The sequence below is a fragment of the Streptomyces sp. PA03-6a genome (assembly GCF_033792765.1).
In the GTDB taxonomy this organism is placed as follows: domain Bacteria; phylum Actinomycetota; class Actinomycetes; order Streptomycetales; family Streptomycetaceae; genus Actinacidiphila.
The window spans coordinates 1-55,927 of the sequence record NZ_JARAVK010000025.1 but is presented as its reverse complement, the minus strand read 5'-3'; the positions used below and the strand labels follow the sequence as shown (position 1 = coordinate 55,927).

37 protein-coding genes are annotated in these 55,927 nt (G+C 73.1%); 25 read left to right on the top strand and 12 right to left on the bottom strand.

Annotated elements, in window-relative coordinates:
- A partial coding sequence (locus PV350_RS09140; protein ID WP_500333336.1) for a GAF domain-containing protein occupies window positions 1-1,559 on the bottom strand: 1,559 nt, incomplete at its 3' end.
- Window positions 1,560-2,005: 446 nt separating this feature from the next.
- On the opposite strand from PV350_RS09140, the gene PV350_RS09135 reads away from it, so the two are divergent.
- The 9 genes from PV350_RS09135 to PV350_RS09095 all read left to right on the top strand — a co-directional run bounded on the left by PV350_RS09135 (window position 2,006) and on the right by PV350_RS09095 (window position 16,011).
- Window positions 2,006-7,321 carry a HAMP domain-containing protein gene (locus PV350_RS09135; RefSeq protein WP_500333337.1) on the top strand — a complete coding sequence of 1,772 codons (5,316 nt, stop codon included), beginning with the start codon at window positions 2,006-2,008 and terminating at the stop codon, window positions 7,319-7,321.
- 258 nt (window positions 7,322-7,579) lie between these two features.
- Window positions 7,580-8,260, top strand: coding sequence for a response regulator (locus PV350_RS09130; protein ID WP_431965404.1), 681 nt, complete (start codon window positions 7,580-7,582; stop codon window positions 8,258-8,260).
- Window positions 8,261-8,374: 114 nt separating this feature from the next.
- Window positions 8,375-11,008, top strand: coding sequence for a DNA translocase FtsK (locus tag PV350_RS09125; RefSeq protein WP_500333335.1), 2,634 nt, complete (start codon window positions 8,375-8,377; stop codon window positions 11,006-11,008).
- A 220-nt stretch (window positions 11,009-11,228) separates the two neighbouring features.
- Complete coding sequence (locus PV350_RS09120) at window positions 11,229-12,029, top strand: helix-turn-helix domain-containing protein (RefSeq protein ID WP_500333334.1); 801 nt, start codon at window positions 11,229-11,231, stop codon at window positions 12,027-12,029.
- 114 nt (window positions 12,030-12,143) lie between these two features.
- Window positions 12,144-13,628, top strand: a complete 1,485-nt coding sequence (gene rimO / locus PV350_RS09115; protein ID WP_499514359.1) for a 30S ribosomal protein S12 methylthiotransferase RimO — start codon at window positions 12,144-12,146, stop codon at window positions 13,626-13,628.
- Entirely contained in the window at window positions 13,625-14,362 is a 738-nt protein-coding gene (gene pgsA / locus PV350_RS09110; RefSeq protein WP_499514360.1) for a CDP-diacylglycerol--glycerol-3-phosphate 3-phosphatidyltransferase, read from the top strand. Before rimO ends, pgsA begins: the two co-directional genes overlap by 4 nt.
- A complete protein-coding gene (locus tag PV350_RS09105) occupies window positions 14,359-14,901 on the top strand; it encodes a CinA family protein (RefSeq protein ID WP_499514361.1) in 543 nt (180 codons plus the stop codon). Before pgsA ends, PV350_RS09105 begins: the two co-directional genes overlap by 4 nt.
- A gap of 94 nt (window positions 14,902-14,995) precedes the next feature.
- Complete coding sequence (locus tag PV350_RS09100; RefSeq protein WP_018561778.1) at window positions 14,996-15,379, top strand: helix-turn-helix domain-containing protein; 384 nt, start codon at window positions 14,996-14,998, stop codon at window positions 15,377-15,379.
- Window positions 15,380-15,540: 161 nt separating this feature from the next.
- Window positions 15,541-16,011: a Dps family protein gene (locus PV350_RS09095; protein ID WP_499514362.1), complete on the top strand. Its 471-nt coding sequence runs from the start codon at window positions 15,541-15,543 to the stop codon at window positions 16,009-16,011.
- 537 nt (window positions 16,012-16,548) lie between these two features.
- On the opposite strand, the gene PV350_RS09090 is transcribed toward PV350_RS09095, so the two are convergent.
- The 3 genes from PV350_RS09090 to PV350_RS09080 are packed head-to-tail and all read right to left on the bottom strand — an operon-like array spanning window position 16,549 to window position 22,931.
- Entirely contained in the window at window positions 16,549-17,346 is a 798-nt protein-coding gene (locus PV350_RS09090) for an SDR family NAD(P)-dependent oxidoreductase (protein WP_499514363.1), read from the bottom strand.
- Window positions 17,347-17,378: 32 nt separating this feature from the next.
- Complete coding sequence (locus PV350_RS09085; protein ID WP_500333333.1) at window positions 17,379-18,203, bottom strand: DNA-formamidopyrimidine glycosylase family protein; 825 nt, start codon at window positions 18,201-18,203, stop codon at window positions 17,379-17,381.
- A gap of 18 nt (window positions 18,204-18,221) precedes the next feature.
- A complete protein-coding gene (locus tag PV350_RS09080; protein ID WP_500333332.1) occupies window positions 18,222-22,931 on the bottom strand; it encodes an ATP-dependent helicase in 4,710 nt (1,569 codons plus the stop codon).
- Window positions 22,932-23,043: 112 nt separating this feature from the next.
- Between PV350_RS09080 and PV350_RS09075 the strand changes: the two genes are divergently transcribed.
- Genes PV350_RS09075 through PV350_RS09060 form a run of 4 tightly spaced genes read left to right on the top strand, consistent with a single transcriptional unit; the run spans window position 23,044 to window position 26,205 of the window.
- Window positions 23,044-23,892: an AraC family transcriptional regulator gene (locus tag PV350_RS09075; RefSeq protein ID WP_500333331.1), complete on the top strand. Its 849-nt coding sequence runs from the start codon at window positions 23,044-23,046 to the stop codon at window positions 23,890-23,892.
- A gap of 10 nt (window positions 23,893-23,902) precedes the next feature.
- Window positions 23,903-24,631 carry an AzlC family ABC transporter permease gene (locus PV350_RS09070; RefSeq protein WP_499514367.1) on the top strand — a complete coding sequence of 243 codons (729 nt, stop codon included), beginning with the start codon at window positions 23,903-23,905 and terminating at the stop codon, window positions 24,629-24,631.
- Complete coding sequence (locus PV350_RS09065) at window positions 24,628-24,936, top strand: AzlD domain-containing protein (RefSeq protein WP_499514368.1); 309 nt, start codon at window positions 24,628-24,630, stop codon at window positions 24,934-24,936. Before PV350_RS09070 ends, PV350_RS09065 begins: the two co-directional genes overlap by 4 nt.
- Window positions 24,937-24,984: 48 nt before the next feature.
- Window positions 24,985-26,205: a PucR family transcriptional regulator gene (locus PV350_RS09060; RefSeq protein WP_500333330.1), complete on the top strand. Its 1,221-nt coding sequence runs from the start codon at window positions 24,985-24,987 to the stop codon at window positions 26,203-26,205.
- A 7-nt stretch (window positions 26,206-26,212) separates the two neighbouring features.
- Here the strand turns inward: PV350_RS09060 and PV350_RS09055 are convergent, their stop codons facing one another.
- Entirely contained in the window at window positions 26,213-27,115 is a 903-nt protein-coding gene (locus PV350_RS09055; RefSeq protein ID WP_500333329.1) for a hypothetical protein, read from the bottom strand.
- A gap of 164 nt (window positions 27,116-27,279) precedes the next feature.
- Here PV350_RS09055 and PV350_RS09050 point away from each other — a divergent pair, with 164 nt between their 5' ends.
- The 6 genes from PV350_RS09050 (at window position 27,280) to PV350_RS09025 (ending at window position 38,295) form a co-directional block, all read left to right on the top strand.
- Entirely contained in the window at window positions 27,280-28,455 is a 1,176-nt protein-coding gene (locus PV350_RS09050; RefSeq protein WP_500333328.1) for a hypothetical protein, read from the top strand.
- A gap of 100 nt (window positions 28,456-28,555) precedes the next feature.
- On the top strand, window positions 28,556-30,997 hold the full coding sequence (locus PV350_RS09045; RefSeq protein WP_500333327.1) for an ATP-binding SpoIIE family protein phosphatase: 2,442 nt from the start codon (window positions 28,556-28,558) through the stop codon (window positions 30,995-30,997).
- Window positions 30,998-31,144: 147 nt separating this feature from the next.
- The gene (locus PV350_RS09040; protein ID WP_500333326.1) at window positions 31,145-33,235 is read left to right on the top strand and encodes a SpoIIE family protein phosphatase; all 2,091 of its coding nucleotides are present in this window, start codon (window positions 31,145-31,147) and stop codon (window positions 33,233-33,235) included.
- Between the two features lie 139 nt (window positions 33,236-33,374).
- The gene (locus PV350_RS09035) at window positions 33,375-34,433 is read left to right on the top strand and encodes an AraC family transcriptional regulator (RefSeq protein WP_500333325.1); all 1,059 of its coding nucleotides are present in this window, start codon (window positions 33,375-33,377) and stop codon (window positions 34,431-34,433) included.
- Window positions 34,434-34,494: 61 nt separating this feature from the next.
- Window positions 34,495-35,454 (top strand): polyphosphate kinase 2 family protein, encoded by a 960-nt coding sequence (locus PV350_RS09030; RefSeq protein ID WP_500333324.1) that lies wholly within the window; start codon window positions 34,495-34,497, stop codon window positions 35,452-35,454.
- Between the two features lie 51 nt (window positions 35,455-35,505).
- Window positions 35,506-38,295: a cation-translocating P-type ATPase gene (locus PV350_RS09025; protein ID WP_500333323.1), complete on the top strand. Its 2,790-nt coding sequence runs from the start codon at window positions 35,506-35,508 to the stop codon at window positions 38,293-38,295.
- On the opposite strand, the gene PV350_RS09020 is transcribed toward PV350_RS09025, so the two are convergent.
- From PV350_RS09020 to PV350_RS09005, 4 genes are all read right to left on the bottom strand, one after another.
- Entirely contained in the window at window positions 38,256-39,356 is a 1,101-nt protein-coding gene (locus PV350_RS09020) for a sensor histidine kinase (protein WP_499514377.1), read from the bottom strand. The genes PV350_RS09025 and PV350_RS09020 overlap by 40 nt on opposite strands.
- The gene (locus PV350_RS09015) at window positions 39,353-40,018 is read right to left on the bottom strand and encodes a response regulator (RefSeq protein ID WP_499514378.1); all 666 of its coding nucleotides are present in this window, start codon (window positions 40,016-40,018) and stop codon (window positions 39,353-39,355) included. The genes PV350_RS09020 and PV350_RS09015 overlap by 4 nt, the downstream gene beginning before the upstream one ends.
- Window positions 40,019-40,298: 280 nt before the next feature.
- Window positions 40,299-41,015 carry a HEAT repeat domain-containing protein gene (locus PV350_RS09010; protein WP_500333322.1) on the bottom strand — a complete coding sequence of 239 codons (717 nt, stop codon included), beginning with the start codon at window positions 41,013-41,015 and terminating at the stop codon, window positions 40,299-40,301.
- 71 nt (window positions 41,016-41,086) lie between these two features.
- On the bottom strand, window positions 41,087-42,991 hold the full coding sequence (locus PV350_RS09005) for a Na+/H+ antiporter NhaA (protein ID WP_500333321.1): 1,905 nt from the start codon (window positions 42,989-42,991) through the stop codon (window positions 41,087-41,089).
- A gap of 269 nt (window positions 42,992-43,260) precedes the next feature.
- Between PV350_RS09005 and PV350_RS09000 the strand changes: the two genes are divergently transcribed.
- The 4 genes from PV350_RS09000 to PV350_RS08985 all read left to right on the top strand — a co-directional run bounded on the left by PV350_RS09000 (window position 43,261) and on the right by PV350_RS08985 (window position 49,725).
- Entirely contained in the window at window positions 43,261-45,915 is a 2,655-nt protein-coding gene (locus PV350_RS09000) for a Pls/PosA family non-ribosomal peptide synthetase (RefSeq protein ID WP_500333320.1), read from the top strand.
- 145 nt (window positions 45,916-46,060) lie between these two features.
- Entirely contained in the window at window positions 46,061-48,538 is a 2,478-nt protein-coding gene (locus tag PV350_RS08995) for an ATP-dependent Clp protease ATP-binding subunit (RefSeq protein ID WP_499514381.1), read from the top strand.
- Between the two features lie 94 nt (window positions 48,539-48,632).
- Complete coding sequence (locus tag PV350_RS08990) at window positions 48,633-49,052, top strand: SHOCT domain-containing protein (RefSeq protein WP_500333319.1); 420 nt, start codon at window positions 48,633-48,635, stop codon at window positions 49,050-49,052.
- 61 nt (window positions 49,053-49,113) lie between these two features.
- Complete coding sequence (locus tag PV350_RS08985; protein WP_500333318.1) at window positions 49,114-49,725, top strand: HdeD family acid-resistance protein; 612 nt, start codon at window positions 49,114-49,116, stop codon at window positions 49,723-49,725.
- On the opposite strand, the gene PV350_RS08980 is transcribed toward PV350_RS08985, so the two are convergent.
- From PV350_RS08980 to PV350_RS08970, 3 genes are all read right to left on the bottom strand, one after another.
- A complete protein-coding gene (locus PV350_RS08980) occupies window positions 49,726-52,032 on the bottom strand; it encodes a SpoIIE family protein phosphatase (RefSeq protein WP_500333317.1) in 2,307 nt (768 codons plus the stop codon).
- 92 nt (window positions 52,033-52,124) lie between these two features.
- On the bottom strand, window positions 52,125-53,345 hold the full coding sequence (locus PV350_RS08975; RefSeq protein ID WP_499514385.1) for a PP2C family protein-serine/threonine phosphatase: 1,221 nt from the start codon (window positions 53,343-53,345) through the stop codon (window positions 52,125-52,127).
- A gap of 193 nt (window positions 53,346-53,538) precedes the next feature.
- Complete coding sequence (locus PV350_RS08970; protein WP_499514386.1) at window positions 53,539-54,120, bottom strand: TMEM165/GDT1 family protein; 582 nt, start codon at window positions 54,118-54,120, stop codon at window positions 53,539-53,541.
- Window positions 54,121-54,459: 339 nt separating this feature from the next.
- Between PV350_RS08970 and PV350_RS08965 the strand changes: the two genes are divergently transcribed.
- On the top strand, window positions 54,460-54,654 hold the full coding sequence (locus PV350_RS08965) for a DUF3046 domain-containing protein (protein ID WP_499514387.1): 195 nt from the start codon (window positions 54,460-54,462) through the stop codon (window positions 54,652-54,654).
- Between the two features lie 135 nt (window positions 54,655-54,789).
- The coding region (locus PV350_RS08960) for an AI-2E family transporter (protein WP_500333316.1) at window positions 54,790-55,927 on the top strand (1,138 nt) is incomplete at its 3' end.

Genomic DNA, 55,927 nt, shown 5'->3' with positions numbered 1-55,927 from the left:
GGCTCGGGCGGGGCGAGGCGGGACAGCAGGGCCTTGATGCCGTCGATGCGGTCCTCGTCCTCGTGCAGGACGAAGGCGAGTTCGGGTTCCGAGGCCTGGTCGGCGATGGTGTAGACGGCGCACCAGCTGGCCAGGGTGGGCACGGTCATCTGGGCCATCAGGGCGAGCGTCTGGTCGCGTTCCAGGGTGCCCGCCAGCAGGTCGGAGGCCTCCACCAGGAAGGACAACGAGCCGCGGCGCAGCCGCTCGAGCTCGGTGAGGCGGGCGCTCTCCACCGCCAGCGCGATGCGGTCGGCGGCGAACTGCAGCCGCAGCGCCTCCTCGTTGGTGTAGCGGCCGGGGCTCTCCGCGGCGACGCCGAGCGAGCCGGTGAGGCGGCCCTCGACCTTGAGGGGGACGGTGACGATCGAGCGCATGCCGGTGCCGGCGAGCAGCGGGACGGCGCCCGGCACCGCCGTGAGGTCCTCGTGGACTGCGGGCATGCGGGCGCTGCCGTAGCGGCCGGTGCCGGCCTCGACGGGGACCCGTGCGAAGCGCTGTCGGGCGGAGGGCAGGCCGGTGGAGGCGCGCACCTCGAGTTCGGTCTCGTCGTCGGTGGCGAGCAGCAGGTAGGCGGCGTCGCCGTCGAGCATGTCGCGGGCCCGCTCCACGGTGCGCTGCAGCAGCCCGTCGAGGTCGTCGGGGGCGGGGGAGCCGATGAAGGACTCGAAGGGGTCCACGGCCTTGCCGCGTTCGACGCCGCCCTCGACGGAGATCATCCCGCGGCCGGGGTTCTGCAGGACGGCGCGTTCGTCCTCGCGCACCAGCAGGCACACGGTGGACGGCTCGCCGGAGGAGTCGCGGACCCGTAGGTGCGCGCCGTAGACGGGCAGGATGCGGCCGTCCGCGCCGCGGATGCCGTAACTGCCCTCCCAGCGTGACAGCCGCAGGGCCTCGGCGATGCCGTGGCCGGTGCCGGGGGTCTGCGGCCAGGCGGCGAAGTCGCCGAGCGGTTTGCCGGTGACCTGCTCGCCGAGGTGGCCGAAGAGCTCGGCGGCGTCCTGGTTCCAGCGGGTGATGATGCCTGCGCGGTCGACCTGCACGACCGCGACGCGGACCCGCTCGTCGGCGAGCGGGAGCGCCTGGACGGGCAGGGCGGGACCCGCGGAACGGGTGCCGGCGGGGCGCTGGGGGAGTTCCAGGCGGAACCAGACGTGCTTGTTGGCGGCGGTGTACTCCACGCCCCAGCGGCTGGCCAGCGCCGAGCACAGGAGCAGCCCGCGGCCGCCCTCGTGGTCGGGGTGGATCTGCCTCTTGGCGTCGTGGAGAGGAAGCTCACGTTCCGGGTAGCGGTCGGCGACCTCGATGCGCACGGCGGACTCGTAGCGCAGGCACTGGACGTCCGCGGCGGTGCCGGCGTGCACCACGGCGTTGGTGACGAGTTCGCTGGTGAGCACGACGGCGTCGTCGACCACCTCGGAGAAGCCCCAGCCCTGGAGCGTGTCGCGGACGAACGCGCGTGCGGTGGCGACCGAGCGTCCCACGGGTTCGAAGGTGGCCGCTGCCCGCGCCGTGATCACAGATCTCCTTGTTTGTCCCGGGACGTCACCATTCGTCGTCCGCTGTACTGTCACCACCGGCCCCCACTTCGAGGTGTACGCCCGGCCCAAGGTGGGCAACCGCATGCCAGGTTACTTACCCCCGGCGACCGCGTGTGTGCCGGTTGGGGGTGTTCCTGCCCCGATCATGACGCCGGTCATATGCGATGCTGCCGAACTGTTATGGCCGGGCCCGGGCATGGTGAAACACTGGTCATGTCTGAACGAGGCACCTGCAGGTCGGTCGACCCTCCGGGAGGGACACGGTGGAGTCTGGCGCATCGGCGCGAGGCGGCGCGGCATCCGCGGCGAAGCGGGGCGGTTCCGCACGGGTGAAGAACGCGCGGTCGCGTAAGAGCGGGGCCGGTACGGGGACCGTCGAGGTCGACTCGGCGGCCCTGCACCGGCTGCTGTCCGCGCTGGAGTCCATGCGGGACGGCAACTTCCGCAAGCGGCTGACGGTCACCGGCGACGGGGTCATGGCGGAGATCTCCGCGGTGTTCAACGAGGTCGCCGACCGCAACCAGCACCTCACCGGGGAGCTGGCGCGGGTGCGGCGGGTCGTGGGCCGCGAGGGCAAGCTCGCCGAGCGCCTGGAGACGGGGGCGTGCGAGGGTGCCTGGGCGGCGGCCATCGACGCCTCCAACGCGCTCGTGGACGACCTCGTGCGCCCCATGTCCGAGGTCGGCCGGGTGCTGTCGGCGGTCGCCGAGGGTGACCTGGAGCAGCGGATGGACCTGCGCTCGCAGGGCGCCGACGGCTCGGGGCATCCGCTGCGCGGCGAGTTCCTTAAGGTGGGCCGCACCGTCAACGGGCTGGTCGACCAGCTGTCCACGTTCACCGACGAGGTGACCCGGGTGGCGAGCGAGGTCGGTACCGAGGGCAAGCTCGGCGGCCAGGCGCGGGTGCGCGGCATGTCCGGTTCGTGGAAGGACCTGACGGACTCGGTCAACACCATGGCGTCCCGTCTGACGGCCCAGGTGCGTGACATCGCCCTCGTCACGACGGCGGTCGCCAAGGGCGACCTGTCGCGCAAGGTCACGGTGCACGTGGCCGGCGAGATGCTGGAGCTGAAGAACACCGTCAACACGATGGTCGACCAGCTCTCCTCCTTCGCCGCCGAGGTGACCCGCGTCGCACGCGAGGTGGGCACCGAGGGCCAGCTGGGCGGCCAGGCCAAGGTGGCCGGTGTCGACGGCGTGTGGAAGGACCTCACGGACTCCGTCAACCTGATGGCCGGCAACCTGACGGCCCAGGTGCGCGACATCGCCCAGGTGACGACCGCGGTCGCCAACGGCGACCTGTCGCAGAAGATCACCATCGGCGCGCGCGGCGAGGTCGCGCAGCTCGCCGAGACCGTCAACGCGATGACCGAGACGCTGCGCACCTTCGCCGACGAGGTGACCCGTGTCGCGGGCGAGGTCGGCGCGGAGGGCCGCCTCGGCGGCCAGGCGCAGGTGCCGGGTGCGGCGGGCATCTGGAAGGACCTCACCGACTCGGTGAACACCGCGTTCCGCAACCTGACCGGCCAGGTGCGGGACATCGCGCAGGTGACGACGGCGGTCGCCAACGGCGACCTGTCGCAGAAGGTCACGGTGGACGTCTCCGGCGAGATGCTGGAGCTGAAGAACACCGTCAACACGATGGTCGACCAGTTGTCGGCCTTCGGCGCCGAGGTGACCCGGGTGGCGCGCGAGGTCGGCGTCGAGGGTGAACTGGGCGGCCAGGCGCAGGTGCCGGGTGCGGCGGGTCTGTGGAAGGACCTGACGGACTCGGTGAACACCGCGTTCCGCAACCTGACCGGCCAGGTCCGCAACATCGCGCAGGTGACGACGGCGGTCGCCAACGGCGACCTGTCGCAGAAGGTCACGGTGGACGTCTCCGGCGAGATGCTGGAGCTGAAGAACACCGTCAACCGCATGGTGGACCAGCTCTCCTCGTTCGCCGGGCAGGTCACCCGCATGGCCCGGGACGTGGGCACGGAGGGCCGCCTCGGCGGTCAGGCCCGCGTCGACGGCGTGAGCGGCGTGTGGAAGGAGCTGACGGACTCCGTCAACTTCATGGCGGGCAACCTCACCTCGCAGGTCCGCCAGATCGCCCAGGTGACGACCGCGGTGGCCCGCGGTGACCTGTCCCAGAAGGTCGACGTCGACGCGCGCGGCGAGATCCTGGAGCTGAAGAACACCATCAACACGATGGTCGACCAGCTCTCCTCCTTCGCCGAGCAGGTGACCCGCGTGGCCCGCGAGGTGGGCACCGAGGGCCGGCTGGGCGGCCAGGCGCAGGTGCCGGGCGTCGCCGGTGTGTGGCGCGACCTCACCGACTCCGTGAACGGCATGGCGGGCAACCTGACCGCACAGGTCCGCAACATCGCCCAGGTGGCGACCGCGGTGGCCCGCGGCGACCTGTCCCAGAAGATCGACGTCGACGCGCGCGGCGAGATCCTGGAGCTCAAGAACGTCCTCAACACGATGGTCGACCAGCTCTCGTCCTTCGCCGAGCAGGTGACACGGGTCGCCCGCGAGGTGGGCACCGAGGGCATCCTGGGCGGCCAGGCCGAGGTGAAGGGCGTGTCGGGCACCTGGAAGGACCTGACGCAGTCCGTCAACTTCATGGCGAACAACCTGACGATGCAGGTCCGCAACATCGCCGAGGTCACCACCGCGGTCGCCCAGGGCGACCTGTCGAAGAAGATCACCGTCGACGCCAAGGGCGAGATCCTCGCCCTGGTCACCACCGTCAACACGATGGTGGACCAGCTGTCCGCGTTCGCCGACGAGGTGACCCGGGTGGCCCGTGAGGTGGGCACCGAGGGCCAGCTGGGCGGTCAGGCCCGGGTGCGGGACGTCTCCGGCATCTGGAAGGACCTCACCGACAACGTCAACCTGATGGCCAACAACCTGACCAGCCAGGTGCGTTCGATCTCCTCCGTCGCCACCGCCGTCGCCAACGGCGACCTCACCAAGAAGATCACCGTCGAGGCGCGCGGCGAGGTCGCCCAGCTCGCCGAGACCATCAACACCATGGTGGACACGCTCTCCGCCTTCGGTGACGAGGTGACCCGGGTGGCCCGCGAGGTGGGCACCGACGGCATCCTCGGCGGCCAGGCACGCGTGCCGGGCGTGTCCGGCTCGTGGAAGGACCTCACCGAGTCGGTGAACAACATGGCCTCCAACCTGACCGGCCAGGTGCGCAACATCGCCATGGTCACCACCGCGGTCGCCCGCGGCGACCTGTCCAAGAAGATCGACGTCGACGCGCACGGCGAGATCCTGGAGCTGAAGACGACCATCAACACGATGGTCGACCAGCTGTCGGCCTTCGGTGACCAGGTGACCCGGGTGGCCCGCGAGGTGGGCACCGAGGGCCGCCTGGGCGGCCAGGCGCGCGTGCCGGGCGTGTCCGGCATCTGGAAGGACCTCACCGAGTCGGTGAACCTGATGGCGAACAACCTGACCCGTCAGGTGCGCAACATCGCCCAGGTGGCCACCGCGGTGACCCGCGGCGACCTCAACATCCGTACGGACGTGGACGCGGCGGGCGAGATCCTGGAGCTCCAGGACTACATCAACACCATGATCGTCCGGCTCCGCGAGACCACGCTCGCCAACAAGGAGCAGGACTGGCTCAAGGGCAACCTCGCCCGCATCTCCGGTCTGATGCAGGGCCGCCGCGACCTCAACGACGTGGCGGCGCTCATCATGAGCGAGCTGACCCCGGTGGTCTCCGCCCAGCACGGCGCTTTCTTCATCGCGGAGGAGCCGGCCGGCGGGGAGGAGATCGAGGAGGGCTACGAGCTGCGGCTGTCCGGCTCGTACGGCTTCTCCAAGCGGACGATGCCGACGGTGTTCCTGCCCGGCGAGGGACTGATCGGCACGGCCGCGGTCGAGAAGCGCTCGATCCTGGTGGAGGACGTCCCGCCGGGCTACCTCAGGATCTCCTCCGGGCTCGGCGAGGCGCCGCCGGCCCACGTCATCGTGCTGCCGGTGGTGTTCGAGGACCGGGTGCTCGGTGTGATGGAGCTGGCCTCCTTCCAGCCGCTCACGCAGATCCAGAAGGACTTCCTCGGCCAGATCACCGACATGATCGCGGTCAGCGTGAACACCATCAGCGTGAACACCAAGACCGAGTACCTGCTGGAGCAGTCGCAGGAGCTGACCGAACAGCTGCGGGAGCGCTCGGCGGAGCTGGAGAACCGGCAGAAGCAGCTGGAGATGTCCAACACGGAGCTGGAGGAGAAGGCGGAGCTGCTGGCCCGCCAGAACCGGGACATCGAGGTGAAGAACACCGAGATCGAGGAGGCCCGGCAGGTCCTGGAGGAGCGCGCCGAGCAGCTGGCCGTCTCGATGCGCTACAAGTCCGAGTTCCTGGCCAACATGTCGCACGAGCTGCGCACCCCGCTGAACTCGCTGCTCATCCTGGCCAAGCTGCTCGCGGACAACGCCGAGGGCAACCTGTCGCCGAAGCAGGTCGAGTTCGCCGAGACGATCCACGGCGCCGGCTCCGACCTGCTGCAGCTCATCAACGACATCCTGGACCTGTCCAAGGTCGAGGCGGGCAAGATGGACGTCAGCCCGACCCGCATCGCCCTGGTCCAGCTGGTCGACTACGTGGAGGCGACGTTCCGCCCGCTCACCGCGGAGAAGGGCCTGGACTTCTCCGTACGGGTCTCCCCGGAGCTGCCCGCCACCCTCCACACCGACGAGCAGCGGCTGCTGCAGGTGCTGCGCAACCTGCTGTCGAACGCGGTGAAGTTCACCGACAGCGGCTCGGTCGAGCTGGTCATCCGCCCGGCCGGGCCCGACGTGCCGCAGGCCATCCGGGAGCAGTTGCTGGAGTCCGGCTCGCTGCGGGGCGCGGACGAGCCGCTGATCGCCTTCTCGGTGACCGACACGGGCATCGGCATCGCGGCGAGCAAGATGCGGGTCATCTTCGAGGCGTTCAAGCAGGCGGACGGCACCACCAGCCGCAAGTACGGCGGCACGGGCCTGGGCCTGTCCATCAGCCGGGAGATCGCCCGGCTGCTAGGCGGCGAGATCCACGCCGACAGCCAGCCCGGCCGCGGCTCGACCTTCACCCTCTACCTGCCGCTCAACACATCCGAACTGCCGCCGCAGGGCTACCCGCAGCTCCCCGGCGGCGAGGCCGGGGAACTCGAGGGGGCGCCGGCCGAGCCGTTCCACGTCCCGGCCCACGGTCACGTGGCCATGCGCGGCCGGGGCGCGGGCAGCAGCCTGGCCCGGCTGCGCCGGCGTTCCGCGGCACCGCGGCCCGCCGCGGCCGCCGGGCCGTTGGAGCGCGCCGCGCTGCCCGAGTCGTGGGTGGAGGGGGCGCACAGCGACGCCTACACCGGCTTCGCGGGCGGGTTCAGCGGTGAGAAGGTGCTCATCGTGGACGACGACATCCGCAACGTCTTCGCCCTCACCAGCGTGCTGGAGCAGCACGGGCTGACCGTGCTGTACGCCGAGAACGGCCGGGAGGGGATCGAGGTCCTGGAGCAGCACGACGACGTCGCGGTCGTCCTGATGGACATCATGATGCCCGAGATGGACGGCTATGCGACCACGGCCGCGATCCGCAGGATGCCCCAGTTCGCGGGGCTGCCGATCATCGCGCTGACGGCCAAGGCGATGAAGGGCGACCGGGAGAAGAGCATCGAGTCCGGGGCGTCGGACTACGTCGCCAAGCCGGTGGACACCGACCACCTCCTCGCGGTGATGGAGCAGTGGATGCAGTCCAGGTGACGCCACGTTGGGTGAGCGGCCGGGCAACGGACGGTGAACGCCCATGACTCGGCGTGTGTGAAGAGGTGTGGGAGTGCGGGATTCTGGGAACCTTCTGGTCCCCGCTTGCGTTTCTGCTACGTGCACAGTGACATGGCGGTGACAGGGTGTGGCGGACAGCGGGGTGCGGCTACCATGACCGGCACAAGGACGGGCGGCACTCAGGAGTCGTCCATGGGGGCGGCGACCGGTGCAGTGCCGGGGCGAGGAGGGCGGGCCATGGTGCAGAAGGCCAAGATCCTCCTGGTCGATGACCGGCCGGAGAATCTGCTGGCGCTGGAGGCCATCCTCTCCGCGCTCGATCAGACCCTGGTGCGGGCATCGTCCGGGGAGGAAGCGCTCAAGGCGCTGCTGACCGACGACTTCGCGGTGATCCTGCTCGACGTCCAGATGCCGGGCATGGACGGGTTCGAGACCGCGGCGCACATCAAGCGGCGCGAACGTACCCGTGACATCCCGATCATCTTCCTGACCGCCATCAACCACGGGCCGCACCACACCTTCCGCGGCTACGCGGCCGGCGCGGTGGACTACATCTCCAAGCCCTTCGACCCGTGGGTGCTGCGCGCCAAGGTCTCGGTCTTCGTCGAGCTCTACATGAAGAACTGCCAGCTGCGTGAGCAGGCCGCCCTGCTCCGGCTGCAGCTGGAACAGGGCGCGCGGCAGGGCGGCAACGGCGCCAAGGAGCCCGTGGGCCTGCTCGCCGAGCTCTCCGCACGGCTCGCCGCGGTGGAGGAGCAGGCGGAGGCGCTGTCCAAGCAGCTCGACGAGTCCGCGGACGCGGCGGCGGTGGCCACGGCCGCCCATCTGGAGCGGAAGCTGACCGGCCTGCGCCGCGCGCTGGACGCGCTGGAGCCGGGCACGGGCGGCGGCGACAAGAAGATTCCCCCGCAAGAGTGAAGCGTGTGCGCCACTTGATGCAGTGTCATCCATGGCGCAACAGGGGCACGACACGAATGGCGGTATGCGTGGCCACGCGTGTCGTGCACGGGGCGGAACGGTAACCTCACCACCATGGCCTCACGTACGTCCGGCACCGCCAAGAAGGCTGCCGCCAAACCTGCGGCCAAGCCCGCGGCGAAGAAGGCCCCCGCGAAGAAGGCGGCGGCCAAGAAGCCGCCTGCCAAGGCGGCGGCGGCCAAGCCCGCGCCGAAGCCCGCGCCGTCCCCGACCGGCGGCGTCTACCGGCTCGCGCGGGCGGTCTGGCTCGGCCTGGCGCACACCGTGGGCGCCCTCTTCCGCGGCGTCGGGCGCGGCGCGCGCGGGCTCGACCCGGCGCACCGCAAGGACGGCCTGGCGCTGCTGCTGTTCGGCCTCGCGCTGGTCGTCGCCACCGGCACCTGGTCGGACCTGCGTGGTCCGGTGGGCGATCTGGTCGAGATACTGATCACCGGGCTGTTCGGGCGGCTGGACCTGCTCGTGCCGTTCCTCGTCGGTGCCGTCGTCTGGCGGTTGATGCGCCACCCGCAGAAGTCCGACGCCAACGGGCGCATCGTCATCGGCCTGAGCACCCTCACCGTCGGTGTACTGGGCCTGGTGCACATCGGCTGCGGTTCCCCCGGCCGCGGGCAGGGCGCCGACGCGATCCGCGACGCGGGCGGCCTGATCGGCTGGGCGGCGTCCGCGCCGCTCGACTACACCGTCGGCGCACCGCTGGCGGTGGCGCTGCTGGCACTGCTCACCTTCTTCGGGCTGCTGGTCACCACCGCGACCCCGGTCAACGCCATCCCCCGGCGGCTGCGTGAACTCGGCATCCGGCTGGGCCTGGTGGAGGACCAGGGCGGCGCCGGGACCGAGGACGACGCCGTGCCGTTCAGCGACCTGCTGGAGGAGGAGACCTCCCCACAGGACGGCGGGGAGAAGTCGCGCCGCCGGTCCAGGCGCCGCCGGGAACGGTCGGAACTGCCCGACCTCAGGCCCAGCGACGGACTGGACGCGGTCGACCTCGCCTACGGCGTGGCCGCCGACCTCGACGGCGCCCTCGCCTACGGCGTGCCCGGCTCCTCCGTCGTCGCGGACCTCGTCAGCCACTCCCTGCCGCAGGCCCGGGACACCGGGGAGGCCGCCGCCGAGGACTCCGCCGACCGGTCCGTGCCCGACCTCACCAAGCGCGCGGCGCCCGAGCAGGGCCCGCCGCTGCCGCCGCGCGCCGAGCAGCTCCAGTTGTCCGGCGACGTCACCTACGGCCTGCCGTCCCTGGACCTGTTGGAGCGCGGCGGTCCAGGACGCACCCGCAGCGCCGCCAACGACGCCGTGGTCGAGTCGCTGACGAGCGTCTTCTCGCAGTTCAAGGTGGACGCACGGGTCACCGGCTTCACGCGCGGTCCGACGGTGACCCGTTACGAGGTGGAACTCGGCCAGGCCGTCAAGGTCGAGCGGATCACCGCGCTCGCCAAGAACATCGCGTACGCCGTGGCCAGTCCGGACGTGCGGATCATCAGCCCGATCCCCGGCAAGTCGGCGGTGGGCATCGAGATCCCCAACAGCGACCGGGAGATGGTCAACCTCGGCGACGTGCTGCGCTCGGCGGAGGCCGCCGGCGAGGAGCACCCGATGACGGTGGGCCTCGGCAAGGACGTCGAGGGCGGCTACGTCATGGCCAACCTCGCGCGCATGCCGCACATCCTCGTCGCGGGCGCCACCGGATCCGGCAAGTCCTCCTGCATCAACTGCCTGATCACCTCGATCCTGGCGCGCGCCACGCCCGACGAGGTGCGGATGGTGCTCGTCGACCCCAAGCGCGTCGAGCTGACCGCGTACGAGGGCGTCCCGCACCTCATCACCCCGATCATCACCAACCCCAAGCGGGCCGCCGAGGCGCTGCAGTGGGTCGTGCGCGAGATGGACCTGCGCTACGACGACCTCGCCGCCTATGGCTTCCGGCACATCGACGACTTCAACGCGGCGGTGCGCTCGGGCAAGGTGAAGCCGCCGGAGGGCAGCGAGCGGGAGCTCGCGCCCTACCCCTACCTGCTGGTGATCGTGGACGAGCTGGCCGACCTGATGATGGTCGCGCCGCGGGACGTCGAGGACGCGATCGTCCGCATCACCCAGCTCGCCCGGGCCGCCGGCATCCACCTCGTGCTGGCCACCCAGCGGCCCAGCGTCGACGTCGTCACGGGTCTCATCAAGGCCAACGTGCCGTCCAGGCTGGCCTTCGCGACCTCGTCGCTCGCCGACAGCCGGGTCATCCTCGACCAGGCCGGCGCCGAGAAGCTGATCGGAAAGGGTGACGGGCTGTTCCTGCCGATGGGCGCCAACAAGCCGGTCCGCATGCAGGGCGCCTTCGTCACCGAGGACGAGATCCAGGCCGTGGTCGCCCACTGCAAGGCGCAGTTGACCCCCGCCTACCGTGACGACGTGGTCGTCGGCTCGGGTCCGAAGAAGGAGATCGACGAGGAGATCGGCGACGACCTGGACCTGTTGTGCCAGGCCGCGGAACTGGTCGTCTCCACGCAGTTCGGCTCGACTTCGATGCTCCAGCGGAAACTGCGTGTCGGCTTCGCGAAAGCGGGCAGGCTCATGGACCTGATGGAATCGCGCGGGATCGTCGGCCCCAGCGAGGGGTCGAAGGCCCGTGACGTACTGGTCAAGCCGGACGAGATGGACGGAGTGCTCGCCCTGCTCCGGGGCGAGGCCGGTTCGTAGCCATTCCGTGGCTCACTCGTAAGTGGGTTGGACGCAACCGTTGCTCCCGCCCGTACGTCAAGTTAGTGCAGGGGGAAGGCGTATGGCCGACTGTCATCGGCGCCGGGAAAGACGGCAATCCTGATGGCGGACAAACAACGCCCGCCCGCTTGCCCGTCCTTTTGCCCACCCCCCTAGACTGAGTCTCCAGCAGGTGGCTGCACGCTCGAAAGGCGCCCCCGTGTCCATCGGCAACCCGCCCCCCGACGACCGGCTCTCGGTCGGTCGCGCCCTCGCCCAGGCCCGCATCGCCGCGGGTCTGACCGTCGACGAGGTCAGTACCACAACGCGTGTGCGCCCGCCCATCGTGCACGCGATCGAGGAGGACGATTTCTCCCGCTGCGGCGGCGACGTGTACGCCCGCGGCCACATCCGGGCGCTCGCGCGCGCCGTGGGCCTCGATCCCGAGGCCCTGATCGAGCAGTTCTCGGCGGAGCACGGCAGTGCGCCCGCCCCCACCCCGGTGGCGCCGCTGTACGAGGCGGAGCGGATGAGGTCCGAGCCGCGCCGCCCCAACTGGACCGCCGCCATGGTCGCGGCGATCGTCGCCGTCATCGGTTTCGTCGGGTTCACCCTGTTCAGCGGTGGCGAGGACGGCGGCAAGGAGCCGGTGGCGGGCAAGCCGAGTGCGGCGAGCCCGGCGGCCAAGCCGTCCGGCAACCCCACGAGCTCCGCGCCGAGGCCCGAGGAGTCCGACAGCGCGATCGCCGCGGCGCCGGCCGACAAGGTCACGGTCAAGCTCACCACCCAGAACGACAAGAGCTGGATCCAGGCGGTGGACAGCAACGGAAGGCAGCTCTACCAGGGCAGTCTGGAGCCGGGCGACTCCAAGACCTTCACCGACAAGAGCAAGATCAACCTCATCATCGGCAACGCGGGCGCGGTCCACCTCTTCGTCAACGGCAAGGACCTCGGGCCCGCGGGTGACCCCGGTCAGGTCCAGCGCCTCACCTTCACCCCCGGCGACCCGGAAGCAGGGTGACGCCCGGTTCCACGGGCGCGCACGGACACCGCGGCGCCCGGCGCGGGACACCCGTCCCGGCGCCGGGCGCCGCTGCGCGTCGGAGCCCCGTCGGGGACAAAGTAGGCTGAGCCTATGTCCGAACCCCGTACCGTCGCTCTTGTCACGCTCGGCTGCGCCCGTAACGAGGTGGATTCCGAGGAGCTCGCCGGCCGGCTGGCGGCGGACGGGTGGCAGCTCGTCGAGGACGCCGCCGCCGCCGACGTGGCCGTCGTGAACACCTGTGGCTTCGTCGAGGCCGCCAAGAAGGACTCCGTCGACGCCCTGCTGGAGGCCAACGACCTCAAGGGCCACGGCCGCACCCAGGCCGTTGTCGCGGTCGGCTGCATGGCCGAGCGCTACGGGAAGGAGCTGGCCGAGGCCCTGCCCGAGGCGGACGGGGTGCTCGGCTTCGACGACTACGCGAACATCTCCGACCGCCTGCAGACGATCCTCTCCGGCGGCGTCCACGCCTCCCACACCCCGCGCGACCGCCGCAAGCTGCTGCCGGTCAGCCCGGCCGCCCGGCAGGCCGTGAGCGAGGTCGCGCTGCCCGGCCACGCGCAGAGCGCCACGGAGCCGGTCCCCGCCCCCGCGGACCTGCCCGAGGGCGTCGCGCCCGCCTCCGGGCCGCGCGCACCGCTCCGCCGCCGCCTGGACAGCAGTCCGGTCGCCTCGGTGAAGCTGGCCTCCGGCTGCGACCGCCGCTGCTCCTTCTGCGCCATCCCGTCCTTCCGGGGCTCCTTCATCTCCCGCCGCCCCTCGGACGTGCTCGGCGAGACGCGCTGGCTGGCCGAGCAGGGCGTCAAGGAGGTCATGCTGGTCAGCGAGAACAACACCTCGTACGGCAAGGACCTCGGCGACATCCGGCTGCTGGAGACGCTGCTGCCGGAACTGGCAGCCGTCGACGGCATCGAGCGGATCCGGGTCAGCTACCTGCAGCCCGCCGAGATGCGCCCGGGCCTGATCGACGTGCTGACCTCGACGCCCAAGGTCGCGCCGTACTTCGACCTGTCCTTCCAGCACTCCGCACCCGGGGTGCTGCGCGCGATGCGCCGCTTCGGCGACACCGAGCGCTTCCTGGAGCTGCTGGACACCATCCGCTCCAAGGCGCCGGAGGCCGGGGTCCGCTCCAACTTCATCGTCGGCTTCCCGGGCGAGTCGGCGGCGGACCTGGAGGAGCTGGAGCGCTTCCTGGGCGCCGCCCGGCTCGACGCCATCGGCGTCTTCGGCTACTCCGACGAGGAGGGCACCGAAGCGGCCGGCTACGACGGCAAGCTCGACGAGGACGTCGTCGCCGAGCGGCTGGCCCGGGTCTCGCGGCTGGCCGAGGAGCTGACCGCGCAGCGTGCCGAGGAGCGGCTGGGCTCGACGGTGCAGGTGCTGGTCGACTCCGTCGACGAGGAGGAGGGGGCGGTCGGCCGCGGTGCCCACCAGGCGCCGGAGACCGACGGCCAGGTCGTCCTGACCTCCCACGCGGGCCTGGTGCCCGGATCGTTCGTCGCGGCGAAGGTGGTGGACACCGAAGGCGTCGACCTCGTCGCGGAGCCGCTTGGCACGACGCAGGAGGCGCGCAGATGACGGGAGTCCCGGCGTCCGCCGCCGGCAACCACCGGTCCGCACCCGCAGCCCCTGCGGCCGCGGTCCGGCGGCCTTCGTTGTGGAACATCGCCAACGTCCTCACGATGGTGCGGCTGCTGCTGGTGCCGGGCTTCGTCGTGCTGCTCGTGCACGACGACGGGCACGACCCGGCGTGGCGCTCCTTCGCGTGGGCGGCGTTCGCCATCGCGATGATCACCGACCTCTTCGACGGCGAGCTGGCCCGGCGCTACGGGCTGGTCACCGACTTCGGCAAGATCGCCGACCCGATCGCCGACAAGGCGATCATGGGCGCGGCGCTGATCGGGCTCTCGGCCCTCGGGGACCTGCCCTGGTGGGTCACCGCGGTGATCCTCTTCCGCGAGCTGGGCATCACGCTGATGCGGTTCTGGGTGATCCGCTGGGGAGTGATCCCGGCCAGCCGGGGCGGCAAGCTGAAGACGCTCACCCAGGGCGTCGCCGTCGGCATGTACATCCTGATCCTCACCGGGCCGCTGGCGACGCTGCGGGCGGTGCTGATGGGCGCCGCGGTGGTGCTGACCGTGGTGACGGGCCTGGACTACGTGCGCCAGGCCGTCGTCATGCGCCGGGCCGGACTGGCCGCGCAGCGCGCGGCCGCCGTGCGCCGGGCGCGCGAGGGCGCGGACGAGGAGGAGGGGGCGCTCGCGGAGGACGTCCCGCTGGAGTTCCCGGAGGAGCAGGGACAGGGCGCGTGAACGTCGCCGCCGAGGTGCTGGGGCTGCTGGAGGGGCGGCGGCAGTGGCTCGCCGTCGCCGAGTCGCTGACCGGTGGCCTGGTCGCCGCCGAGCTGACCTCGGTGCCCGGCGCCTCCAGGTCCTTCCGCGGTTCGGTCACCGCGTACGCCACCGAACTGAAGCGGGACGTGCTGGGCGTGGACGGCGCACTGCTGGCCGAACGCGGGGCCGTCGACCCCGACGTCGCGCGGGGGATGGCCGAGGGCGTGCGGCGCGTGCTGCGCGCCGACTGGGGGCTGGCCACCACCGGAGTCGCCGGTCCGGACCCGCAGGACGGACAGCAGGTCGGGACGGTCTTCGTGGCGGTCGCCGGGCCGACCGGCTCGTGGTGCGAGAGACTGCAGTTGAACGGCGACCGTGCCGAAATCCGTACCACCACCGTGAACGCCGTTCTGACCCTCTTGCAGCAGACGCTCCTGACGGGCGGGGGAACACCCGACGAATCCCCGACGGCGAAGGGTAGGGAAGACAGCGGGGGGAAGGGATGTTTGCAGCCCTGAGTGAACACGTCATCGCTCCCCGCACGGCCGGTGTCGGAGGCGGTACGGTGGGGCAAGAAGGTTGCGAATTCGCGGTCCGAGGAGGGAGCCACCGATGATTCTGCTCCGTCGCCTGCTCGGTGACGTGCTGCGTCGGCAGCGCCAGCGTCAGGGCCGCACCCTGCGTGAGGTCTCCTCATCCGCCCGGGTCTCCCTGGGCTATCTGTCGGAGGTCGAACGAGGGCAGAAGGAGGCTTCCTCCGAACTGCTCTCCGCGATCTGTGACGCCTTGGACGTCCCGATGTCCGAGGTGATGCGGGAGGTCAGCGACGATCTGGCGCTTGCCGAACTCGCCGAGTCGGCTGCTGTCGGGTCGGCAGCCGCGCCTATGCGGCCGCTGCTGGGCGCGGTTCCGTCCGTACCGTCCGGTCCGGACGAGCGGGTCACCATCAAGGCGCCGAAGGCGCCCACCGAGGCCGTGGACGTCGTCGCGGCCTGAGCGACACCAAGCAGTTCCGAACCGTGGCCCCGGCCGGTGGGCAACCGGCCGGGGCCACGGCGTGTCCGCGTGTGGTCCGCGGATCCGGGGAAGGCGCCCATGAGGCGGGGCCGCCGTGGAGGTGGCCCTGCGACGCCAGGCGATTCCCGAGGAGGAGCAGCATGACCGTCGTGAAGAGCACGCTGCCCGAGGCCGACCGCAAGACCGTCGGTGAGGCCCTGCAGCACACCCTCAGCGATCTCATCGACCTGTCGCTCGTCGCCAAGCAGGTGCACTGGAACGTGGTCGGGGCGCGGTTCCGGTCCGTCCACCTCCAGCTCGACGACGTGGTGACCACCGCGCGGACCTACGCCGACACGGTCGCGGAGCGGGCGGCCGCGGTCGGGGTGACGCCGGACGGGCGCGCGGGGACGGTCTCCAAGAGCAGCAGGATCGACGAGGTGCCGGACGGCTGGATCAAGGACGAGAAGGTGGTCTCGGTCATGATCGTGGCGCTGGACGCCGTGATCAGGCGGGTGCGCCAGGGGATCGAGGCGACGGAGAAGCCCGATCCGGTGAGCCAGGACATCCTGATCGGGCTCGCCGCCGAGCTCGAGAAGCACCACTGGATGTTCCAGGCCGAGAACGTCTAGGCCGGCGGGGCGTCGTCGGCGGGAGCATCGGGGCCGGTCGCCCTGGGTTGCCTCGGGCGGGGGAATGTCGCAGGTAGTAGCCGTGCGTGTCCTCCTTCCGGGTGAACGTCGTGCGGGGTGGGGCGGCAGAGGTCTAGAGATCTTGCCGGAAGGGGATCGCACCTGTGTACGGGGAAAGCCCGGGATTGGGTCCCTGGTGATACCCGCCGCAACCTCGGGGCTCCGAAGGAGGCGGCCATGCACGTTCTCCGCCTGTTTCACGAGCTGTGGGCCCGGCGGCCGGTCCGCTGGGCGATCGCTTTCGTCGCGGGAGTGGTGTGGTGGTGGGCCCTGCTGAGGCTCATCGTCCAGCCCGCACAGGCAGGCTCCTTCGAGGGCCTGGTCGTCGCCGGTGGCTGGGGGCTCAGCATCGTCCCCCTGCACACGGCGAGGTGGTCACGGGGATCATCATCCGCCGCTCCGGTGGCCGTCCGTGAGGTTGAGGGCCCGGCGCCGGGAGAGCTGACGGGAAGACTTCCGGGTCCGCGAAGTCAGTCGCTACCAGGGCATGACGACGCCCCCGTTGGGGCGCAGGATCTGGCCGGTCGTGAAGGCTGAGGCGTCGGAGGCCAGGAAGAGCACGGTGTGCGCCACGTCCTGCGGGTCGCCCACACGGCCCAGGGGCGCGGCGCGCACCAGCGCCTCCTCGGCGCGCGCCTGGGCCCGCTCGTCGAAGAGGCCGTCGGGGCCGGTGCCGTAGTGGCTCGTCATCGGTGTGCGGACGAAGCCGGGCGCCACGGCATTGGCCCGCACGCCGTGGGGTCCCAGCTCCGTGGCGAGGGTCCGGGTCAGCTGGACGACGGCGGCCTTCGAGACGCTGTAGCAGAGCAGCCCGCGGGCGCCGGTGTCGATGGCGCCGGAGGCCATGGTGACGATGCTGCCGGCACCACGCTCGGCCATCGGGCGGGCGGCCTCGCGGGCGCAGTGCAGCACACCCTTGAAGTTCACCGACAGCACCCGGTCCAGGTCGGCCTCGTCGGTGTCCAGGACGGAACTGAAGTGCATGACGCCCGCGATGGCGGCCAGGACGTCCAGCCGTCCGTGGGCGGCCATGATCGCCGCGACGGCCGCGGCCACCTGCGCGCGGTCGGTGACGTCCACGGCACGCGCCTCCGCCGCGCCGCCGGCCTTCACGGCGAGCTCGGCGGTGTGCCGGGCGCCCGGCTCGTCCACGTCCGCGCACGTTACGGTGGCCCCGGCCTGGGCGAGCAGCAGCGCCGAGGCCCGGCCGATGCCGCTGGCGGCACCGGTGACCAGAGCGGTGCGCCCGGTGAGGTCGTACGCCGGTACGGTCATGCGGCGACCGTACGACCAGATCTGACGGTCCGTCAATTGGTGTGGCGCGGCGCCGGCGCGGACGCGGGCGCGGGGCCGCGCTGGCATTGCGGGCACCAGTACGTCGCACGGGTCTGGCCGGGCGGGCCCAGCTCGGCGACGCGGATCGCCGTCCCGCAGCGCAGGCAGCCGTGCCGGTCCCGGCGGTACACCCAGTGCGTCCGGCCGCGCCGGGTGTCGCCGGTGGTGATGTGGCCGTGCCGGGTCTTGTTGGCCTGCAGCAGCTTCCTGGCGAGCTCGACGACCCGCTCGGGCTCGGGGACCTCGCCGACCGGCATCCAGGGCGTGACGCCGCGCAGGAAGCACACCTCGCACTTGTAGACGTTGCCGATGCCCGCCAGATTGCGCTGGTCCAGCAGCGCCTCCCCGACCGGCCGGGCCGGGTCGGCGGTCAGCCGGCGCAGCGCCTCGGCCGGATCCCAGTCCGGGCCCAGCAGATCGGGACCGAGATGGCCGACGGCCCGGTCCTCCTCGGCGGTGCGCAGCAGCTCCAGCACGGGCAGCCGGTAGCCGACGGCGACCCGCTCGGCGTTGGCGAGGACCGCCCGGACCTGGTGGTCAGGACCGCCCCGCCAGGGCTCACCGGGTGCGTACAACTGCCAGGAACCGTCCATGCGCAGATGCGAGTGGAGGGTCAGCCCGCCCTCGACCCGGATCAGCAGGTGCTTGCCGCGGGCCACGACCTCCTCCACGCGGCGTCCCGACAGGTCGGTCGTCGCCAGCCGCGGCACACGCAGGTCCGCACGGAGCAGGACGTGCCCCGCCAGCGCCCAGTGCAGCCGGTGCGCGGCCAGCCAGATCGTGTCGCCCTCGGGCACGGATCCCCCTGTTCCCGTTCAGGCCCGCAGCCGCAGGCCGCGGGGTGTCGCATGGAAGCCGGCCGCCTCCAGGGCCCGGCCGAGCACCGAGGTGAGGGCGGACTCGCCGTTCGTGCGTTCCACCGTGAGCCGGCCGAGCGCACCGTCACGCACGGCCAGGGCGAGCGCGTCGGCGGCCGCCTGCAACCGCTCCTCGTCCGCACTGCCGCCGCCCCGGCCGTCGCCCTCCGCCGCGGAGGTGCCGGGCCAGGCCAGCAGGGTCTTGCCGCCGCGCTCCACGTACAGCGTGAGCTCGCCGTCGACCAGGACGACCAGGGCCCCCGCCTTGCGCCCCGGCCGGTGGGTCACCCCGGCGGGCTGCTCGGGCCAGGGCAGGGCGGCGCCATAGGCGTTGGCCGGGTCGGCCGCGGCCAGCACCACGGTGCGGGCCTTGTCGTGCCGGGCGTCCTCGCGGTCCCGGGCGTTGCTGATGGCCCGCAGTCGGTCCACCGCGCCGTCCATGGCGAACTGGGCCGCGCCCAGCCCCTCCACGACGTAGCCGCGGCGCGCCTGGCCGGTCTCCTCGAAGGCCGACAGGACGCGGTACGCGGCGGAGAAGCCGCCCTCCACACCCTCGGCGGCCACCGCCCCCCGGGTGACCACGCCGTGCCGGTCCAGCAGCGCGTGGGTGAGGGCGTGCGCCCGGTGCGTCGCGTCGGGCTCCGCCTCCGGTACCAGGGACCAGCGGCCCGCCGTCGTCGGCGGCCCGCCCCGTGACGCCGTCACCCGGGGCGCGGGCCGGCCGGTGCGGGCCGTGAAGGCGCCGTAGCGGCCGCGGGGCACCGCGCGCGGCGCCCGGTGCGCGGTGGAGCCCGCCGTACGGCCGGAGCCGAGCAGGGCGCGCAGCGGCGCGAGCGTGTCGTTGGTCAGCCGGCCCGACCAGGCCAGCTCCCAGACCACCTCGGCCAGTTCCGGATCGGACAGCTCGTGCCCGGCGGCGCGGACCTGTTCGGAGATCTGCCGGAAGAACAGTCCGTAGCCGCCCGAGAGCCCGTCCAGGACCGCGTGGTGCACCGGGGAGAGCTCCAGCGGCTGGGGCTGCGGCAGCAACAGGGGCGCGGTGTCGGCGAGGTACAGCGACAGCCAGCCGTCCTTGCCCTGCAGGGCGCCGGCCCCCGCCCACACGATCTCGCCCGCCGACGTCAGCTCGTCGAGCATCGCCGGGGTGTAGTCCGTCACTCGGGCGGGCAGGACCAGCTTCTCCAGGGCCGAGGCGGGGACGGCGGCGCCCTGCAACTGCTCGACGGCCCGCACCAGGCCGTCGAGGCCGCGCAGGCCGTGCGTGCCCACGTGCTGCCACTGCGGCAGGAAGGTGGCCAGCGTGGCCGGCGGCACGGGTTCCAGTTCGTGCCGCAGCGCCGCCAGCGAGCGCCGCCGCAGCCGCCGCAGCACACCGGCGTCGCACCACTCGTGGCCCGCGCCGCCGGGCCTGAACTCGCCCTGCACGACCCGGCCGGACGCGGCGAGCCGGTGCAGGGTGCCGTCGGCGACGGCGGTGCCCAGGCCGAAGCGCTGGGCGGCCTCGGCCGAGGTGAACGGCCCGTGCGTACGGGCGTAGCGGGCCAGCAGATCCGCCAGCGGGTCCTTGACGGGCTCGGTGAAGGCCTCCGGCACACCGACCGGCAGGGCGGTGCCCAGGGCGTCCCGCAGCCGCCCGGCGTCCTCCACGGCGGCCCAGCGGTCCACGCCCGCGACGCGGACCCGGATCGCCCGGCGCGCGCCCTCCAGCCCGGCCGCCCAGCCCGCTTCCGCGCCGCGCGCGGCCAGCTCGGCGTCGTCCAGCGGGCCCAGCAGCCGCAGCACGTCGGCGACCCCCTCGGGGCCCTTGATCCGCCGGTCCTCGGTGAGCCACTGCAGCTCTTGCTCCAGTTCCACCATCACGTCGGCGTCGAGCAGCTCGCGCAGCTCGGCCTGGCCCAGCAGCTCCGCCAGCAGCCGGGAGTCCAGCGAGAGCGCCGCGGCGCGCCGCTCGGCCAGCGGCGAGTCGCCCTCGTAGAGGAACTGCGCCACGTAGCCGAAGAGCAGCGACTTGGCGAACGGCGACGGTTCGGGCGTCGTCACCTCGACCAGCCGCACCTTGCGGGACTCGATGTCGCCCATCAGCTCGACCAGCCCGGGGACGTCGAAGACGTCCTGCAGGCACTCGCGGACCGCTTCAAGCACGATCGGGAACGAACCGAACTCCGAGGCCACCTGGAGCAGTTGGGCGGCCCGCTGGCGCTGCTGCCACAGCGGCGTGCGCTTGCCGGGGTCCCGGCGGGGCAGCAGCAGCGCACGGGCCGCGCACTCCCGGAACCGGGACGCGAACAGCGCGGAACCGCCGATCTGGTCGGTGACGAGCTGCTCGACCTCGCCCTTGTCGAAGGCGACGTCGGCGGCGCCGACCGGGGACTGGTCCGCGTCGTACTCGGTGCCCTGCCGCGCCGGGTCCACGTCCAGCAGGTCCAGGCCCATCAGATCCGCGTCCGGCAGCCGCAGCACGATGCCGTCGTCGGCGTGCATCACCTGCGCGTCGAAGCCGTACCGCTCACCGAGCCGGGCACCCAGCGCGAGCGCCCAGGGGGCGTGGACCTGGGCGCCGAAGGGGGAGTGGACGACCACCCGCCAGTCGCCCAGCTCGTCCCGGAAGCGCTCCACCACGATGGTGCGGTCGTCGGGCACATGGCCGCAGGCCTTGCGCTGCTCCTCCAGGTATGCCAGCACATTGTCGACCGCCCACGGGTCCAGCCCGGCCGCGGCCAGCCGGGCCCGGCCCTTGCGCGGGTCCAGGGCCGCGACCTCGCGCAGGAACGCACCGAGGGCGCGGCCCAGCTCGAGCGGACGGCCGAGCTGGTCGCCCTTCCAGAACGGCAGCCGCCCGGGCACGCCCGGGGCGGGGGAGACCAGCACCCGGTCGCGGGTGATGTCCTCGATACGCCAGGAGGTCGTACCCAGGGTGAAGACGTCTCCCACCCGGGACTCGTAGACCATCTCCTCGTCGAGCTCGCCGACCCGGCCGCCGCCCTTCTTCGGGTCGGCGCCGGCCAGGAACACCCCGAACAGCCCGCGGTCGGGGATCGTGCCCCCCGAGGTCACCGCCAGGCGCTGTGCGCCGGGCCGGGCCGCCACCGTGTTCGCCACCCGGTCCCACACCACGCGCGGCCGGAGCTCCGCGAAGGCGTCCGACGGATAGCGCCCGGCCAGCATGTCCAGCACCGCGGTGAACGCCGAGTGCGGCAGCGCGGCGAAGGGCGCGGCCCGGCGTACCACCGCCAGCAGTTCGTCGACGTCCCATGTGTCCAGCGCCGTCATCGCGACCAGTTGCTGCGCCAGGACGTCCAGCGGGTTGGCCGGGATGCGCAACGCCTCGATCGCGCCCTCCCGCATCCGCTCGGTGACCACCGCCGACTGCACGAGGTCGCCGCGGTACTTGGGGAAGACCACCCCGGTAGAGACCGCCCCCACCTGGTGTCCCGCCCGGCCCACGCGCTGCAGCCCGGACGCCACCGAGGGCGGCGACTCCACCTGGACGACCAGGTCCACCGCGCCCATGTCGATGCCCAGCTCCAGGCTGGACGTGGCGACGACGGCCGGCAGCCGCCCGGCCTTGAGGTCCTCCTCCACCAGGGCGCGCTGCTCCTTGGAGACCGAGCCGTGGTGCGCCCTGGCCAGCAGCGGCGGCGCCCCGCGCGCCGCGCCGGACTGCGCCATGATCTCCGCGGGCGGTGCGCCCTCGGGCAGGGGCTCGCCCATGGCCCGTTCGTAGGCGATCTCGTTGAGCCGGTTGCACAGCCGCTCGGCCAGGCGGCGCGAGTTGGCGAAGACGATCGTGGAGCGGTGGTCCTGCACCAGGTCGGCGATGCGCTCCTCGACGTGCGGCCAGATCGAGGGCCGGGGGTCGTCGCCCTCGGTGGCGGGGGAGCCGCCGAGCTCGCCCAGGTCCTCGACGGGGACGACCACCGACAGGTCGAACTCCTTCTGCGACGGGGGCTGGACGACCGACACCTTGCGCTGCGGCGACAGGAAGCGCGCGACCTCGTCCACCGGGCGGACCGTCGCCGACAGGCCGATGCGCCGCGCGGGGCGCTCCAGCAGCTCGTCCAGCCGCTCCAGCGACAGCGCCAGGTGCGCGCCGCGCTTCGTCCCGGCGACGGCGTGCACCTCGTCGAGGATCACCGTCTCGACACCGCGCAGCGACTCCCGGGTCGAGGAGGTCAGCATCAGGAACAGCGACTCGGGGGTCGTGATCAGGATGTCCGGCGGCCGGGTGGCGAGCGCGCGCCGCTCGGCGGCCGGGGTGTCGCCCGAGCGGATGCCCACCCGCACCTCGGGCTCCGGCAGCCCCAGCCGCACGGACTCGTGCCGCAGGCCGGTCAGCGGACTGCGCAGGTTGCGCTCCACGTCGACGGCGAGCGCCTTCAGGGGCGACACGTACAGCACGCGGCAACGGCGCTTGGCCTCGGCCGGCGGCGGCGTCGACGCCAGCCGGTCCAGGGCGGCCAGGAACGCCGCCAGCGTCTTCCCGGAGCCCGTGGGGGCCACCACGAGCACGTCGGACCCGCCGGCGATCGCCCGCCAGGCCCCCGCCTGCGCGGCGGTGGGCGCGCTGAAGGCCCCCGTGAACCACGCGCGCGTGGCGGGGGCGAACGCGTCGAGGGCCCCCGCCGGATCCCGCTCCTCCGGGGTGGCCCCAGTGCTCCGTCGCGACATGCCATCCATCCTGCCTCGCCGCACTGACAAACCGCCCCCCCTCCGTGCACGTACGCGGTCTTTCCCGGGCAGGGCGGGCGGGAGGAGGGCGGGTACGGCGCAGAATGGGGGGATGGGGTCGGACGAGCGGGCGCGGTTCTGGAGGCATCCGGGCTTGCCGGACGTCGATCTCCTGCGGGCGCGGTACGTGCGCAAGACGTTCGTCCGGCACACGCACGAGTCGTTCGTGATCGCCGGCATCACCCAGGGAGTCGAGGCCTTCCACCACCACGGCACGATCGAGCGGGCGGGGCCGGGGGCGGTGGCGCTGATCAACCCCGACACCGCGCACACCGGGCACGCGGGCGTGCCCGAGGGGTGGACGTACAGCGTGCTCTACCCCGGGGCGGACGTCGTGGCCTCCGTCGCGGCGGAGACGACGGCGATCCGCGGGACGGTGGGCTTCACCGTCGCCGTCGCAGAGGACCCGTACGCCGTGCACCTGGTCACCCAGGTGCTGCGGGCGGCCGACCAGGGCAACGCGCTCGCCGCCGACACCATGATGCGGCTGGCCGTCGCCCGGCTGCTGCGCGCCCACGGGGGCACGCTGCCCGAGCGCGCCCTTCTCACCGCCGGCGCCCGCAACGCCGAGCGGGCCCGGCAGATCCTGGAGGCGCGCCTCACCGACCCGCCGCCGCTGGCGGAGCTCGCGGCCGGGCTGGGCACGAGTCCCTTCGCGCTGCTGCGCGGCTTCCGCGACCTGTACGGCATGCCCCCGCACGCCTGGCTCACCGACGCCCGGGTCCGGCGCGCGCGGCGGCTGCTGGACGACGGGACGGCACCGGCCGAGGCCGCGGTCGCCGTGGGCTTCACCGACCAGCCCCATCTGAACCGCCACTTCACGCGGATCGTGGGGGTGCCGCCGGGCGCGTACCAGCGGGAGCGCAAGAACGTACAAGACGGCTCCAAGGGCGCGGCCTAGCGTCGGGCAGGTGACCGCAGCACCCTTGGAAGCCGGCCGGCGCCGGCAGCACCCACCGTCGTCCGTGAAGCCGCGTTCCGAGGTGGTCCGTGACGCCCTGGGAGTGGGCGTCGCCGTCGGCCTGTCCGGCTTCGCCTTCGGAGTGACCTCGGCCGGGGCCGGGCTGAGCCTGTTGCAGACCTGCGCGCTCAGCCTGCTGGTGTTCACCGGCGCCTCGCAGTTCGCGCTCGTCGGCGCCCTGGGCGCGGGCGGCGCTCCCCTGGCGGCCGCCGCCGGGGCGTTCTTCCTCGGGGTGCGCAACGCCTTCTACGGGCTGCGGCTGTCCGAACTGCTGCGCGTCCCGCGCGCACTGCGCCCCTTCGCGGCGCAGTGGGTGATCGACGAGACGTCCGCCGTCGCCCTGGCGCAGCCCGACCGGGCGAGCGCCCGGCTGGGTTTCACGGTCACCGGCGCCACCCTCTACGCGCTGTGGAACCTGACCACGTTCCTGGGCGCGTTCGGCGCCGCCGCGCTCGGCGACCCGGCCGACTGGGGCCTGGACGCGGCCGGTCCGGCGGTATTCCTCGCGCTGCTCGCACCCATGCTGCGGGACCGCCGCGAGCGGGCCACGGCGGCGGTCGCCGTGCCGCTCGCCCTGGTGTGCCTGCCACTGCTCCCCGCCGGGGTGCCCGTCCTGGTCGCGGCGCTGGCCGCACCGCTCGTCCTGGCCGTGACCCGCCACAAGGAGGCCGACCGTTGAGCACGTGGATCGCCGTGGGCGTCACCGCCTTCGGCTGCTACGCCGTGAAACTCCTGGGCCTGTCCGTTCCCGCGGGCTTCCTGGAACGCCCCGTCGTGCGGCGGCTGGCCGCGCTGCTGCCCATCGCCCTGCTGGCGGCCCTCACCGCACTGCAGACCTTCGGGGACGGGCGCGGCCTGGTGCTCGACGCGCGCGCCGCGGGTCTGGCGGCGGCCGGCGTCGCCCTCCTGCTGCGCGCCCCCTTCCTGGTGGTCGTCGCCGTCGCGGTGGTGGTGACCGGAGCGCTGCGGGCCGTCACCGGGTGACGGGTTAGTGTGACCCGTCACAACGGATGCGCAAGTGAGGGTGGGACGATGGCGGTCGACTCCCTGCCGGTCCTCTCCGACGCGGCCCGCGCCCTCGCGGCGCGCTGCGAGCACAGGGTGAACGAGATCGCCCGCTCCACGACGACGCGCGCTTTCGCCGACCTCCCCGGCTATGCCGAACTGCCCGCGGACGTCAAGGACGGGGAGCTCGCCGCCACCGCGCGCCACGGCCTGCGGCTCTTCCTGCGCCGGGTCGTCCACGGCACTCCCGCCGAGCGGCCGGAGCGGGGCGACTTCGACCGCTTCAGGGAACGCGCCGCCCAGCGGGCCGAGGAGGGGCTGCCCCTGCACCTGGTGCTGCGCGGCCATCTGCGCGGCACCGCCGTGCTGTGGCGGGCGCTGCGGGAGGTGGCGCGGCCGGGCGAGGAGGCCGCGCTCGCCGAACTCGCCGACGTCCTCATCGGCATCCAGGAGGGCATCGTCGGCGCCGTCTCCGAGACGTACCTGGACGAGCAGAGCACGCTCGCCGCCGAACGCCGTGAGGAGCGCCGCGCCCTGGTGCGGGCGCTGCTGGACGGCTCCCTGCCGCCGGAACGTTTCCCCGCCGGGCGGCTGGGCCTGGCGGGCGGCGCCCTCGTGCTCGCCCTCCACTTCCCGCCCGAGGACGCCGCCGGCCGCCCCCCGGCGGCCGCGCACCGCAGGCCGCGCCGGGCCCAGGCCGCGCTGGACCGTGCTTTCGGCACCGAGGTGCCGGCCCTGCTCGACGACACCGGCGGCCACGCCGTCGTCCCCGGCCACCCGGTGCTGCCGGGCGGCGACGACGCGCTGCTCGCACCGCTGCGCCGCGCCTGCTCCGCGGACGTGCGGCTGGCCGCCGTCACGGCCGCAAGGCCGGAGGACATCCCCGGTGCCGCCCGCACGGCGACGGAGGTGCTGAGGGTGGCGCGCGCCGGAGGGCTGCCGCCGGGGCTGCACCGGCTCGACGACGTGCTGCTGGAGTACCACCTGTCACGGCGCGACGAGAGCAGCGACCGCATAGCGGCCCTGCTCGACCCGATCGCGGGCCGCCAGGACCTGGTCGAGACGCTGCGGACCTACCTGGGCAGCCGGCAGGAACGCCGCAGCACCGCGCGGCAGTTGGGGCTGCACCCCAACACCGTCGACAACCGGCTGGCCCGGATCTGCGAACTCACCGGGCTCGACCTCGCCGCGCCGCACGGCACGGCCCTGGCACTGGCCGCGCTGCTGCTGCGCGACGCCGCCGGGTGAGCCGTCCTCAGGCGAGGCGTCCGTACGCCCGCAGGGTGAGCAGCGCGTCGAGGGTGACCAGCGGCCGCCACTCCAGCAGCGTCCCGGGGGCCCACGCGGCCCGGCGCGCGGGCCAGCCGCCGTCGTCCTGCTGGCCGGCCGTCAGGAAGTCCAGCGCGCGGTCCATCTCCGCGTCCGTGAACCACTCCCGCGCCGGGGAGTCCGGCGTGCGCGCGTAGTCGTACGCGAAACGGTGTTCGCCGTCCGGGGATCCCGGCGGCGGCGCGGCCTCCGGGTGCCGCCCGGGGTCCAGTACGACGAGCCGCTGCTCGCGCACGATCCGTCCCAGCCGCGCCGCCGCCGCCCGGGCCCGCGCCCGGTCGGGCGCGTGGTCCAGGAACGCCATCGCGGCCACGACCTCGCCGGGGTGGGTCTTGTCGAGGGTCTCGATCGCCTCCCAGCAGAAGTCCGTGGCCCGGAACAGCCAGGCGTGCCAGACCTCGTTGCGGTGCAGCGTGCCCACCACCGGCCCGGTGGCCAGCAGGTCGCCCGGCGGGCTGTCCACCAGGGGCAGCCAGGGGGCGACCGGGAAGCCGCGCAGCGAGGGGTGGAGCGCGGGCAGCGCGCCCTCCTGGGTCGACACGGCCGTCACGTAGCGGCAGATCCGCTCGGCGCGCTGGCCGGCGCACCTGCCGATCTCGTCGAGCACGCGCAGCGCGTGGGCCACGTGCAGCGGCTGGCTGACCGTGCCGCGCAGATCGGGCTCGAGGGCGTGGCCGTAGCCGTCGTCGCCGTTGCGGTAGGCGGTCAGCGCGGTCTCCACCGCGTCCGCCGGGCCGTTCCGGAAGTGGTACGCGAACCTGCGCTGCTCGAGCACGCGTGCGGTCAGCCACACGAAATGCTCGGCGCGTTCTAGCGGGGTTGCTGACATGTGCGCACAGTAGGCCTCCGTAAGCGCTCTGCACACAGAAGTGCGCAGGGAGCACCCTGGCGTGCGACCACGCGCCCCCCAGTACGGGTCATCCGCCGCCGGGAGTTGACGGCTCTGGCACACCCCGGACTTAATGTGCCGGAAAGCACGGGGGAGGGGGCACGGTGGACGATCCACTGCTGTGGCGGGCCGGTTCCGGGGAACTGGCCGACTGGCTCGACGGTGTGCGGCGGAAGCTGCTCGGGGACACGGTCGCCGGGTACGACGTGTGGAGCGGTCCGGTCTTCCCCGACTACGGGAGCGTGATCCACCGGGCCGGTGACACCGGCGCCCTCGCCCGGTTCCTCACCGCCGAGGGCGCCGACGCGCTGCGCGCCACCACGCACCGCGGTGCCCGGCAGGGGGAGACCTCGGTCGAGCTCCGCGTCGAGGACCGCGCCGGCGCGGACGCCCTGCGCATCGTGCCGTCGGGCGAGCGCGCGGGCACCGTACGCCTCACGGCCCCGGTCGCCGATCCGGCCGCGCTCGCCGCATGGCTGCACCAGCTGTCGCCGCTGCTCCCCGTACCGGTCCCGCGCCGGGAGGCGTCGGCCCATCCGCTGCCCGAGCCGCTCGCCGTCACCCTGTACCACCGCGCCGGCGACGTCCTGATCGGCCTGGAGGCACGCGACGGGCGTCCGGCCGGTTCCGGGCTGCGCCCCGCGGACGACCGGGTGCTCGTCCGCACGCGGCCGGACACCCTCGCACACGAGTCCGGGCTTCTCCTGCACCCGGCCGTCCTCGAACGCAGGCCGGTCACCACGGCCGGCGAACTGGCCCGGTGGCTCGGCGAACTGGACGCGGCCTGGGGGGCGCGGCCGGCGCTCTCCGCGCTCACCGGCCGTGCCGCCCGGGCCGTCCTGCCGTACGGCAACCTCCGCGCGGAGGTGCGGAAGATCGAGCACGGGACGCCGTTGCTCATGGTCGGCCGGCCCTTCGGCCCCGAGGTGACGGCCTCCGGGCCCCCGGAGCGGCTCGCGCGGTGGGCCGGGCCGCTGCTCGGGGTGGTCGTGCACCAGCGGGCCGCGTCCTCGTCGCGCCGTGCCCTGGTGAGATGGCTGCGCGGGGTGGAGGAGTCGGTGTTCGCCGGGCCCGCCGCGTGGACGGTCACCGCGTCCGCCGCCCCGCCCGGCGTGCTGCCCGGGACCCCCGTCACCACCGCCGAGCTGGCCGCCCTCCTGTCCGGCAGCCCGGACGGCGGCGTCCCGGGAGTGGACCGCCTCGCCCCCGGCGAAGTCTCCCTGAGGGGCGCCGGCGCGGCGTTCGGCCGGGTCGACGTCACCGGCCGCCCCGCGCCCTGAGCCGTCGGCGGCGACGGCGCCCGACCGGGCCCGGTGGCGATGCGCGTGCGGGCTCCCGGGGGTTTGAATGGGAGGGGGAACCACGACATCGGACGACCGGGTGACTACACACACCGACCTGGACAACCTCGGCTCGCCGCGTGACGGCAGCGGCGCCCTGTTCGTCGTCGACGGGCACGGCGACGTCCTCATGTGCACCGGATCGGTGCACGAGCTGACCGGACGGCCCCCCGGGGCGGTGTGCGGACGCCCGGTCGCCGAACTCCTGACGGCCCCGGAGGTGTGGGCACGACTCCTCCCCGCGGCGGGCGCCGCCGAAGCGGAGGACGACGCCGAGCTGCGGCACAGCGACGGCACCACGGTCCCGGTGCGGCTGCGGGTGCAGCCGACGGCCGCGGGCGGCGGGCCGGCCGGGGGGATGGTCGTGACCGTCACACCCCGCGCGGTGGCCGAACGCCGCAAGGAGGACGAGGCACTGCTCAGGGCCCTCTTCCAGCAGCGGCACGTCGGCCTCGCGATCCACGACATGGCGCTGGAGACCACCCGGTTCAACCTCGTCTCCGGCATCGACCTCCCGCCGGAAGCCGGCGTCCGCGTGGATCCGACGGACTGGACCGTCGAGGACGTGCTGCTCCCCAAGGACGCGGCGGCCCTCCGGGAGCAGCTGAGGCACGTGGCCGAGACCGGGGAGCCGCTGATCGACTGGGTGCACAGCGCCCGGCGCCAGGGGACACCGGACGTCAAAAGGGTGGCGTCCTTCTCCGCCTTCCGCCTGCACGGCGCGAACGACCGCCCCGTCGGGGTCGCCGTCATCTTCACCGACGTCACCCAGGAGTACGCCGCCCGCCAGCGCATGGAGTTGATGCACGCCGCCGCGGAGGGCATCGGCCGCAGCCTGGACGTCGCCAAGGTCGCCCAGGAACTCGTGGACGTTCTCGTCTCCCACCGTTTCGCCGACCTGGCCGCGGTGGACCTCACCCACACCGTGCTGATCGGCCAGGAGCCCGGCGAGTTCCGGCTCGGTGCCCCCTTCCGCAGGGTCGCGGTGGCCTCCTCCGACGGCTCGTGGCCCCCCGAGATCCACCCCCGGGGCGCCGGCTTCCGCCTGCGCAGCCTGGAGAGCGACCACCTGCGCGGTGGCGCCGCCGTCTTCAGGTCGGACCTGACCTCCTGGCGCGAGGGCCTGGCCGGGGACCTCGAACGCAGCCGGCTGCTGCTGCCCGACACGGCGGCGTCCTTCCTGAGCGTGCCGCTGATCGCCCGCGGCCTGGTGCTCGGCGTCCTGGTGATGTGGAGGACCGCCGCCCTCCCGCCGTACGGCCTGGGCGACGCCGGCCTCGCGGAGGAGCTCGCCTCGCGGGCTTCCCTGGGCCTGGACAACGCCCGCCGCTACACGCGCGAGCACCGTACCGTCGAGGCGCTCCAGCGCAGCCTGCTCCCGCCGTCGATCACCGAGACCACCGGGGTGCTGACCGCCGGCAGCTACGTACCGGCGGGCACGACGGAGGCGGTCGGCGGCGCCTGGTTCGACGTGATCCCGCTGTCCTCCAGCCGGCTGGCGCTGGTCAGCGGGGACGTCACCGGCCACGGTCTGAACGCGGCGGCCACCATGGGCAGGCTCCGCACGGCGGTGCAGACCCTGGCCGACCTCGACCTGCCGCCCGGTGAACTCCTGGCCCACATGGACGACCTCGTCGTCAGGCTCGGCGACGTCGCCCCGCCGCACGGCGAGGACCAGGACGGCACGGCGGGCGGCAGCGCGGTCGGCGCCACCTGCCTGTACTGCGTCTACGACCCCGTCGAGGGCCGCTGCGAGATGGCGAGCGCCGGGCATCCCGCGCCGGTGTACGCCGCGCCGGGCGCCCCCGCCCGGGTGATCGGCCTCAAGCCCGGTCCGGCGTTGGGCGTGGACAGCCTGCCCTTCGAGCCGGTCGGCTTCGAGGTCCCCCCGGGCAGCGTGCTCGCGTTCTTCAACGAACCGCTCCTGTCCCACCCCGACGGCTCCGCGCAGGAGCGGCTCGCACGTCTGTGCTCGGTGCTCGCCACGGACCCCGGCGGGACCCGCACCCCCACCCAGACCGGCCGCGCGATCCTCGACGAACTCCTCGCCGAACCGCCCGGCGACGACGTCACGCTGCTTGTCGCCCGCATGCGCCCCCTGCCACCCGGCTCCGTCGCCACCTGGGAGTTCCCCGCCGATCCCGCCGTCGTGGCGCGGGCCAGGACCGCGGTGGAGAGCCAGCTGCAGCTGTGGGACCTCAAGCACCTGGCGTTCACGACCGAACTCATCACCAGTGAGCTGGTCACCAACGCGATCCGCTACGGCGGCGACCCCGTCGGGCTGCGCCTGATCCGCGACGACACCCTGGTCTGCGAGGTGTCCGACCCGAGCCAGACCCAGCCCCGGCTGCGCCGGGCCCGGCTGTCCGACGAGGGCGGCCGCGGGCTGTTCCTCATCGCCCAGCTCTCCAGCCGCTGGGGCAGCCGCTACACCGCGGGCGGGAAGACCATCTGGGCGGAGCAGCCGCTGTCCGAGTCCTGAGGCGGGCGGGGCGGCGTGTCCGGGCGGTGTCAGGCATCCGGGCCGCCCGGGTCGCCGGTTGCGGTGGTTCGCGCGGAAGCTGGGAGGACGGCCGTAGGCGGGGCCCGTCCGGTGTCCACCGGGCGGGCGCCGACGGAGGTGGTTCCAGTGGCGCACGGCAGCCCGCCCGCTCCCATGGGTGACGCGGAGGCGGCGATCCTGCGTGCCCTGTTCACCCAGTCGCCGGTCGGCCTGCACGTCCTCGACCCGGACCTGCGGGTGGTCCGCGTCAACATGGGCACCCCTGCCATGCGCGGGGTGCGCTCGGAGGACCTCCTCGGGCGGTACTTCCGCGACGCCTATCCCGTCGTATCGCCCGACGACGTGGAGATGCGCCTGCGCCAGGTGCTGGAGACCGGCGTCCCGCTGATCGAGGACCTCGTGCGGACGTACCCGCTGACCGGGGACGGCGAGGCGCACTCCTACTCGGTCTCCGTCTTCCGGCTGGAGGACCCGGACGGGACGGTCCTGGGCGTCGCGCTCGCCGTGGTCGACGTGACCGAGCGGGAGAAGGGGCGTGCCCGGATGCGCGTCCTCAACGCGGTGCGCGATCGCGTGGGCCGCACCCTGGACGTGGTGGTGACCTGCGAGGAACTCGTCGGCGCCGTGGTGCCCGCCTTCGCCGACGTCGTCGTGGTGGAGGTCGTCGACGACGTGGTCCGCGGCGACGACCCACCGCTGTCGCCGCTCCCCCTGGGGACCCCGCTGCGGCGGGCCGCGTTCGGCAGCAGCGCCGGCCTCGGGCAGCCCCAGGCGTACCCGGTGGGCGACGTGCGGAGCCTGCCCGACCCGACCCCGTACACCCAGGCGCTGTCCGACCTGCGTCCCCGCGTGGTGCGGCTGCACGCCGGGCTGCCGTGGCTCGCCACCGACCCCGCCCGCGCCGAGGCGATCCGTGCCTCGGGGACGCAGACGCTGCTCACGGTGCCGCTGACACTGCGCGGGGCGGTACTCGGGCTGATCAGCCTCTACCGCACGGAACGGCTGGAGCCCTTCACGGGGGACGACGTCGAGATCGCGCTGCAGCTGGCCGACCACACCGCCCTGTGCATCGACAACGCCCGCCGCTACACCCGGGAGCACAGCGTCGCCGCCACGGTGCGGCGGCAGCTGCTGCCCCGTCGCCCCGTGTCGCACACCGCGCTGGAGACCGCCTACCTGTCGGCGGCGAGGGAGAGCGCGGCGGGGTCCTGGTACGACACGATCCCGCTGTCCAGCGCCCGCACCGCGCTGGTCGTCGGGGACGTGGCGGGACAGGGCATCCACGCCACCGCCGGCATGGGCCAGTTGCGTACCGTCATCCGCTCGCTGAGCGCGTTCGACCTGGGGCCCGACGAACTGCTGGCCCGGCTCAACGACATCACGACGCACCTGGCGGCCGAGCGCGCCTCACTGCCGCCCGCCGACCCGCTGCACCGGGAGGCCCTCACCGCCGCCTGCATGTACGCCGTGTACGACCCGCTGACCCGCCGATGCACGATGGCCCGCGCCGGTCATCTCGCGCCGGTGATCGTAGCGCCGGACGGCAGTGCGCAGATCCCGGAGATCCCGGACGGGCCGCGGCTGGGCACCGCAGGGGGGACGCCCTTCGCCGCCGCCGAGCTCGACATCCCGGAGGGCAGTGTCCTGGCCTTCACCAGCTCGCCGGTGCTGTCCCTGCACCTGGCGGGCGGTTCCACACCGCTCAAGGGCGGCCGGCCGGGGTGGGACCGTCCGCTCCAGGACCTCTGCGACGAGATCATGTACACGCTTCCCGGGGGCGTCGACCGGGGTGTGCCGATGCTCCTGCTGGCCCGCACACGCCCCTTCCCGCAGGACCGCGTCGCCGCCTGGCCGCTCGCGGACGACCGCAGTGCGGTCGCCACCGCGCGGGCCCTGGTCCGCGACCGGCTCGCCGAGTGGGGAGCGGACGAGGACACCGTGTTCAACGCCGAGCTGATCGTCAGCGAACTGGTCACCAACGCCATCCGCTACGGGAGCCCCCCGATGCGGTTGCGCCTCATCAACGACCGGATGCTGACCTGCGAGGTCCGGGACACCAGCCCCGCCGCCCCGCACCTGCTGCACGCGCGCACCGTGGACGAGGGCGGCCGCGGGCTGTTCATCGTCGCCCAGCTCGCCGACCTGTGGGGCACGCGGTACGCGGAGGACGGCAAGACGATCTGGACCGAGCAGGCCCTCCCGGCCCCTGCGGGCTGACCGGCCCGCCCGCCGGCGGCGAGGTCCACGAAGGCCGGGCCGGGCACCTGGTGCCGTGCTGGGTTGCCGACTCCGCCGCGTGCCCGGCCCGGCGTGACGGCGGGCTCGTCATTCCCGGACGGAGAGGGGGTGCGCGCCGTTGCGGCCCCTGGTCCGTACCGCCGCGCTCAGCGGATACGCCGAGCTGAGCCGCTCCCTCGGCATCGACCCGCGGACGCTGATGAGGCGCGTGGGCCTGGACGTCGCGACGCTCGCCCTCCCGGAGCGGTGGATCTCCGGCGCGGCCGTGGCCCAGGTGCTGGAGCTCTCGGCGGAGGCCTCCGGGCACGAGCACTTCGGGCTGCTCCTCGCGGAGTTCCGCCGCTTCCGCGACCTCGGCCCCATCGGCCTGGTCGTCCGTCAGGAGCCCGACGTCCGCGGTGTGCTCGGCGTCCTGATCCGGCACCAGCGCGTGTACAACGAGGTGCTGGACGCCCGGCTGTCCGAGGCGGACGGACTCGCCACCCTCAAGGTGGGCGTACGGCTCGGCGTGCCGATGGAGGCCCGGCAGGCCACGGAACTGGCCGTCGCCGCCTACCACCGGACCCTGCGCGAGGTGCTGCACCCCCACTGGCAGCCGCTCTCGGTGTGGTTCGCCCACCCCGCACCGGCGGACACGGTGACCTGCCGGCGGCTGTTCGGCCCGGTCGTGGAGTTCGACCGGGCGTTCGACGGCATCCTCTTGCGGGCCGACGACCTCGACGCCCGCAACGCCACCGCCGACCGCCCGCCCGGGTACGCGGGCGGGCAGCCGCAGGTGCTCGCGGGTCCCCGGGACGCCACCGTCGTGGACCGGGTGCGGGAACTGATCGAGGTGCTGCTGCCCTCCGGCCGCTGCTCGATCGAGCAGGTCGCCCGCAGCCTCGGCGTCGACCGGCGCACCCTCCACCGGCACCTGGCCCGTTCGGGTGAGACGTTCTCCTCGCTGCTCAACGCCACCCGCATGGACCTGGCGCGGCAGTTCGTGGCCGGCCCGTGCCGGTCGCTCACGGAGGTCTCCCGGCTGCTGGGCTTCTCGTCGCTCAGCGCGTTCTCCCGCTGGTTCCACGACCGGTTCGGCTGCAGCCCGCGGGAGTGGCGCAGGTGCGGGCAGGACCGGCCGCCGATCCGGTCCGTGGCCGGCGCCGCCCGTTCAGGCGAACGGACCCGGTCCGTTTGACGCACCGTCCGGGGCGGCGGACCGTGGCGGGTATCCCCGCTCGTAGAAAGGCCGGACGGCGATGGCGGACATTCAGGCCAGGCGCATAGCCGCGTTCATCGAGCCGCTGCGTGTGAAGCCCGGATCCACCGTGGACCTGGCCAGGGACTTCGACCCCCGGTACAAGGGCAGCCTGAAGAAGCGGGACGGCGTCGGACTGCTCAGCACGGGCGTGTCGCTGCTGGCCGAGTACCAGGCGCGGCTGGCCGCCCAGGACACCTACGGGGTGCTGCTCTGCCTCCAGGCACTCGACGCCGGGGGCAAGGACGGCACCATCCGTCACGTCATGAGCGGGGTGAACCCGCAGGGCGTGCGGGTCAGCAGCTTCAAGGTGCCCTCCGCGGAGGAGCTCGACCACGACTACCTGTGGCGCTACGCGCAGCGGCTGCCCACGCGGGGCGAGATCGCGATCTTCAACCGCTCCCACTACGAGGAGGTCCTCGTCGTCCGGGTGCACCACGAGGTCCTCCAGCGGCAGAAGCTGCCGGAGCAGCCCAAGGGCGCGGGCATCTGGGAGCGCCGCTACCGGGAGATCAACAACTGGGAGCGCTACCTGACCGACAACGGCTTCAAGGTCGTCAAGGTCTTCCTCAACCTCTCCAAGGAGGAGCAGCGCGCCCGCTTCCTGAAGCGGATCGACCTCCCCGAGAAGAACTGGAAGTTCTCCGCCGCCGACGTGCGGGAGCGCCGCCACTGGGACGAGTACCAGAAGGCCTTCTCCGAGATGCTGTCGGCGACGAGCACCAAGCACGCCCCCTGGTACGTCGTCCCGGCGGACCGGAAGTGGTTCGCGCGGATCTGCGCCGCGGCGGTGCTCGCCCACACGCTGATGGAGATCGACCCCCGGTACCCCACGGTCGGCGAGGACGCCCGGCGCGACCTGCTCGCCGCCCGGCGGGAGTTGGAGGCCGAGGCCCCGCAAGGGGCGCCGGCCGACCCGTACGCGGCCCGGCGGCGGACGAAGGACGCGCGGCGCCCCTAGCCCCGGGGCCGACGGACCGCCGGACGCAGCGACCGGATCGGAGGCAGGACGATGACGGTGCAGCCCCACCCGGAGGGGGAACGGCCCGCGTCACCGGAGGGCTGGTACGCGCGGTCCCCGCAGGACGTCGCCATGGCGTTCGAGGTCGACCCGGACGCCGGCCTGCCGACGGCGCGGGTGACCGAACTGCTGGCCGCGCACGGCCCGAACGCGCTGCCCGAGGAGAAACCGCCGCCGGCGTGGCGGCGCTTCCTCGACCAGTACCGCAGCTACATGCAGATCATCCTGGTCGCCGCGGCCGTGGTCTCGTTCCTGATCTCCCAGTGGAGCACCGGCATCCTCCTGGTCCTGCTGACACTCCTCAACGCGGTCGTCGGGCTGCGCCAGGAGGGCAAGGCCGAGAGCGCGATGAACGCCCTGAAGTCGATGATGAAGGCGACCGCGCGGGTGCGGCGCGACGGCACCGAGTCGGAGATCCCGGCCGAGGGCGTCGTGGCGGGCGACATCGTGCTCATCGCCGCCGGCGACCAGGTGCCGGCCGACGGGCGGATCGTCCGGGCCAACGCCCTGCAGATCGACGAGTCCGCGCTGACCGGCGAGAGCGTCCCCGCCGTCAAGGACACCGGCGCCCTGCCCGCGGGTGCCACCCCCCTCGGGCCCGGCGACCAGACCAACATGGCCTTCATGAACACCCCCGTCACCCACGGGAGCGGCGTGCTGATCGTCACCGGCACGGGCTCGGGCACGGAGCTCGGGAAGATCTCCGGGATGCTGTCGGCCACCGCCAAGGAGCAGTCGCCGCTGACCAAGGAGCTCGACGACCTCACCCTGTGGATCGCCGCGGCCGCGGGCCTGACGATGGTCGTGATGTTCGCCCTCGGCCGTGCCCGTGGCCAGGAGTGGGACGCGCTGTTCGTCAGCGCGGTGTCCCTGGCCATCGCCGCGATCCCCGAGGCGCTGCCCACGGTGACCCAGGTGATCCTCTCGGTCGGCAGCCTCAACCTCGCCCGGCGCAACGCGATCGTGAAGGAACTGCCCTCGGTCGAGACCCTCGGCTTCACCTCCGCCATCAACTCCGACAAGACCGGCACCCTGACGATGAACCAGATGACCGCCGTCGAGGTGGTCAGCCCCACCGACCGCTACACCGTCTCCGGCACCGGCTACGGCCTGGAGGGCAGGATCCACCACGCCGCGGGCTCCTCCGCGGGCATCGAGGACGCGATCCTGCCGTACGTGCTGGCCAGCGACGCCAAGCTGGTGGACGGCACGGTGGTCGGCGACCCCACCGAGGGCGCGCTGCTCGTCCTCGGCCACAAGGCCGGGCTGGACATCGAGGCCACCCGCGAACGGCTGCCCCGGCTGGCCACCCTGCCGTTCGACCCCGGCTACAAGCTGATGGCCACCTTCCACTCGGCCACCGACGTCTCGGGCCGGCCGGTCGTACGGTGCTTCGTCAAGGGCGCGGCGCCGGCCGTGATGGCACGGGCCGCGACCGCGCTGTCCGCCGGTACGACCGTCCCCTGGGACGACGACCTCAGCCGGCGCGCCCAGGGGGCCACCGAGCGGATGGGCGGCGAGGGACGCCGCGTCATGGCCGCCGCCACCCGCGATCTGGACCCCGCAGGCTTCGACCCGGCCGGCGACCTCCTCGCCCTCGTCACCGACCTGCGGATGACCAGCCTCGTCGGCATGATCGACCCGCCCCGCGACGAGTCCCGGGACGCGGTGGCGGACGCCCAGGCCGCCCACATCAGGGTCCGCATGGTCACCGGCGACGACGTCACCACCGGCGCCGCCATCGCGCGGCAGCTCGGCATCCCCGGCGAGGCGATGCTCGGCGCGGACTTCGCCGCGCTGCCGGAGGAGGAACGGCTCGCCCGCATCGACGGCATCGGCGTGGTCGGACGGGTCGCCCCCGAGCACAAGGTCCTGCTCGCCGACACCCTCAAGAAGAAGGGCGAGGTGGTGGCGATGACCGGCGACGGCGTCAACGACGCCCCCGCCATCAAGGCCTCGGACATCGGCATCGCCATGGGCAGCGGCACCGACGTCGCCAAGAACGCCGGCCGCATGATCCTGTCCGACGACAACTTCGCCACGATCATCCACGCCGTGGAGGAGGGCAGGAAGCTCTACGACAACCTCACCAAGTACATCCGCTTCGTCCTCCTGCTGCTGGTCACCTTCGTCCTGACCTTCCTCGGCGCGACCCTGCTCAACATCGCCGCCGGTGAACCCTTCACCCCCGCCCAGGTCCTGTGGGTGCACTTCGTCGTCAACGCCCCCTTCGGCTTCGCCCTCGGCTTCGACCGGGAGAGCCCCGGCCTGATGCGCCGCACGCCCCGGCCCCGCGGGCAGTCCGTGCTCACCAGGCCCGTGCTGATCACCGTGGGGCTGAGCGGGCTGGCGGTCACCGTCATCCTGCTGGCCCTGATCAAGGTGGGGGAGAGCCACTTCCACAGCGCCGCCGTCGGCAACTCGATGGCCTTCACCGCCTTCGCGCTCTGCCTGATCGTGGCCGCGTTCGAGTGCCGCAGCGAAACCGCCTCCGTCCTCACGACCACCACCTTCGACAGCAAGCAGATGAACTGGGCGGCCCTGGGCGAGTTCGTCCTCGCCGTCCTGGTGACCCAGATGGACGGCTTCCGGCGCATCCTGGGCACCACCGGGATCAACCTGCGGCAGTTCGGCTGGGCCCTGCTGTCCGCCGTCGTCCTGCTGCTCCTGTGGGAGCTCGGCAAGCTCCTGGCACGCCGGGTGCAGGCGGCGGCCGCGGAGCGGGGCCGGGCGGCGCCGCTTCAGGTGCCCGCGGCGGGCAGTTCCAACCTGAGCTCGTAGCCGCCGTCGGCCGTCGGGCCCGAGGTGACGGTGCCGCCGAGCAGCGCGGCGCGTTGCCGCAGGCCCACGAGGCCGTAGTGGGCGCTGGGCAGGGGGAGCGCGGGCCGGGTGGGGGCGGTGTTGGTGACCGTGACCCGGACGGTGCCGCCCTGGCGGTGGATCCGGACCCGTGCGGAGGCCCCGGGCGCGTGCTTGCGCACATTGGTCAGCGCCTCCTGGACGGTGCGGTACACCGCGCGCTGCACCGTCGGCGGCAGCCCGTCCGGCAGGTCCGGCTGCAGCTCGGCCTCGATGCCGCTGCCGCTCACCAGCCGTTCCAGGTCCGCGAGGGAGGGCTGCGGGGTCAGCTCCGTCGGCCGGCCGCCGGCGGCGCGCAGCACGCTCACCATGTGCCGCAGCTCGTCCAGCGTCTGCACGCTCAGCCGCCGGATCGTCGCCGCGGCCTCCTTGACCTCGGCGTCCTGCGTGCCGACCTGGAGCGCCCCGGCCCGTACGGCGATCAGGCTGACCTGGTGGGAGACCACGTCGTGCATCTCCCGGGCGAGCTGGGCGCGCTCCTTGGCCAGTACGGTCTGCGCGGTAAGCAGCCGCTCGTGGTCACGGGCCTCCGAGATCTCGGTGAGCCGCAGCGACAGGTCCCGCCGGGCCTGCACGAGCTGGCCCAGGAAGACCGGTGCGGCGGCCGTCGCCGCGGTGTAGCTCAGGGTGATCAGGGTCGAGGGCTCGGACAGGTCGAACTTCGGCGCGGGCCACGGCGCCATGTCGGCGATCGTGAAGGCCAGCGCGCAGCCGGCCAGCAGCCACCGGCGCTGGGAGAGCGAGGCGAGGGTGTAGAGCGCGGCCAGCGTGGCGAAGGCCGCGTCCGAGACCAGCACGGCGGGCAGCGCCAGCACGAAGGTGACCAGCGGCAGACGCCGGCGCAGCATCAGGGCGACGGCGCCGCCCAGGGCGCACCCGAGGCGCACCGGCTCCTCGGGGTCGACGTTGACCCAGATGTCGAACAGCGCGACCGCGACGACGACGAGGTCCACCACCACGGGCGCCGGACGCCGGAACCTCATCCGCCCTCACCGTCCTGCGGTCGCTTGAGCAGCCCCGCGCGCTCCGCGAGCAGCGCGGCCTGCACCCGGCTGCCCACCTGCAGCTTGGTCAGGATGGCGCTCACATGATCCTTCACCGTGCCCGTCCCCAGGTGCATCCGCCCGGCGATGTCCGCGTTCGACAGGCCCTCGGCGACCAGGAGCAGGACGGCGCGCTCGCGCTCGGTCAGCCGGGCCACGCCACGGGCCGCCGACTCCTGCGGGCCGGCGCCCAGGTAGCCGTCCACGACCGTCCGGGTGACCTTGGACGACAGCACGGCACCGCCGTCGGCCAGGGTCCGCACCAGGAAGGGCAGTTCCTCAGGGTCGGTGTCCTTCAGCAGGAAACCGGCCGCGCCCGAGCGGAGCGCCGTGGTCACGTACTCGTCCATGTCGAAGGTCGTCAGCATCGCCACCACCGGAGGCTGCGGCAGCCGCCGGAGCCCGGCCAGGACGGTGAGGCCGTCCACGTCGGGCATCCTGATGTCCAGCAGGACGACGTCGGGCTGGGCGTCCTGCGCCGTACGGATCGCCTGCCCGCCGGGCACGGCACCCACGACCTCGATGTCGTCCGCCGCGTCGAGGATGCGCTGGAAGCCCGTACGGATCAGGGCCTCGTCGTCGACCACCAATACCCGGATCACGTGTGCTCCACTCACCACCGGACCCCTGCCCGATTCCTACCACGCCGCGCGCCGTCCGGCAGGGCACCGGGCCGCGTCCGCCCAGGTGACGGGGAGCGCCGGGCGGGGGCGGGTGCGGTTCCGGACGACTGCCCGACGGGGTGCCGCGGGCGGTTTCCACAACCCTGGAGCACTGACCAACGTAACACCGGGTGCGCCGCGGGCCACGGCGCGCGCGGTCCGGCGGTGCCCGGCAGGTTCGTGTCCCCCGTGCACCGCCCCGGCCCTCCGGCCCGGCCGATCAACCGGCGTCGTCCCGGGCGGGGAAACGGGCGAGTGCGACGGGCACCCAGGAACGGACCCTGACGTCGGGGTCGTCCGCGAGCCCGCGGATCGCCGGCAGGGTCTGCGGGCACCGTGCGGAACCGAGGCTGCTCAGCGCCGAGATCCGCACGCCCGGCGATGTGTCGGAGAGCAGCCCGGTCAGGACGTCGGCGGCCCGCGGATCGGTCCCGCAATGCCCGGTCAGCGCCCCCGCCACCGCGCGGCGGACGCCCTCGTCCGGGTCCCCGGCGGCCCGCGCGAGCCGTTCGACGTCGGACGCGTGCCGCACGTAGCCGAGCAGCCAGAACGCCGTCCGCCGCAGTTGCGGGTCCGGATCGAGGGTCCAGGGGAGCAGCAGTGCGCGGGCGGAGGCGGGGTCCTCCTCGGCGAGGTGGGTCAGCTGGGCCGTGAGGGAGTCCTGGTCGTCCCCGAGGTCCCGGGCGTGGGCGCGCAGCAGCGCGGGCAGCGAGGCGCGGCCCGCCGTGTGCACGAGGATCCCGGCGAGTACGGCGCGTGCGTACCAGCCCCGCGCCTCCACCGCGGCCGCGAGGTGGGCCTCCAGCGCCGGGACGAGGGCCGCGTCACGGGCGGCGAGCACCCGCGCCTCCAGCACGTGGAGGGCGTCGAGGTCCGCGTCGGGGTCCGCCAGTCCGGTGGCGAGGACCTCGAGGTCGGCGACCACCGTCTCGTCCACGGGGCGTCCCTCCCGGTCCGTGCTGCGGTACCGGGAGCCTACGGGCGCGGTACGACAGTGCCTGCGGGGCGTCAGTGGTGGAGGGCCGTCTTCGCGCGCTCCAGCGCGCCGCGGACCCCGGCCGAGAGGCTCTCGATGTCGTACGCGCGGTAGTGGCGGCGGCCGTTGATGAAGAACGTCGGGGTCCCCGACACATTGCTCAGGTCCGCGGACTCGGCGTCCTCGGCGACCCGGACCGCGACGGAGCGGGTCTCCACGTCGCGCCGGAAGCGCTCGATGTCGAGCCCGATCGCCGTGGCCAGCCGTTCGAGTCCCCGCGAGTCGAGCGCCTGGGGGTGGGCGAAGATCTGGTCGTGCATCTCCCAGAAGCGGTCCTGCTCGGCGGCGGCCTCCGTGGCGCGGGCGGCCTGGACGGCGTGGGGGTGCACGTCGGCGAGCGGCAGGTGGCGCCACACGTAACGGACGTCGCCGAAGTCGGCGAGCAGGTCGCGGATGACGGGCTCCGCCTCGCCGCAGTAGGGGCACTCGAAGTCGCCGTACTCGACGACGGTGACCAGGGCGTCGTGCGGGCCGCGGACGTGGTCGCGCTCCGGGTCCACGGGGACGGCCAGGTCCTCCAGTTGCTGCGACCTGCCGAGCAGCGCCCGCCGGCGCACCGCCCGGGGCAGCCGGTTCAGGACGAGCGTGACGCACCAGGTGAGCAGGAAGGAGAGGACCACCGCGGTGAGGATGCCGATCTTCGCCTCGGCGAGCCGTCCGCCCTGGAACGCGCGGTCCGCGATGAGGAGGGCGATGGTGAAGCCGATGCCGGAGATGGTGCCGCCGGCCGTCACCGCTCCCCAGCCGACCGCCGGGCGCAGCCGGCCGCGGCTGAGCCGGGTGGTCAGCGCGGAGGCGCCCACGATCCCGAGCGGTTTGCCCACCACGTACGCGACGACGATGCCGAGGGTGACGGGGGAGGTGAACGCGGCCGCCAACTGCCGTGCGTCGATGGTGATGCCGGCGTTGGCCAGGGCGAAGGCGGGGACGATGAGGTAGCTGGTCCAGGGCCGGAACAGCTCCTGCAGGCGGGAGTTGAGCGAGACCGACAGCGCCAGACCCCGCCGGGCGCTGCGCTCCAGTGCGGGTGTGGGCTGCTCCCTGAAACGCAGGTAGAGCGTGCTGGCCCGGCGCAGGTCGGCGCCGCGCGCCGGGTGGTCGCAGGCCATGAGACCGAGCGCCAGCCCCGTCACGACCGGGTCCACCCCGGAGCCGAGCAGGGCGAACCACACCGCCACGCCGGTCAGCGCGTAGGCGGCGCCGCGGAACTCGCCGCAGGTCCGCACGATGGAGTTGGCCGCCCCGATCCCGACGGCGAAGAGGCCGATGGCGACGAACAGTTCGGGCCACGAGATGCCGCTGGTGTACGCGAACGCGATGACGGCGAGCGCGATGAAGTCGTCGACGACGGACGCGGTCAGGATGAACGCCCGGGTGGCCGCGGGGAGTCTGCGGCCCAGCAGGGCGTACATCCCGAGGGCGAACGCGGTGTCGGTGGAGATCACGGTGCCCCAGCCGCGCGCTTGCGGGGTGCCGTGGGTGAAGGCGAGGTAGAGGGCGAGCGGTACGAGCATCCCGGCGAGTCCGGCCATGGTCGGCAGGGTGATCCGGGTCCGTTCGCGGAACTCGCCGAGGTCGAACTCCCGGCGGGCCTCCAGGCCCACGATGAAGAAGAACAGCGTCATCAGCCCGCTGTTGATCCACTCCCGCAGGTCGAGCGACACCCCCCGTGAGCCCAGCGTGAGCGACAGATGGGTGTGCCACACCGACTCGTAGTTGCCCGGCGCCAGGTTGGCCCAGGCCAGGGCGGCGACCGTGGCGGCCAGCAGGAAACCGGCGCCCGCCGTCTCGGTGCGCAGGAACCGCAGGCGCGGAGTGGTCACGCCGGGGCGGCGCGGAGTCTGCCCCGTTGCCCGCAGTGACGAGAACGCGCTCACCCGCACATCGTGGCACGAGCCCGCGACGGTGGCCTGTCGCACGGGCCCACGGGTCAGGACGGGGGCCCGGGCGGCGGTTCCGCGGCGCGCGGCCGCCCTACGCACGGTGACCGCTCCGGCGGCCGCGGGCCCGGCGGTTGGCGCCCCGGCGCCGGACGTTCGAGACTGCAAGGAGACGACTTCTTCCCGTACGGCCGGACAGGCGCCCACGACCCCTCGTGGCAGCGGGCCGCTGGGACGCGGATGGTCGTAGACCCTCAGGGGATCACATGGTGGACAAATCAGCCGAAGCCAGTCGGCGCGATCAGGATGACGCTTCAGCCGCCGGGGGCGATCGTGCCGGTCCGCGGACCGGCACGGAAAGGATCCTCGCGGAGACCCTGGCCGGCGTCGTCCACGTCGAGCAGGTCCGCGTCGACAGCCACTTCTTCGAGGACCTGGGCGCCGACTCCCTGGTGATGGCCCACTTCTGCGCACGGCTGAGGAAACGGCCGGACGCGCCGTCGGTGTCGATGAAGGAGATCTACCGCAACCCCACCGTCCGCAGCCTGGCGGCGGCCCTCGAGGAGGCCGCACCGGCCGCCTCCGCCACGGCGCCCGCCCCCTCCGGCTCCGTACGCGCCCCCTCCGCGGACGGCGCGCTTGGCGCGCCCGGCGTGAACGGGTACACCGGCGCCGACCCGTCGCGCGCCGCGGTGCCACGGCCGGCGGTGGGGCCGCCCTCCGGCACCCCCCACTACGTGCTGTGCGCGACGCTGCAGCTCGCCTTCTTCGTGGCGTACTCCTTCGGGGCCGCGCTCGTCCTCACCAAGGGCGTGGACTGGATCGCCGGGGCCTCGGGCCTGGTCGACACCTACCTGCGGGCGATCACCTTCGGCAGCATGACCTTCGTCGCGGTGTGCGTGCTCCCGATCGTCGCCAAGTGGGTGCTCGTCGGCCGGTGGCGGCCCCGGCAGATCCGCATCTGGAGCCTGTCCTACCTGCGCTTCTGGTGCGTCAAGACCCTCATCCGGTCGGATCCGCTGGTGTTCTTCCACGGGTCGCCGCTGTACACGCTCTACCTGCGGGCACTCGGCGCGAAGATCGGGCGCCGGGTCACCGTCCTGTCGCGGCGCGTGCCGGTCTGCACCGACCTGCTCACCATCGGTGAGGACACGGTGATCCGCAAGGACGTGTTCTTCTCCTGTTACCGCGCCGAGTCCGGGGTGATCCGGACCGGCCCCGTCACGCTCGGCAGGGACGTGCTGGTCGGCGAGGTGACGGTGATCGACATCGACACGGTCATGGGCGACGGCACCCAGCTCGGGCACGCCTCCTCGCTCCACGCCGGCCAGCGCGTCCCCGACGGCGAGCACTGGCACGGGTCCCCCGCCCAGCCCGCCGAGGTCGACTACCGGGCCGTCGGCCCCGCCCGCTGCGGCACCGCGCGCAGGGCGGGCTACTCCCTGTCGCAACTGCTGGGAGCGGTCCTGGTCTACGTACCGCTGGCCGTCGCCGGCTCGGTGCTGCTGTTCGCCGCCGTGCCGCAGTTCGCCTCGCTCCTGGAGCCGGACCCCAGGGCGCTGACGACCTGGTCGTTCTACTCCGACGCCCTGGTCACCTCCGTCGCCCTGTTCTTCGGCGCGGTGGTGCTCGGCCTGCTGTTCACGGTGACGGTCCCGCGCGTGCTGAACCGCGCCGTCCGGCCGGACACGGTCTACCCCCTGTTCGGCTTCCGGTACGGGATGCACCGGACCATCGGCTTCCTGACCAACCGGCGTTTCTTCAAGACGCTGTTCGGCGACAGCTCGGCCATCGTCCACTACCTCGGCGGCCTGGGCTACCGGCTCTCCCACGTGGAGCAGACCGGGTCGAACTTCGGCACGATCATGAAGCAGGACAACCCGTTCCTCAGCGCCGTCGGCCGGGGGACGATGGTGGCCGACGGACTGTCGATCATCAACGCCGACTTCTCCAGCTCGTCCTTCTGCGTCTCCCGCGTCACCATCGGGCCGCACAACTTCGTCGGCAACTACGTCGCCTACCCGTCGCAGGGCAGGACGGGGGACAACTGCCTCCTGGCGACCAAGGTCATGGTCCCGGTGGACGGGAAGGTGCGGGAGGGCGTCGGCCTGCTGGGCTCGCCCAGTTTCGAGATCCCGCGGTCCGTCCTGCGCGACAGCAAGTTCGACCACCTCAAGGACGGCGAGACCTTCCGGCGGCGCCTGGCGGCCAAGAACAAGCACAACGTCTCCACCATGGCGCTGCACCTGCTCGCGCGGTGGGTGTTCTTCTTCTGGGTGGCGCTCGTGGTGTCGGTGGCCGCGGACCTCTACGACGCGCTCGGGGTGTCGGTGATCGCGCTCGCCAACATCCTCACGCTCGCCTTCACGGTCGCCGACATGGTGCTGTCCGAACGCATCGCCACCGGCTTCCGGGGGCTGCGGCCGCTGTACTGCTCGATCTACGAACGTCCCTTCTGGCGGCACGAGCGGTACTGGAAGGTCACGAGCGTGAGCGAGGCGATCATGTTCTTCAACGGCACCCCCTTCAAGAGCGTCATCTGGCGCTGGCTCGGCGTCCGGGTGGGCCGGCGGGTCTTCGACGACGGCTGCTACTTCCCGGAGCGTTCCCTGGTCGCCGTCGGGGACGAGTGCGTCCTCAACGAGGGCAGCCGCATCCAGTGCCACTCCCAGGAGGACGGCACCTTCAAGTCCGACCACAGCGCCCTCGGGGCCGGCTGCACGCTCGGCGTCGGCGCCCTCGTGCACTACGGGGTGACGATGGGCGACGAGGCGGTCCTCGCGCCCGACGCCTTCCTGATGAAGGGCGAGGAGATGCCGCCGGGGGCCCACTGGGCCGGCAACCCCGCCCGGGAGATGCCGGACGTGCTGCCGGTGCCCCCGGCGCACCGCGACGCCGCGACCGCCGCCCGGACCGGCTGAGCGGCGGCGCCGCGCCGCGTCCGGTGACCGGCCGGGACCCCCGGTGGCACGCGCGTCCGATCGGGCCAACACTGGTGGAGTACGGGCAAATCGACTACGGCGGGCGCCACTCAGCCGTTGTGGGCCCGCCGGACGGGTGGGCAAGGTGACGACTTCCCCCTTCGGGTCCGGCGACCCGTTCTCCGACCTCTTCAACCGCTTCTTCGGGATGAGTCCCGCGGCATCGCCGCCCGCGGTCCAGCGCGTCCCCATCGGGCGCCTGCTCAGCGACTCCTCGAACGAACTGCTGGCGGCCGCCGCGAGCCGGGCGGCCGCCGACGGCGCCGACCTGGACACCGAGCACCTGCTGTGGGCGGCCACCCGCGTACCGGCGGGCAGGCAGCTGCTGGAGCAGGCGGGTGTGGACCCCGACCGGCTGGCCGAGGACGTGGGCGCGATCCTGCCCTCGGGCACCGGCAGCGGGGAGCCCGCGCTGACCCCGGCCGCGAAACGCGCCCTGCTCGCCGCCCACGCGCGCTCCCAGGCCTCCGGCGCCTCCTACATCGGCCCGGAGCACATCCTCGCCGCGCTCGCGGACGACCCCCGTTCCGGCCTCGAGATGCGCTCCGAGGGCGCCGATCCCACGGCCCTCGCAGGCAAGGGCGGCGGCCCCCGGTCCGCGCCGACCGACACCCCGACCCTGGACGAGTACGGCCGGGACCTCACCGAGGAGGCGCGCGCCGGACGGCTGGACCCGGTGATCGGCCGGGGCGAGGAGATCGAGCAGACCGTCGAGGTGCTGTCCCGGCGGACGAAGAACAACCCCGTGCTCATCGGCGACCCCGGCGTCGGCAAGACCGCCATCGTCGAGGGCCTCGCGCAGCGCGTCGTGGCCGGCGAGGTGCCCAGGACGCTCCGGGACCGCAGGGTGGTCGGCCTCGACCTGGCCGGACTCGTGGCCGGCTCCAAGTACCGGGGCGAGTTCGAGGAGCGCCTGAAGAAGGTGATCGACGAGGTCACCGCGGCGAAGAGCAGCGTCATCCTGTTCATCGACGAACTCCACACCGTCGTCGGCGCCGGGGCGGGCGGCGAGGGCGCCATGGACGCGGGGAACATCCTCAAACCCGCCCTGGCCCGCGGCGACCTGAGCGTGGTCGGCGCCACCACCATCGACGAGTACCGCAGGTACATCGAGAAGGACGCCGCCCTGGAGCGCCGCTTCCAGCCCGTGATGGTCCCCGAGCCCTCCGTCGACGAGACGGTCGAGATCCTGCGCGGGCTGCGCGACTCCTACGAGGCGCACCACCAGGTGCGTTACACCGACGAGGCACTGGACGCCGCGGCCGCCCTGTCCGACCGGTACGTCAGCGACCGCTTCCTGCCCGACAAGGCGATCGACCTCATGGACCAGGCCGGCGCCCGCGTGGGGCTGCGCTCCCTGGGCGGCCCGGGCCCGTCCGACGAGCTGGAGGAGCGCCTCACGAAACTCCGCCGCGAGAAGGACGAGGCCGTCAGCACCGAGGACTTCGAACGCGCCGGCGGTCTCAAGGAGCGGATCCGGGAGCTGGAGAACGAACGCGCCGCGGTCACCGCGGCACGGGAACAGCCCCCCGGCGTCACGGCCGAGGACATCGCCGAAGTGCTGTCCGCGCGCACCGGCATCCCCGTCTCCCAGCTGAACGAGACCGAACGCGACCGGCTGATGAAGCTGGAGGAGGACCTCCACCGGCGGGTGATCGGCCAGGACGAGGCGGTCGACGCCGTCGCCCAGGCCGTGCGCCGCGGCCGCGCCGGCATGGGCGACCCCGACCGGCCCACCGGCAGCTTCCTCTTCCTGGGACCGACCGGCGTCGGCAAGACGGAACTCGCCAAGGCGCTCGCCGAGCTGCTCTTCGGCGACCCCGAACGCATGATCCGCTTCGACATGAGCGAGTTCCAGGAGAAGCACACCGTCTCCCGGCTCGTCGGCTCCCCGCCCGGCTACGTCGGGTACGAGGAGGCCGGGCAGCTCACCGAGGCGGTGCGCCGCAAGCCGTACAGCGTCGTGCTGTTCGACGAGGTCGAGAAGGCCCACCCGGACGTCTTCAACCTGCTGCTGCAGGTGCTGGACGACGGGCGCCTCACCGACGCCCAGGGCCGCACGGTGGACTTCCGGAACACCGTGGTCATCATGACCAGCAACATCGCCTCCAAGCACATCCTCGACCACGAAGGGGCCGTCGACGACATCAGGGACGACCTGATGGCCGAGCTCCAGGCGCACTTCCGGCCCGAGTTCCTCAACCGCATCGACGAGATCATCGTCTTCCACGCGCTGACCCGGTCGGACCTCGTGCAGATCGTCGACCTCCTGCTGGAGCGCAGCCGCCGCAGGCTCCACGCCCAGCAGGTCGGCCTCGAGGTCACCCAGGCCGCCAAGGAGTGGCTGGCCGACCGGGGCTACCAACCGGAGTTCGGGGCGCGGCCGTTGCGCCGCACCATCCAGACCGAACTCGACAACAGGCTCTCCAACATGCTGCTCGACGGCACCCTCAACCCCGGGGACACGGTCGTCGCCGACGTCAAGGACGGGCAGCTGTCCCTCGGCCTCAAGGAGGGCGAACCGCGGGAGCCGGCCAAGGAGGCGGCGGCGTCGGACGGTTGACCCCGGCCCACCGCGCGGCTTCACGGGCGGGCATCCGCCACGGGCCCGCGCCCTTCCCTGAACCACACGGGGCGGGCGCCAGGAGGAGACGGAAATGACCGGTCACATGTACCTGGCCTACGACTACCCGGTCCTGGGCGCGTTCTGGACGATGATGTGGATCTTCCTGTGGGTGATCTGGATCTTCCTCATCGTCCGCGTCGTGATGGACGTCTTCCGCGACGACACCATGAACGGATGGGCCAAGGCGGCATGGCTGCTCTTCGTGCTCGTCCTCCCCTTCGTCGGGATCCTCGCCTACCTCCTCTTCCGCGGCTCGGGCATGGGCAACCGCGAGGCGGAGCAGGCGCGCACCCGCCAGAAGGCGTTCGACGACTACATCCGCGAGACCGCGGGCGGCGCCGGCACGGCGACGGGCGGGGTCGACGCGCTCGCCAAGCTCTCGGAGCTCAAGGCGAGGGGCGACCTGACCGAGGAGGAGTTCCAGCGCTTCAAGGAGAAGGTCCTGCACTGAGCCGTCCCAGCCCTTCGTCCCGCGGCGGTGTCCGCCGCCGCGGGCACCGCCGGGAGACACCATGAACGCACCGTACGGACACGCCACGCCGCAAGGGACGGCCGACCCCGACGAGGTGCTCGGCAAGCTGGGGGGCTCCTGGGGGTGGTCCCTCGGCTTCGGCCTCGCGACGCTCGTGGCGGGGGTGATCGTGCTCGTCTGGCCGGACGAGACGCTGCACGTGCTGGCGGTCGTCATCGGCCTGTACCTGCTGGTCACGGGGGTCTTCCACTTCGTCACGGCGTTCTCCCGCCGGGACGGCGGCAGCAGGGTGACGGCGGTGATCGTCGCGGTGGTCGCCGTGCTCGCGGGGGTGCTGTGCCTGCGGCACCCGCTGCAGACCGCCGCCGTGCTCTCCCTCGTCCTCGGTGCCTACTGGCTGGTGTCCGGCCTGCTCGTGGGCTTCATCGCCGTGGCGGGACGGGACATGCCGCACAGGGGCATGGCCTTCGCCGTGGCCGCGCTCGGCGTCGTCGCGGGGATCGTCGTGCTCGCCTTCCCCGTGCAGTCGGCGGTCGCGCTGGCCCGGCTGGTCGGGCTGTGGCTCGTCCTGCTCGGCCTGGCCGAGGTGGCGGCGGCGCTCGCGCTGCGCTCCCTCGCGAAACGGCCGGCGTCCGCGCCTCCGCACACGTGATCAGGGCCACGCGTCGTCGGCGGCGGCCCGCAGGGGCGGGACCGGGGTCTGCAGGGACTGCTCGGCCCAGATGGTCTTGCCCTCGCCGTGGTAGCGGGTGCCCCACTGGTCGGCGCAGCGGGAGATGATGAACAGGCCGCGCCCGCTCTCGTCCAGGGTGCGGGCGTGCTTCAAGTGCGGCGCGCTGGCTCCCGCGTCGCTGACCTCGCAGGTCAGCGTGGCGTCCAGCACGAGCCGCAGTTGCAGGGGCGGGGCCCCGTACCGCACCGCGTTGCCGACCAGTTCGCTGACGATCAGCTCCGTGGTGAAGGCTGTCTCCTCGTCGACCCCCCACTGCGCCAGCCGGCGCCGCGCCAGCGACCGCGCGATGGGCGCCGCCTCCGCGTCACTGGGCAGCGGGCAGGTCAGCACCCTGTCGCCGGGGAACCCCCGGGTGCGGGCGAGCAGCATGAGCAGGTCCCCGGGCTGGCTGCCGTTCCTGATGGCGTACGCGAAGGCGTCGCTCAGCTCCTGCAGCGGGCCCCGTCCGTACCGCTCCAGCAGGCCGTGCAGCGTTCCGGAGCGGGGGTGGAGCAGGTCCGTCAGCGGGGAGATGCCGAACAGCAGGGTGGTGTGCTCGGGGAGCGCGACCGTGGTGGCGGAGAAGGGGGTGTTGCTCGTCTCCGCCAGCAGCGGACCGGCAGAGACGGACAGCGACTCGATCGCGCCGTCGGGGAAGACGGCGATCGGCTGCGGGTGGCCCGCGAGGGCGATCGTGCAGGTGAGGTCGAGCGGGTCGTAGACGGCGATGACGCACTCCGCGGTCAGCGGCTCGCGGTGCAGGGGGTCCCCGGCGGGCAGCGCCGCCCGCTCCTCGGCCAGCCGGGTCGCCGTGTCGCTCAGCCGGGCCAGCAGTTCCTCGGGCTGCAGGTCGAGCGCGGCCAGGGAGTGGATCACCGTACGCAACTGCCCCATGGTGGTGGCGGCCTCGACGCCCCGGCCCTTGACGTCACCGGCGACCAGGGCCGTCCGTGCCCCGGGCAGCGGGATCACGTCGAACCACGCCCCTCCGCCCTCCATGCCCGGCAGGTGGAGGTGGGACGTCTCCAGCGCGATCCGCGGCGCCGGCCGCTGCGGCAGCAGCCGGCGCTGCACGGTCGCGGCGATGGTGCGCTCGCGGGTGAAGCGCCGGGCGTTCTCGATGCACAGCGCCGCGTGGGTGCACACGTCCAGCGCCAGCCTGACGTCCTCCTCGTCGAAGAGGTCCTCGCCGTCGTGCCGGTAGAAGCTGACCAGACCCAGCGCCTCACCGCGCACCGCCAGCGGCGCCACGATCAGGGAGTGCACGTTCTGCCGGCGGATCGCGTCGGCCCGCGCCGGGTCCGCCGCCAGCCACATGCTGTTCTCGTCCACCGGGATGAGCCGCGGCTGCAGATCGGCCAGCACGCGGGCGAACGGGGTGCCGTAGGGCAGGTGCCGGACGTCCCCCACGGGGTACGCCGAGATCTTCCCGCGGTAGGCGGCCCTGCGCAGCGGCACGTCGCGGTCGACGGGGACCAGCGGCGGCACCTCGCCGCGCACGACGTCCTCCACCACCTCCACCACCACGATCCCGGCGAACGCCGGGACCACCGCCTCCGCGAGCTCCTCGCAGACCGCGACCACGTCCAGCCGCTGCCCCACCCGCTCGCGCACCGCGTCCAGGACGGCCATCCGCCGGCGGCTCGTCTGCCGCTCGGTGACGTCGGAGGCCGCGGCCACCAGCCCCAGCACCTCGCCGTGCGGGCCCTCCAGACGGAAGACGGACGTGAGGTACATGCGCCGGTGCGGCCGGCCCTGGCCCAGTGCGCCGCGCACCAGGCGGTTCACCACCGGCTCCCCGGTCTCCAGCACCCGCCGGGCGACCTCCTCCTCCGTCACCGGGTCGTCCAGCTGGAACACCTCGCCGAAGTGCCGCCCCGGGCTCAGCTGGGCGTCGTGCAGCGCCCGCGTCGCGCTGTTCATCCGCACCAGGCGCAACTGGTCGTCGAGGACGTGCAGACCCACCGGGGCCTGCGAGAACATCACCTTCAGCAGCGCCATGTCCCGCACGCCGAGGGCGTCGCCGCCCGCGCGCACCTCCCACATCACGCAGGCACCGCACAGAAGCGGCCTGACCAGCAGCTCGCTGTGGCCGAGGGCGGATCCGGGCGCGCGGACGAGGTCGGCGACGGGCCGTCCCACGGCCCGGTCGGCGGGCAGGCCGAACACCTCCTCGGCCTTGGGCCGCCACTCGGCCACCCGCCCGTCCTCGTCGACGAGCAGGAGCACGTCACCGCTACCCGCCATCCGCACGCACCTCCCACCTCACCCTCTCCCACCCCACCAGCCCCCGCACCCTGGCGTTTCCCCACGGCGGAGGGTCCGCCGCCGCGACCGTGTCAGGAGGTGAGGAGCCGCTCATCGGACGGTGCGGGGGAGGGCGAGGGGAACCCGTCGCGGTACTGCACCGCGATCATGGCGATGTCGTCGTCGAGCTTGATGGCCCCGCCGCCCACATGCAGGGAGAGCCCGTCGAGCACGTGCTGGAGCAGTTCCTCCGGACGGGAGCCCGGCCAGTCGGCCACGTGGGCGCCCAGGTCGTAGAACTGGCCGTCGTCGTTGCGGGCCTCGATGGCGCCGTCGGTGTAGAGCAGCAGCGTCGCCTCACGGCCGAAGGGAAAGGTGTCGACGACGTAGTCCTCGGCGTTCAGGCTCCCCAGGCCGAGCGGGGGAGAGGGCACGGCCGGGGACAGCAGCAGGGTGTCGGACCGCTGCGCCATGTAGGGCGGGGGGTGCCCGCAGGTGACCATGTGGATCTCGGCGCAGCCGTCGGGGACCTCCAGGACCAGCGCGGTGATGAACCGTTCCACGGCGTCGCTGTCGGTGCGGCCGGTCTCCTCGAAGTGGCCGCGCACCGCGTGCTCCAGGTCCGCCACCAGCTCCGGGAGCGAGCCGAACCTGCGCGCGGCCCCCCGGAACGCCCCGAGCAGGGCCTCCGCGTCCTCGACCGCCGGCAGCCCCTTGCCCTTGACGTCCCCGATCAGGAAACGGACCCCCGCCGCGCTCCGGGCCACCGCGTACAGGTCCCCGCCGATCTGCGCGTATGGATGGGAGGCGTGGTACGTCGCCCGCACGAGCAACGGCCCGATGCGCGGGGGCAGCGGGCGCAGCAGGACGCGCTGGATGGTGTCGGACACGATCCGCACCTCCATCAGCTCCCGGACGCTGCGGTCCCGGATGCTGCGGGAGGCGATGACGAAGGCCGAGACGAGGAGGATCTCCAGCTGGTGGACGGCGGGGATGGAGGTGCCCAGCAGGTTGTCGTGGACGTCCAGCACGAAGGCGGCGACGCAGGACAGGGCGGCGCTCAGGGTCGTCGTCCCCGGCCCCGCCAGCACAGCCGTGGTGGCGGGGACCACCACCATCAGCGAGGCCAGGTGCTCGGTGGGCGGCAGTATGAAGCCGGTGACCATGATCGCGCCGATCATGAACAGGGCCAGCGCGAGCGGCCCGTGGCCCTGGGTCACCTGCGTCACCCAGGAGGGGCCGGGCCCTGAGCCCGGCGCGGCCGCCCGCCGTCCGGGCAGCCGCCGCAGGCGGTGCGTGAGACTGCCCTTCATCGCGGCTCCGGGTCCCTGACGGGGCCGGGGGCCGCGGCGCGAAGGTCGTCCTCCACCGCTGGCGCTCCCATACACCGAATGTACGCCCGGCAAACATCTCCGGTCATAACACCACTTAATGGCGGCATTCGGAAAAAGTGGACCGAGCGAGGAAGGAAGGCGGCGGTGCGCCCTCCCCGGAGGCCGGGGACCGTCAGCCCGTGAACGCCTCGACCAGGGTCCAGACGGCCAGACCCGCCATGCAGGCGCCGCCGATGCGCTGGACGGTCTTCAGCGGCACCTTCTTGGCGATGAACCGGCCCACCACCAGGGCCAGGGCGGAAACCGACATCAGGGCCGCGGCCGAGCCGACGGCCGTGGGCAGCCAGCCGTTGGTGGCGGCGAGGTTGGCGGTGGTGATCTGCGTGAGGTCGCCCCACTCGCCGATGAAGACGGCCATGAAGGCGGTGGAGTACACCGGCCAGAAACCGGTCACGGTCCTGCCGGCCTCGTCGTGGTCGTCGTCGCCCCCGCTGCGCAGCAGCATCACGGCGCCGAAGGCGAACAGGGCGGCGGAGACGAGCTTCACGGCCATGTTCGGCAGCATGCTGATCAGGCTGCCGGCGCCCACCGCGATGGCCACGTGCACGATGAAGGCGGTCGAGGTGCCGAACCAGACGTACAACGGGCGCATGCGTGTGCCCATCGCCAGTGAGGCGAACATCGTCTTGTCCGGGAGCTCGGCGAGGAAGATCAGCCCGAAGGCGGTGACGAGCGCCAGGGGGTCGAAGGTCATTCCGGTGCTTTCTGCTGGGGCCGGACCGCGGACTCGACGGCACCCAGGGGGCGACGGGAAGCGCCAACGGCCCGGCACGACGGTGCGGCCCGCACGGCGGTGCGGACCACGTCTTGCCTTGGCCGAAGGTCTCGTCCACCCCCGCACCCGGTGCGGCGGCCCGGTGGCCGGGACGTCCAGGACGTCCAGTGTGTCGACCAGCCGGTATTGCGGGACTACTCCCCTTCGCTGCAGCCCAGTGTACCCAACGCACGGATCGTCCCCGCCGGCCCGGCGGCGGACGTGCGCGCCCTTGTGCGACGCCCGCCCGTTCGGTCGGCGGCGCGGGATACTGGCCGCATGAAGCTGACGGTGTTCTGGGAACGGATGCGCACGCACTTCGGCGAGACGTACGCCGATTCCTTCGCGCGCGACCACGTGATGTCCGAGCTCGGCGGCCGGACCGTGCACCAGGCACTGGACGAGGGCTGGGAGACCAAGGACGTGTGGCGGGCGGTCTGCGCGGCCGTCGACGTTCCGGCCTCGCGCCGCTGATCACGGGGTGGGACTGGGGTCGTGGCGGGAAGCGACGAGACGATAGCCGGGGCGGCCGCGGGTCCGCGGACGCCGGGGGAGCCCGGGGACCCGGGACACGGAACGGGTGCCGGGGAGGGCGCGGGGGGTTCCGCGATGCCGCGGTGGCTGCCGAAGGCGATGCTGCTGGCGATCGCGCTGCTGGCCGCCTTCCAACTGGCGAACTGGGCGTTCCACCAGGTCATCGGGTTGCTGGTGAACATCCTGCTGGCCTTCTTCGGCGCCCTGGCGATCGAGCCGGCGGTGGACTGGATGGCCGCGCGCGGCATGCGCAGGGGGTGGGCGACCGGGCTGGTGTTCCTGGTCGTGCTCGCCGCGGGCGGGATCTTCGTGGTGCTGCTCGGTTCCCTGCTGGTGGACCAGATCACCTCGATCGGGCGCAATCTGCCGGAGTACGTCGACGACGTGGTCGTGTGGGTCAACCACACCTTCGGCACCGACCTGTCCGTCGGCAAGGTGCAGGAGAACGTGCTGCACTCCGACTGGCTGCGCACCTACGTGCAGCGGCAGGCGGGCAACGTGTGGGGGCTGTCGGCGACGGTCCTCGGCGGGGTCTTCCAGGTGCTGACGATCAGCCTGTTCACCTTCTACTTCGCCGCCGACGGGCCCCGGATACGCCGTGCCGTGTGCTCGGTGCTGCCGCCCGCCCGGCAGGCCGAGGTGCTGCGGGCCTGGGAGATCGCGGTGGCCAAGACCGGCGGCTACCTGTACTCGCGGGCGCTGATGGCGCTGATCTCGGCCGTCTCCCACTACGTGCTGTTCGTGATCATCGGGGTGCCGTACGCGCCGGCGCTGGCGGTCTGGGTCGGCGTGGTCTCGCAGTTCGTGCCGACGGTCGGCACGTACCTGGCGGGGGCGCTGCCGATGCTGATCGCGTTCACGCAGGACCCGTGGGACGCGGTGTGGGTGCTCGGCTTCGTCGTGGTCTACCAGCAGTTCGAGAACTACGTGCTGCAGCCGCGGATCACCGCGCGCACCGTCGACATCCACCCCGCGGTGGCCTTCGGGTCGGTGATCGCCGGCACGGCGCTGCTGGGGGCGGTGGGCGCGCTGGTGGCGATCCCGGCGACGGCGACGCTGCAGGGCTTCCTCGGGGCGTACGTGAAGCGGTACGCCGTCACGGACCCGCGGGCGCACGGGCCGCAGCGGCGGCCGCTGTTCCGGTTGCGGCCGCGCCGGACCGGCCGGGGGAGCGGGCCGGGCGACGGGCAGGGCGACGGGCAGGGCGACGGGC

What these genes read in the sequence shown, in the direction of transcription:
- PV350_RS09025 (WP_500333323.1), top strand. Translation starts at nt 35,506, where the DNA reads ATGACGGTGCAGCCCCACCCGGAGGGGGAACGGCCCGCGTCACCGGAG.
- PV350_RS09030 (WP_500333324.1), top strand. Translation starts at nt 34,495, where the DNA reads ATGGCGGACATTCAGGCCAGGCGCATAGCCGCGTTCATCGAGCCGCTG.
- PV350_RS09060 (WP_500333330.1), top strand. Translation starts at nt 24,985, where the DNA reads ATGGCGGTCGACTCCCTGCCGGTCCTCTCCGACGCGGCCCGCGCCCTC.
- PV350_RS09125 (WP_500333335.1), top strand. Translation starts at nt 8,375, where the DNA reads ATGGCCTCACGTACGTCCGGCACCGCCAAGAAGGCTGCCGCCAAACCT.
- PV350_RS09095 (WP_499514362.1), top strand. Translation starts at nt 15,541, where the DNA reads ATGACCGTCGTGAAGAGCACGCTGCCCGAGGCCGACCGCAAGACCGTC.
- PV350_RS09135 (WP_500333337.1), top strand. Translation starts at nt 2,006, where the DNA reads ATGCGGGACGGCAACTTCCGCAAGCGGCTGACGGTCACCGGCGACGGG.
- PV350_RS08985 (WP_500333318.1), top strand. Translation starts at nt 49,114, where the DNA reads ATGAACGCACCGTACGGACACGCCACGCCGCAAGGGACGGCCGACCCC.
- pgsA (WP_499514360.1), top strand. Translation starts at nt 13,625, where the DNA reads ATGACGGGAGTCCCGGCGTCCGCCGCCGGCAACCACCGGTCCGCACCC.
- PV350_RS09055 (WP_500333329.1), bottom strand. Translation starts at nt 27,115, where the DNA reads ATGTCAGCAACCCCGCTAGAACGCGCCGAGCATTTCGTGTGGCTGACC.
- rimO (WP_499514359.1), top strand. Translation starts at nt 12,144, where the DNA reads ATGTCCGAACCCCGTACCGTCGCTCTTGTCACGCTCGGCTGCGCCCGT.
- PV350_RS08970 (WP_499514386.1), bottom strand. Translation starts at nt 54,120, where the DNA reads ATGACCTTCGACCCCCTGGCGCTCGTCACCGCCTTCGGGCTGATCTTC.
- PV350_RS09130 (WP_431965404.1), top strand. Translation starts at nt 7,580, where the DNA reads ATGGTGCAGAAGGCCAAGATCCTCCTGGTCGATGACCGGCCGGAGAAT.
- PV350_RS09075 (WP_500333331.1), top strand. Translation starts at nt 23,044, where the DNA reads ATGGGGTCGGACGAGCGGGCGCGGTTCTGGAGGCATCCGGGCTTGCCG.
- PV350_RS08965 (WP_499514387.1), top strand. Translation starts at nt 54,460, where the DNA reads ATGAAGCTGACGGTGTTCTGGGAACGGATGCGCACGCACTTCGGCGAG.
- PV350_RS09080 (WP_500333332.1), bottom strand. Translation starts at nt 22,931, where the DNA reads ATGTCGCGACGGAGCACTGGGGCCACCCCGGAGGAGCGGGATCCGGCG.
- PV350_RS09100 (WP_018561778.1), top strand. Translation starts at nt 14,996, where the DNA reads ATGATTCTGCTCCGTCGCCTGCTCGGTGACGTGCTGCGTCGGCAGCGC.
- PV350_RS08990 (WP_500333319.1), top strand. Translation starts at nt 48,633, where the DNA reads ATGACCGGTCACATGTACCTGGCCTACGACTACCCGGTCCTGGGCGCG.
- PV350_RS09090 (WP_499514363.1), bottom strand. Translation starts at nt 17,346, where the DNA reads ATGACCGTACCGGCGTACGACCTCACCGGGCGCACCGCTCTGGTCACC.
- PV350_RS08975 (WP_499514385.1), bottom strand. Translation starts at nt 53,345, where the DNA reads ATGAAGGGCAGTCTCACGCACCGCCTGCGGCGGCTGCCCGGACGGCGG.
- PV350_RS09020 (WP_499514377.1), bottom strand. Translation starts at nt 39,356, where the DNA reads ATGAGGTTCCGGCGTCCGGCGCCCGTGGTGGTGGACCTCGTCGTCGTC.
- PV350_RS08980 (WP_500333317.1), bottom strand. Translation starts at nt 52,032, where the DNA reads ATGGCGGGTAGCGGTGACGTGCTCCTGCTCGTCGACGAGGACGGGCGG.
- PV350_RS09000 (WP_500333320.1), top strand. Translation starts at nt 43,261, where the DNA reads ATGGTGGACAAATCAGCCGAAGCCAGTCGGCGCGATCAGGATGACGCT.